The following is a 57,671-nucleotide window of genomic DNA, read 5'->3' on the forward strand; positions in this document are numbered from 1 at the left end:
TACTCACCCGTCCGCCGCTCGCCGGCAAGAAAGCAAGCTTTCTCCCGCTGCCGCTCGACTTGCATGTGTTAGGCCTGCCGCCAGCGTTCAATCTGAGCCATGATCAAACTCTTCAATTAAAAGTTTGATGCTCAAAGAATGTTTTACTGGCCGTAACGCTTTTTTTGCCACTTTGTCGGCCTTTTATCGCCTTCGCTGTTGGCCAAAATAACGTTACTGCTTATTAGTTCATATATGAATTAACTGTTTGTCACTCTTTAAGACTTAATCTTCAAATAGTTTTTGATGATGTCTTGCGAGTGCCCACACAGATTGTCTGATTAATTGTTAAAGAGCGTGCGACCGTAGTCGCGAGGTGGCGTATATTACGCTTTTCACCTTAAATTCGCGTTATACTTTACTTTTATTCACTTGTTGATGAATAAGTCGCGATAACAGGAAGGGCATTATAGATTTATTTTATCTTTGCACAAGTACTTTTTTAAAAAAAATAATTTTGCTTTATTTATGAACAATAAGTTCATTTTTTTGACAATTTTTTATCTTATTGGGTAAATCTGCCAGGCTATTTATAATCCAATCAGCGCATTTTTTATCATCTTCAGTGACAACCTTTGCTGAAGTAACCAATACATTAGTCCCAATATGCGCCTCTTTACCTGCTTGCATATCAGAAAGCTTATCACCAACCATATAAGAAGCTTTCATATCAATATTAAGTTGTTTTTGCGCGGACAATAACATACCGGCCTTCGGCTTACGGCAATTGCATATTTGTCTATATTTTTGTTCAATTGCTGCCGGATGATGAGGACAATAATAAATACCATCCAGCTCAACACCACGATCAATAAGAGACCAATCCATCCATTCCGTCAAGGCAAGAAATTGCGCTTCTGTGAACAACCCTCTTGCAATGCCTGATTGATTGGTAACAAGTATCAAAGCATAACCCATTTTTTTTAATTCAAGCATTGCCTCAATGGCACCTTCGATAAACTGAAAATTATCTATTTCATACACATAACCATGATCGTGGTTAATGGTACCATCACGATCAAGGAAAATCGCCGGAATACTTTGACTCACCGTATTACTCCATTAAATTTAACTTTGTTCATTATATGAAAAGCGGTTAAATAAGAACAGGATCAATATTTACATTTTTGTTGACTTAGACGTCTAGACACCTTAACATCCATGTTAAATAGGATCGAATGTTCTCACCACTATTTCCATTATTTAGTAGATCACAATGATAAGACTTTCTAACATTAATAAAATTTTTCACCAAGGAACACATGCAATTCACGCATTAACCAATATTAATTTGCATGTTCCTCAAGGCCAAATTTACGGGGTTATCGGTGCTTCCGGTGCCGGAAAAAGTACGCTAATTCGTTGTGTTAATATGCTTGAACGCCCAACATCAGGAGAAGTATTCATTGATGGGCAGACATTGACCGATCTTTCTGAAAAAGAGTTAATCTTCACACGCCGTACTATCGGAATGATCTTCCAGCATTTCAATCTACTTTCTTCACGAAATGTTTTCGATAATATTGCCTTGCCTCTGGAGCTAGATAACACACCAAAGGCCAAAATCCATCAACGCGTAACAGAGTTATTAACACTAGTCGGTTTAGCAAATAAAAAAGATGCCTATCCAGCCAGTCTATCTGGAGGACAGAAACAACGCGTTGCTATAGCACGTGCTTTAGCCAATTCACCTAAAGTATTATTATGTGATGAAGCGACAAGTGCATTAGATCCGGCAACAACCCGTTCTATTCTTGAGCTATTGAAAGATATTAATCGACGTTTAGGTTTAACCATTTTACTTATTACTCACGAGATGGACGTTGTAAAACGTATATGCGATCAAGTCGCGATTATTAGTGAAGGGCGCTTAATAGAACAAGATAGCGTTAGTGAAGTATTTTCTCATCCAAAGACCCCGATTGCGCAAAATTTTATTAAATCAACACTTGTATTAGATATTCCTGAAGATTATCAAAAGCGTTTACAGATGGCGCCGGCACCCGATTTATCGCCATTATTGAAATTGGAATTTACCGGTAAGTCAGTCGATGCACCATTGATTTCAATGGTGGCTAGGAAATTTAATATTGACATTAATATATTAAGTTCACAAATTGACTACGCCGGTGGTGTTAAATTTGGTTTTATGCTGGCTGAACTCCATGGTCTTGACGAAGATATTGAAAAATCAATTACCTTTTTAGAAGAGCACCATGTAAAAGTAGAGGTCTTAGGTTATGTCTGAAAAAATGATTATCCTGCTACTAAATGGTACGCTAGATACACTAATTATGACTTTTGTGTCAGGATTTTTGGGGTTTTTATTAGGACTTCCCATTGGGATATTACTTTATGTGACTCGCCCCGGACAAGTTATGGAAAATCTGACACTTTACCGAACAGTGTCTGCATTAGTTAATGTGTTTCGTTCCATCCCATTTATTATTTTACTGGTTTGGATTATTCCATTAACTAAATTCATCGTCGGCACATCTATCGGTATTCAGGCCGCGATCGTTCCACTGACTATTGGGGCTGCACCTTTCATTGCCCGTATGGTTGAAAATACGCTGTTAGAGATCCCCAATGGTTTAATTGAAGCCGCTCGTTCAATGGGCGCAACGCCACTACAAATCATTAGTAAAATCTTGTTACCTGAGTCTTTGCCCGGTTTAGTCAATGCAGCGACCATTACCTTAATTATGTTAGTCGGTTACTCTGCGATGGGCGGTGCGGTTGGTTCTGGCGGGTTAGGTCAAATTGCGATGCAATACGGCTATTATACCTATAACCCAACTGTTATGAATACGGTTCTTGCTTTACTAATTATTTTAGTTTTTGCTATTCAATTTGTTGGCAATCACCTAATGAAAAAAACACGTAAATAAAATCCTCACTTAAAAAGGGTTAAAACTGAGTCTGGTCTTAAAGAGGTAATTATGTCTATCAAAATAAAAACTAGTGCCGTTGTTGCGGCACTATTCAGTATATTAGTTTTTAGTGGCTGTGGTGAAAAAACAGAAAAACCTAATCACATCAGAGTGGGTGTCATCATGGGCAAAGAGTTAGCAGTGGCTGAAGTCGCACAAAAAGTCGCCAAAGAAAAATATCAGCTTGATGTTGAATTAGTTACCTTTAATGATTTTGTACTGCCAAATGAATCTCTGGACAAAGGCTATATTGATGTTAATGCATTTCAACACAAACCTTATTTAGAGCAACAAATTAAAGATCGCAATTATAAATTAGTCGCTGTTGGCAAAACATTTATTTATCCTATTGCGGCTTATTCTAAAAAGATTAAGTCTGTTGAACAACTAGCTGATGGTGCCCAAATCGCAATTCCCAATGATCCTACTAACTTAGGACGTTCACTATTGTTGTTACAAAAACAAGGGCTAATCAAAGTAAGTAATAGTGCCGGTTTACAACCTACCGTATTGGATATCACTGAAAATCCTAAAAAGCTGAACTTTATTGAACTGGAAGCACCGCAATTGCCTCGTAGTCTAGATGATCCCAAGATTGTTCTCGCGATTATTAATACAACTTGGGCTAGTAGCGCCGAACCTAAATTAACACCAGCAAAAGATGGATTGTTCGTTGAAGACAAAAATTCACCTTATGTAAATCTCATCGTGAGTCGTATAGATAATAAAGATAATGAAAATGTGAAAAAATTTGTTAAAGCCTATCAATCTAGCGAAGTCGCTGAAGCAGCGAATAAAATTTTTGACGGGGGGGCTATCCCTGGTTGGTAATTGCTTTATCAAAAAGAGTGACATTATAATAAAACAAGCGGATATAATCCGCTTGTTTTATTATAAATTTCATTCAATTAATTATTCCATTATGATGGCTAAAACTGATTTTTAGCGCTAATTTGATTTTTTTAATAAGGAATTTATATGCGCTTATTACTCTGTTGTCTTGTACTTTGTATTTCAGGCTGTAATTTACTTTCTCCAACTGAATATAATAAACAAGATAACTCGCTAAAAAAAACAAAAAAATGTTATCAACAAAATATCACCACAAAAAGGTTCTGTGGTAAAAGTTATTGATAAAACAGAAGCGCTGCTAGGTAAACCATTTAAGGATCTGGGTATTGTTTCCGGTATTTCATGTCAACCTAATCGACAAGATCCAAGCGTAAGTATTCCAAAGGCGAAAAAAACATGTTGAAAAAGGCCTCTTCTCAGGGAGCAAATATCGTGTTATTGCATCGTTGTGAAATAATTAGTACACCTGATTGTTATCAAACTGCTATTTGTGAAGGTTCTGCACTGAATATTATCAATGAATAATTTCCAATTTAACGTGATTGGGCTGATAGAATCACCCTATAAAGAAAAATTTGCCATCCCGAGACAACCAGGCTTAATTGATGACGGACAGGGTTTTTTGCGTCTATTACCACCTTATAATCATCCTGATGCGGTTCGCGGATTGGAACAATTTAGCCATATTTGGGTTATTTTCATTTTTCATCAAACCAAACAACAAAGTTGGCGCCCACTGGTAAGGCCTCCCCGTTTAGGCGGCAATACTAAAATGGGCGTTTTCGCCACTCGTTCTCCATTTCGTCCTAATCCTATAGGTATGTCATTAATTGAATTGAAAAATCTAATTATCCGTGATAGCGAGGTAGGCTTGACTCTAGGGAGTATTGATTTAGTTGATGGAACTCCTGTTATTGATATAAAACCCTATCTTCCTTTTGCCGAATCTTTACCAAAAGCAGTTGCTGGATTTGCGCAAGCTGCACCCGCTAATAAAATGACAGTTATTTTTTCTGCTACCGCCCAAAAACAGCTGATTGAGCAACAAACCCGCTACTCTTTCCTTGAGCGTTTTATTCGACAAGTCTTAGCCCAAGACCCACGTCCAGCATATAAAAAAAATGCTGCTGATGAAAAAATCTACGCTGTTCATCTGCTTGATTTTAACGTTAGATGGCGAATTTCAGCGAATATAGTGGTCGTTCTTTCCTTAGATACGCTAAAAAATTAAGTTATCTCTTTTGACATTAGCAAGTCACTGGTAGACTGGGGAATAATTTTGTTTTAATGGTTGGTTAATGCCAACTGGAAGTAATTCGTCGTTGATGGAAGCTAATAATGCGTACAAGCCAATATCTTCTCTCTACTTTAAAAGAGACTCCCGCCGACGCTGAAGTTATCAGTCATAAGCTGATGCTTCGCGCAGGTATGATCCGTAAACTTGCTTCAGGGCTATATGACTGGCTACCAACCGGTGTCCGTGTGTTGCGCAAAGTTGAGAACATTATTCGTGAAGAAATGAATCGCGCTGGTGCAATTGAGATCTCCATGCCGATAGTTCAGCCAGCCGATCTCTGGCAAGAGAGTGGGCGTTGGGAGCAATATGGGCCAGAATTACTTCGTTTTGTTGATCGTGGCGAGCGACCTTTTGTGTTGGGCCCAACTCATGAAGAGGTAATTACCGATCTTATTCGTAACGAAGTAACTTCTTATAAGCAGCTTCCGTTGAACCTTTATCAAATCCAAACAAAATTTCGTGACGAAGTAAGGCCACGTTTTGGTGTGATGCGCTCCCGTGAATTTATTATGAAAGACGCTTATTCTTTTCATACCGACCAAGACTCGCTGCAACAAACTTACGATGCTATGTATGCGGCCTATAGTGCAATCTTTACGCGTATTGGCTTCAATTTTAGGGCAGTCCAAGCAGATACTGGTTCTATTGGTGGTAATGCCTCGCATGAATTTCAAGTATTAGCGGATAGTGGTGAAGATAATATTGTTTTTTCTACTGCTTCAGATTATGCCGCTAATATTGAACTGGCCGAAGCCATTTGTCTTTCGAATGAACGCGCTGCACCAGTTGAAGATATGCGTCTTGTCGATACGCCTAACGCCAAAACCATTGCCGAACTTGTAGAGCAACATGATTTACCTATTGAGAAAACAATTAAAACTTTAATTGTTAGTGCCGCAAAAGAGAGTGGTCACCAGCTTATTGCTTTATTGGTCCGCGGTGATCATGAACTCAATGAGGTTAAAGCAGAAAAACACCCTTTGGTGGCAAGTCCACTGAGATTCGCAACAGAAGAAGAAATACGTGCCACCCTGAAAGCTGGCCCAGGTTCATTAGGCCCTGTTAACTTGCCAATACCGGCGATTATCGACCGCAGCGTTGCTATGATGAGTGATTTTAGTGCAGGCGCTAATATCGATCATAAACACTATTTTGGTATCAATTGGCAACGGGATCTCTCTTTACCCGAAGTTTACGATCTACGTAATGTCGTCGAAGGCGATCCGAGTCCAGACGGTAAAGGTACTCTACAAATTAAACGTGGGATAGAAGTTGGTCATATCTTTCAACTTGGAACTAAATATTCTGAAGCAATGAAGGCCAGTGTACAAAATGAAGATGGCCATAATCAAACGGTAACGATGGGATGTTATGGTATTGGTGTCACGCGGATTGTCGCAGCAGCAATTGAACAAAGCCACGATGATAAAGGAATTATTTGGCCTGATGCTATTGCGCCTTTTCAGGTTGCTATTTTACCGATGAATATGCATAAATCCTATCGTGTAAAAGAGGTTGCTGAAAGACTTTACCGTGATTTGCAAGCCAAAGGAATTGATGTTCTTTTAGATGATCGTAAAGAGCGGCCTGGTGTGATGTTCGCCGATATGGAGCTTATTGGCATACCTCATACAATAGTGATCGGTGATCGTAATTTAGATAACAACCAGGTTGAATATAAACAACGGCGAAATAATGAGAAAGAATATATTAATATTGCTGGGATAGTTGATTTTCTGCATACAAAACTTAACTAATCAGCCTCATTAAGGCAAAATGCCCAGCTCTTTTAGTTGGGCATTTCATATAACTGATAATTAGCGAGACTGACAAGTACGCAATTTATCAAATTTAATCGTTCCAGTCTGGATCAATGTGGCATCAAACAATCCATCCTCCATCGAAGGACGGATAGTATAATAGCCCTCAACTTCAACATAAACTGGTTTACCCGCTTCAATACCCGTTGCGCGATATTGGTTTTCTAAATCAATACCACTCACACTATAAGTACGCCCCGTTTTACACTCTTTAAATAAAGCCGCGTCGGCGATATAGCGATATTCTCCGCTCTTTATGTCAGGCTTAACTTGCTCTAATGTATAATTTAAATTGCTTTCTATTTTATTTCCTTCCTGATCGAGATATTCTATTGTTTTATCATCAGTACTAGGTTGAAAATAGGTTTTTTGTTCTTCAGAATCAATCAAAAATAATTTAGTGCCTTTTTTAGTCCAATTTCCGCTAGAAAAAAAAGTATTTTTTTGTTCTTCCTTACCCAAATAAGTCAATTGTTCAATATATGTACCATTCGGATTAAAAAGAACGGTTGTTTCAATACCTGAACAATCTGCGCAAGGAAGTACGCCAGTATAAACTTTATCTACTGGCTGGTTCTGAGATTGTGATAATTTATGCTGGCAGCCAGCTAGGCTCAGCGCACCTATTGTGAGCAATATTTTTAATACTTTTTGATTCATCATTCGCTCCAAAATCCATCAATAAAATAGATCTATTACAATAACAATCGTTTATTTTCAGCAAACCATTTTACCTGGTTAAACAATATTTAAAACCATTTGTTAAATTTCATTGCGTACCATTAATATTAGCCAAAATCATACTAATGTTTTCGTTCTTCGTTACAAAAAAAAGTCTGGTGCTATTATGCGCTTTAAGTAGTAAATGCTTATAATTACAAATATCCGAAGGCGGCAAATAACCGCCACTTAACAATAGTGGTGAGGGATTATGTCTAAAGATACTGAATACAAACCAATTAACTGTGATGACTATGATTATTTAGAACTCGCTTGCCAACATAGTCTTCAATTAGCTATAAAATTGAATAATGGGGAGATTATTGAAGGCAAAGCAATCGATCTACTGTTAAAAAAACAGGTTGAATATCTGGTTGTTGAGGCTGCTAATGAAAAAAAGCAACTGCGATTAGATCATATTGTTAGTTTTAGTCATCCTGAAATTGGAGACATCGTTATTGATCATTCTGGATCATAAAAGAAGCCATGATTAAACAAGCGCGAGAATAACCCTTACTAGTAGAGTAAGGGTTTTTTATCGGTTATCCATTTTACGTTCAATGCAGACTGCCCTTGAATACATCGCCCAGATTCGGTAATAAATACACCAACAGCGGCAATAAGTTCATCGTTATAATAAACCAAAGGTATTCTTTCTCTTAACCATGGAGCAACACCTAATTCTTGCCAAAGTTTTTTACTCCGCCTCGCGTGCTGGCGGCCAATAATTTTAATATTGCCTTTTAAACCAAATCGAATAGTCACCTTTTCATTTTGTAATGGAGCACGAACACTAATGCCTTTATCTACCACCCTAAGCGTCCCTAAATTATCGGGTAATTTAATGGCTGCAGGCAACTGCCACGCTAAACAAATTTTAGTCAGATCGTTAAATTGTGGTAGCAACCAAAGTTGTTGTTTAAAACGCCGAATAACATTGTTGTTAGCTAACTTAAATTGCGGTTCGGCATCTGGCCGCGCACAGATCACGTCTTGCCAAATCTGTTTTAATTGAACACGAGAAGGCATCAAAATTCGATGAAAACTCAACCAACGGCGTAATATTGCGTTACGTTTTATTGCAGAATAACTTGCTAAAGCATCAAGCTGCAAGGCTCCTTCTGCCGTTACTAGCTGAGATAAATAATCTTGTAGTAACTCATTTAGTAAGGCTTCTTGTTCGGCACATAAACTGGCACTTCTAGCCACTGCTTGCGAAAAATGCGGCCAACGTCGATTGAAATGTGGCATTATCGTCAAACGTAAAAAATTACGATCATAGCGCTGATCTTGGTTACTATCGTCCTCTATCCAAGAAAGTGCTTTTTTTTGCGCATAAACAACCAATTGCTGACGGCTAAAAGATAATAAAGGTCTGATTAAATAGCTATCAGCAAACGGCATAGAAATTGGCATGGCAGATAAGCCTGCTGGCCCACTGCCCCGTTTTAATGCTAATAAAAAAGTTTCTGCTTGATCATCTAAATGTTGGGCAGTAACAATAATTTCTTCAGGTAATAATATTTCGCGAAACGCTCGATATCGTGCATCACGCGCCGCTGCTTCTATCCCTTTTTTAGTCGGATCGATATAAACCGGCTGTGAATAAAACGCTACCTGCAAGTCGCAACAAACTTGTTGGCAATGGATAGCCCAATCATCAGCTTTATCATTAAGTCCGTGATGAATATAGACCGCACGGATGTTAAGATTTGGCACTGCGGTTTGACGTAATGTCACTAAGGCATGTAATAAAACCGTTGAATCCAGTCCACCACTGAAGCCTACCAACACTCGGCGTGTTGAGCCGATAGCTTTTATAATTTGGTTCAGTAATGCAGCCTCATCAACATTCATAATTATTCTTATTACCTCTTTTCGGCATTAATTATCTGCTCTATTTTCCACTCATCATACTAACAGTATTCATATAATATTTTGTATTAAATAAAATTTACTCAGAAAATAAAAGGAGAAATAAATTTTTTAAGGATCATTTCTGATAATAAATCAACGATAAAACATTTTACGCATTAAAAAATGGAAATAACCATTAATAGTTATTTCCATTTTATTCATTTGCTACCGCAATATTAGCAATAACCACATTCCATTAAACGTTGATAACGTCTGTTTATCAACTCTTCCGGACTAAAAGAATCGATATCACTCAAATCATTTAAAATCCGCTGTTTAAGATTATGCGCAATTTGCTCATAATTACGATGCGCGCCACCTAGCGGCTCTTCAACAATGTTATCAATCAGATTAAGTGATTTTAAACGCGAAGCGGTGATCCCCATCGCTTCAGCGGCTAATGGTGCTTTATCGGCGCTTTTCCAAAGAATAGAAGCACAGCCCTCGGGTGAGATAACAGAATAAGTACTGTATTGTAACATATTCACTTTATCACCCACACCTATAGCTAATGCGCCACCAGAGCCTCCCTCACCAATTACGGTACAGATAATAGGCACAGAGAGCCGTGACATTTCACGTAAATTACGCGCAATTGCTTCAGACTGACCGCGTTCCTCCGCCCCAACACCAGGATAGGCTCCCGGTGTATCGATAAAGGTAATAATCGGTAATTTAAAACGCTCTGCGATTTCCATCAATCGTAAAGCCTTACGGTATCCTTCCGGTGCTGGCATGCCAAAATTACGCCGAATCTTTTCTTTTGTTTCACGCCCTTTTTGATGGCCAATAACCATTACTGGACGCCCATCCAACCGAGCCAATCCGCCAACAATGGCTTTATCATCAGCATAAGCACGATCACCCGCTAGCTCCTGGAAATGAGTGAATATACGCTGAGCATAATCCAGGGTATAAGGTCGCATCGGATGACGAGCAAGTTGTGCTATTTGCCAAGCGCCTAAGTCAGAAAAAATTTTGCGTGTTAACTCTAAACTCTTTTCGCGAAGTCTAGCGACCTCTTCATCTAGGTCAATATCTAGCTTGGTATCCTGACGATTTACTGCCGTTAACGAGTCTATTTTTGCTTCCAACTCAGCAATCGGCTGTTCAAAATCCAGAAAATTAAGGCTCATAATATTCCTATTTAGTCAAATTCTAATTCTACCTGCTGATTACCTAGCAGAGTTCGCAGCTCAATCAGAAGATTATCTGTCGGTGTTACCCGCCAAGTGACGCCTAATTTTAATTTAGCGCGCGCGTCTTTTTTCTGATAATAAAGATTAACCGGTATTGTTCCTGAACGATAAGGTTCCAATGTGCTACGAAGACGGTTTAATAATTGGTCATCAATTTGTCTATCTGTCAATGAAATAGCAATACTCCGGGCATATTTTGCCCGAGCTTCGCTAAGATCCATCAATTCACGAACAGACATTTTATTACCACCATTGAATTCATCAAAGCTGACCTGACCTGTGGCAATTAATATTTTATCTTTCTCTAGTAAATGCTGATACTTTTCTAATGCATCAGAAAATAACATGATATCCAAGCGCCCAGAACGATCATCTAAAGTACATATGCCTATTCTGTTGCCACGCTTAGTTGTTACCACTTTAGCTGTTAGCGCTAAACCAACCACCGTAGACATTTGTCCCCGCGGCGTTGGATTCACATCCTTAAGTCTTAATCCACTAGTATAACGTTCAATCTCTGACAAATAGGCGGTAATAGGATGCCCAGTTAAATAAAGACCGAGCGTTTCACGTTCACCTTCTAATATTAAATGTTCAGGCCATTTCGCTACACTAGCATAAGATTGTTCAACCTGCTCAGGCGCTTCAGCTAATACGCCAAACATATCAGTTTGTCCAATAGCTTCTGCTTTAGCATGTTGATCCGCCGCTTTTAAGGCATCTTCTAATGAAGACATTAATGCGGCACGATGCGGACCTAAATGATCAAAAGCACCGGACATTATCAATTTTTCCATCACTCGACGATTAAGTTTTTTAGTATCGACCCGCGCACAAAGATCAAAAATTTCTTTAAAATAACCACCTTTTTGTCGAGATTCAATAATGGCTTCTATTGGACCTTCACCAACACCTTTAATTGCACCAATACCATAAACAATTTCACCTCTGTCATTGACATGAAAATGGTATAATCCACTGTTGATATCGGGTGGTAGTACTTTCAACCCCATACGCCAACATTCGTCAACTAAACTAACCACTTTCTCGGTATTATCCATATCCGCTGTCATCACGGCTGCCATAAATTCAGCCGGATAGTGGGTTTTTAACCAAAGGGTTTGGTAAGAAACTAAAGCATAAGCAGCAGAATGTGATTTATTAAATCCGTAACCGGCAAATTTTTCCACCAGGTCAAAGATTTTCATGCCTAACTCACCATCTATACCATTTTTAACTGCTCCCGCTTCAAAAATTGAGCGCTGTTGTGCCATTTCTTCCGGCTTTTTCTTACCCATTGCCCGCCGGAGCATATCTGCGCCACCTAGCGTATAGCCAGCAAGTACCTGAGCAATCTGCATGACTTGTTCTTGATAAAGAATGATACCGTAGGTAGGCTCTAAGACCGTTTGTAATGATGCATGCTGCCATTCAACATCAGGATAAGAGATGGCTTCTCGCCCATGCTTGCGATCAATAAAATTATCCACCATCCCTGACTGTAGTGGGCCGGGACGAAAAAGTGCAACCAAAGCGATCATATCTTCAAAGCAATCGGGACGTAATCGCTTAATCAGGTCTTTCATACCACGCGATTCAAGTTGAAATACCGCTGTCGTCTCTGCCCGTTGGAGCAGGTCAAAACATTTTTGGTCAGTAAGTGGGATCGTCGCGATATCAATGGGCGCTAAATTTTGTTTTGCTCGACGTTGATTAATCATATCTAACGCCCAACTAATGATTGTCAAAGTCCGAAGACCCAGAAAATCAAATTTTACTAGACCGGCGTATTCAACATCATTTTTATCAAATTGAGTAAGCGGGTTTTGCCCTTCAGGATCACAATAAAGTGGTGCAAAATCGGTTATTTTGGTCGGCGCAATCACTACTCCGCCAGCATGTTTACCTGCATTGCGCGTCACACCTTCCAGTTTACGCGCCATATCTATTAATGCCTTAACTTCCTCATCAGCATCATAAATTTCTTGCAGCTGTGGCTCAACAACAAATGCTTTTTCAAGGGTCATACCAGGATCAGATGGAACTAATTTGGCGATACGATCAACAAATCCATACGGATGCCCCAATACCCGGCCAACATCTCGAATAACCGCTTTTGCTGCCATGGTACCAAAGGTAATAATTTGTGAGACAGCTTCACGACCATACATTTGCGCAACATGTTCAATGACCTGATCGCGTTTTTCCATACAAAAATCGACATCAAAGTCAGGCATGGATACACGTTCAGGATTAAGAAAACGTTCAAATAGCAGATCAAATTCAAGTGGATCCAAATCTGTAATTTTTAATGCGTAGGCCACTAATGAGCCAGCACCTGAACCTCGTCCCGGGCCAACCGGGATAGCGTTATCTTTTGACCATTGAATAAACTCCATTACGATCAGAAAATAACCCGGGAAACCCATTTGGTTAATCACGCGTAATTCAGTATCTAAACGTTCATCATATTCAATCCGTCGCTCAGCTCTTTCTTTCTCATTGGGATAAAGGAATTGTAAACGTTCTTCCAGACCAGCTTTAGCACATTTGATAAGGAAATCTTCCGTTGCCATATCCCCAGTGGGAAATTGCGGCAGAAAATATTCACCTAAACGCATCATCACATTACAGCGCTTAGCAATTTCGACACTATTTTCAAGTGCTTCAGGAATGTCAGCAAATAACTCAACCATTTCCTGTTCACTGCGTAGATATTGCTGAGGACTATAATTTTTAGGTCTTTTCTGATCAGCGAGTGTAAAACCATCATGGATCGCCACCCGTATTTCATGTGCGGCAAAATCATCACTATTAATAAAGCGAACATTGTTGGTGGCTACGACTGGCACGCCTTTTTCAGCCGCCAATTGGACTGCTGCATGTAAATAACTTTCTTCATCAGGCCGTCCTGTCCTAACAAGTTCCAGATAATAGTTATTAGGGAAATGAGTTTGATAAAAATCCAAACATTGCTCAACCAGTTGCTGATTTCCGCGTAATAGAAATTTACCCACATCTCCCAGACAACCACCTGACAGTAATAATAGCCCTTCTTTATGGGTTACCAACCATTCTCGTTTGATTGTTGGTCCTATCGCGCCATAACCTTTTTGATAGGCTGCTGAAATAAGTAATGTCAGATTATGGTAACCTTTATTATCTCTAGCCAGGATGGTTAAGTGAGCAACTTCATCACCGAGTAACTCACTTTCTAGATAAAAATCTGCACCAATTATCGGCTTAATACCCTCTGCATGAGCAGCACCATAAAATTTTATTAAACCATAAAGATTGGTAAAATCAGTTATCGCCAGTGCCGGCATGCCTAATTCTGCCACTCGATTAACGAGTGGGTTAATTTTTGCTAATCCATCGATAATGGAATAGTCACTATGGACGCGCAAGTGTATAAAACGTGGTTCGGCCATTTTCTTAGCTATACTCTCTAGAATTTAGTACTCGGCGAACAGGAGCAAAACTTTTGCGATGAAACTGTGTTGCACCATGCTGAGCCAGTTTTTCTAAATGAAATGCTGTTGGGTAACCTTTATGTTGAGCAAAACCATACTCTGGAAAAAGGATATCTAACTCTCGCATTTCCCTATCACGGGTCACTTTCGCTAATATTGACGCGGCGCTAATTTCTTGCACTAAACTATCACCTTTAATAATTGCCTGAGAAGGTACAGGAAAACCTGGGCTCTTATTGCCGTCCACCAAAACAATATCAGGCCGAGTGGTAAGTCCTGCCACTGCTCTGCGCATGGCTAAAAAAGTTGCCTGTAATATATTGATTTTATCTATCTCTTCGGGCTCTGCACGCCCAATGCTCCAACATAATGCCTTGTCTAGAATCTCAATACAGAGTGCATTACGCCGCTTTTCGGTTAATTTTTTTGAATCCGCTAATCCTATTATCGGCTGTTTGGGATCTAAAATCACGGCCGCTGTCACCACTGCCCCAACTAAAGGTCCTCGGCCTACCTCATCAACACCAGCAATAAATTTAGCTTTAGGATAAATAAAATTATTCATTTTTTACTTACCTCCAAGACGGCTTCTGCCGCTTGTTGATCCGCATGGCAACGGATACTTTGATGTAGTTGCAAGAAGGTCTGTTTTAGCTGCTCAACCTTTTTTTCGTCGTTTAGCAAAGACTTTAGTGAGGCTGCTAAATGTTCAGGTTGACAATCTTGCTGAATAAATTCTTTAACCAATGCTTCGCCTGCTAATAAATTAGGCAACGAAATAAAAGGCGTTTTAACCAAGCGCTTAGCTAACCAATAGGTTATTGGCTTCATTCGATATGCAACTACTATTGGACATTTTGCTAACATACATTCTAATGAAGCTGTCCCCGAAGCTAATAAAGTAACATCAGCTGCGATCATCGCTATGCGCGCTTGGCCATCTAAAATTTTCAGTGGTAAGGTAGGTGAAACCTCACGATAAATCGCTTCAAATTGCTGCCGACGTTGTTGATTAACGATAGGAACTAAGATTTGCAATCGAGGAAAGTCTTTTAACAAAATTTGAGCAGCGTGCAAAAAATCTGCACTCAACATTTCAATTTCAGCACGGCGGCTACCTGGTAAAATAGCCAAACATTTAGCATCATTGGTGATATTGAGTTGTGCTCTGGCTGCCTGTTTATCAGGCAGTAACGGGATGATATCAGCCATGGTATGGCCGATAAAACGACAGGGAATGTCGTAGCGATCATAAAACCTTTTTTCAAAGGGTAACAAAGCAAGCACCAGATTTGTCGCCTCCCCTATCTTGAAAACTCGATCCTGTCTCCACGCCCAAACAGAAGGACTGACGTAATGAATGGTTTTTATCCCTGTTTGCTTTAATTTCCTCTCAAGCGTAATATTAAAGTCAGGCGCATCTATGCCAACAAATACATCAGGCTGCAAGTTAGCAAAACGTCTAGTTAGGTCAACACGAATTTTTAATAATCGCGGAAGTCGCCCCAAAACTTCAACTATCCCCATAACAGCAAGCTCTTCCATCTCATACCAGGCTTCACAGCCCTCTGCTTGCATTAATGGGCCGGCAACACCGACAAAACGCGCATTAGGAACTTGCTGTTTTAACGCACGAATAAGACCGGCACCAAGTATGTCGCCTGATGTTTCTCCCGCAACGAGACCAATAGTCAAAGGTCGTTGTTGAATTGCAACTTGATGACTATTCGCCAAAAATTTCTCCTATTCAGATTGCTTGTTAACGAATAATCCCGCGGTTAGATTGCGCTGAATTTTCTAAAAAATCACTCAATATTTTTACCTGTTGATTATTTTTGCCTAGTTCAACCAATTCTTGTCTGGCCTCGTCTAGCGTTTTACCACAGCGGTAAAGGATCTTATACGCGTTCCTAATCGCATGTAGTGATTCTTTATCAAAACCACGACGTTTTAAACCTTCAATATTCACACCATAAGGAGTCGCATGATTGCCTTGTGCAATGACATAAGGCGGAACATCTTGGGCAACACCGGAACAGCCTCCAACCATAACATGAGCGCCAATTTGGCAAAATTGATGCACCGCACTCATACCACCAATAATGGCATAATCATTCAGTTTAACATGTCCACCAAGCGTACCGTTATTAGCAATTATACAATAATTGCCTAGCAAACAATCATGGGCGATATGGGTATTTACCATCAATAGATTATCATTACCTATTTTGGTTAAACCTCCGCCTTGCAGGGTACCTCGGTGAATAGTGCAACTCTCTCTAATGCGATTGCGATCACCAATCTCAACGCGCGTTTGCTCTCCTTGGTATTTTAAATCCTGATTAATTTCACCTATAGTAACAAACTGAAATATCTGGTTATTACAACCAATTTTGGTATTGCCATTGACAACCACATGAGATTTCAGGGTGGTATCTGCCCCAATTTCAACCTGAGAACCAATATAGCAAAACGGGCCTATACGGACATTCGCACCGATAATCGCGCCCTCTTCAATAATAGAAGAGGGATGAATAATCGCTGTTTTATTAATCATTTCAGCCCTCATTTTTACGCTTCTTGACTGCGAGCACACATCATTGTCGCTTCGCAGACAACTTTATCACCCACTTTTGCTATACCTTCAAAACGTGTCAAACCACGCTTCGTTTTAACAAACGTTACCTCAAAAATCATCTGATCGCCAGGTTGTACCGGATGTTTAAATCTTGCTTCGTCAATGCCAGCGAAATAATAAAGTTCACCAGGCTCCAATTTTCCGACACTCTTGAAGGCTAAAATACCAGCAGCTTGAGCCATGGCTTCAAGAATTAATACACCCGGAAATATGGGTTTACCAGGAAAATGACCTTGAAAGAAAGGTTCATTAAAAGAGACATTTTTTACTGCACGTAAAAATTTACTTTCTTCAAAATCCAACACACGATCAACTAACAAAAAAGGATAGCGATGGGGTAACAACCCTAAAATTTCTTCTATATCCAGAGTATGTTTATCACTCATAGAAAAGACTCTTCTTGTTTAAATTTAAAAAATCATATATTAATAATGCGGCCTGCTTTAACCCTAAATAAGGTTACTCACAGGCCGCAATTAACAAATCTACACAATGGTATTTAGTTATTTTTACTAAATACCTTACGTTCTAGTACCTTCAGTCGCTTAGCCATTTCGTTAATATTCAAGACTAAAGCGGCTGTTTTTCGCCAAACCTTATTTGGCTGTAATGGAATGCCTGAAGAGTATATTCCCGGCTCACTAATTGGACGCATTACCATTCCCATTCCGGTTATAGTAACTTTATCACAAATTTCCATATGTCCATTAATCACGCTAGCTCCACCGATCATACAATATTGGCCTATTTTCAGGCTACCGGCCATAACGACTCCACCTGCAATAGCAGTATGATCACCGATAATCACATTATGAGCAATCTGACATTGGTTATCAATGATGACCCCATTACCAATAATTGTATTGTCTAGTGCGCCGCGATCAATGGTTGTACAAGCACCGATTTCGACATTATTACCAATGATAACTGTACCTAACTGCGGTATTTTTACCCATTGGCCTTTTTCATTTGCATAACCAAAACCATCTGAACCAATGACTGTTCCAGATTGAATTAAACACTGTTTACCTATCTCGACATTATGATAAATCGAAACATTTGCCCATAAACGCGTAGACTGACCGATCCTGACATTTTTACCGATAAAGCAACCGGCGCCGATTATAACCTGATTACCTAATGTCACCCCTGACTCGATAACAGCATTAGCGCCAACGGCAACATCTTCACCGAGCTGAACATCTTCGGCAATAACTGCAGAAGGATGGATATTTTGTGCAGGTTTAGGCGTTGTATCCAAAATTTGAGCTAATCGCGCATAGGCAAGATAAGGATCTTTAACCACTAATGCTGCTATTTTACTATCTGGTAGATCCTTCTGCTTTAATACCACAGCAGCAGCTTTACATTTTGCTAATTGCGTTAGGTAACGGCTATCCGATAAAAAAGTAATTTGCCCTTCCTTCGCTAAATGCATAGGTGCAATACTGGTGATGATAATATTACCATCACCATGTAGCTGCGCGTCCAATTTTTGGGCTAAATCCGCTAATCGAATAGAAACCATCTATTATTTAACCTTCTTAATAACCAGATCGGTAATATTTTTCAGGTTGGAACTGTTTTCTGGGTAGAGAACCGTACTCGCGTCTACCACAACGTCATAACGCTCTTTCTCAGCAACAGCTTTGGTGGCCGTCTTTATAGTTTGCAAAATTTTATTGCGCTCTTCTTGCTGACGACGCTGGTTATCTTGTTCAAATTGCTGTGCTTTTTTAAGAAAATCTGTCCGTTTAGCCTCAAATGCTTGCAGATCTTTCTCATTAGGCTTAGCCGCATTTTTTTGCAATTTTTCTGCTCGAGTCTGCAAATCTTTTTCCATATTTTGCAACTCGTTTGCTCGTCCTTTAAACTCTTTTTCAAGTTGCTTAGATACCGCTTTTTTGGTCGCTATGTCCTGAAAAACTTCACCGACGTTAATAACGGCAATTTTCTCGGCATAAGCACTGGTAGATACGGATAAAATTAAACCTAAACCTGCTGCACACAACAATTTTTTCACACTAAACTCCTTATCTCTTATGAACTGACCACAAGCGAATTGATGAATTGAATTGACGTTTTACCACGTCCTACCGATATTAAACTGAAACTCTTCAGATTTGTCACCTTCATAATCTTTTATTGGCTTGGCATAAGAAAAGACCAGTGGGCCAAGCGGTGACATCCATTGCAATGCAATCCCTGTCGAAACTCGAATATTGGATGCCTTACCATAGTCAGGCATTCCTGCTCTCCAGCTTGCCGGGGTGTTACTCCAATTCGAATCCCAAACAGTACCCGCATCAATAAAGAAAGAGGTTCTGATTGAATTAGCATACTTTTCATCAATAAACGGGGTTGGCGTAATTAACTCTAATGACGCTGTTGCCATTGCATTACCACCAACAGCATCCGTTGATGGGCTGCCCGATTTTGGACTTATGTCACCCTTTTTATCTTTTTCAAGATAAATTGCTTTAGGACCGATATTATTGGAACGGAAACCACGTACCGTTCCGGCACCACCAGCATAAAAGTTTTCATAAAACGGTAATTCTTTACCGCCAAAACCATTACCGTAACCCAGCTGTGCTCGACCTAACAATACCCATTTATTATCTTCATCAATGGGATAATATTGCGATGTATCAAACCGAATCTTATAGTACTGATTATTAGAACCTGGAATAGTGATCTTACTATTTAATGAGGTTTTATTGCCCGCTGTCGGGAAGAAACCACGATCCAGGTTATTATAAGTCCAGCCTAAATTAAGGGTAAAATCATTAGCATTATAGCGCGCTTTATCATCAAAATTGGGATTTTCGCCCATACTTTGTAAATAACGCCACATCCCAACTTGAGCTTTCATATCAGATAGGGAGTTATGAACAAAACCTGCTCCGATTCGAAACGCATTATTTTCATTAAAAGGAAAACTCAAGGTACTATCAACACCATAAGTTTTATTATTATAGCGTGAAAGATCGGCATCCTTGGCACTAAAATCATTATAGAATAATCGCCCACCTAAGCTAACCCCATTAACTGTAAAGTAAGGATCAGTTAATGATAATTCCGCATAAGTCGAATAATCATTCTTGCTGGCACTAATACCAACGGCATTACCTGTACCAAGCCAGTTTTCTTGTTGAACGCCGACTTGGAAACTGATACCACTCTCAGTACCAAAACCAATACCAAAGTTCATCGAACCGGTATTGCGTTCTTTAACTTTATAGATAACATCAACTTCATCCGGTGTACCGGGTACTCGTTGCGTTTCAACATCAACGGTCTCAAAAAAGCCCGTTCGATTTAATCGTTCTTTACCCAGGTTAACCAAATCATTGCCTAACCAAGCGCCTTCCATTTGACGCATCTCACGACGTAAAACAGAATCTTTACTAACATCATTGCCGACAAAACGGATTTGGCGAACATAGAAACGGCTACCCGCATCAACATTCACATGCAGTTTTACCGTTTTATCTTCATCGTTGATTTCTGGTTGGGTAATAACACGGGGATAGGCATAACCATAACGGCCAAGGAGATCCTTGATTTTATTCTCCATGTTAGTGACTTCAGTACCATTATAAAGCGAAGCAGGTTTTATGGTGATTAATTGATTAATTTCATCATAATGACCAGCGGTTTCGCCATTCAATTCAACGCCTGATATGGTATATCTATCGCCCTCTGTAACATTGATGGTGACATAAATACCTTTCTTATCAGGTGTTAGACTGACATTGGTTGAATCGATATTAAATTTGGCATAACCCCGGTCGAGATAAAAACTGCGTAGTGTTTCTAAATCGCCAGCCAGTTTTTGTTTTTGATATTTTTGATCAGCAATAAAATTCCACCAAGGCACATCATCACGTAATTGAAAACGATTTACCAATTCAGCAGTGGTAAATGCTTTATTACCGACGATATTAATCTGTTGAATCTTAGCTGAAACGCCTTCAGAAAAGATTAATTTTAAGTCAGCACGATTACGCGGTAACGGTGTGACGATAGCTTTAACCGTCGCGTTATACTTACCAACACTGTAATAAAAATCTTCAAGACCCTTTTCGATATTCGCCAGCTTAGTGCGATCAAGAGCTTCACCAACGCGAATATTTGAAGCTTCAAGATTTTGCTTTAATAAATCGTCTTTAACTGACTTATTACCAGAGAATGTGATGCTTGCAATGGTTGGCCGCTCTTTTACTTGAACAATTAGCGTATTTCCATCACGCAAAACTCTAACATCTTCGAAATTACCCGTTGAAAATAGCGCTCGAATAGTACGACCTATATCGTCATTATTAATCGTATCTCCTACCCGAACCGGCATATTCAATAGTGCTGCACCAACGGCGACGCGCTGAAGTCCTTCAAAATGAATATCTTGTACTACAAACCCGTCTGAACCGTATGCAGTGACGCTGCCAAATAGCAGCGATGCTATGAGCAACTTTTTCATCGCCATTGTTGTTATGAGTATTCCTAACTAGTCTCTCTCTTAAAGACGAGAGAAATCATTGAAAAGTGCAAGCCCCATTAATAATATCAATGCAATAGCACCAATACGATAGCTGAAGTCTTGTACACGCTCAGACACTGGCTCTCCTTTAATCTTTTCGATTAGCAAGAAAAGTAAGTGCCCACCATCTAATACAGGCAAAGGAAACAGGTTAATGATCCCTAGATTGACACTAATTAATGCAATAAACATCAGATAATACACTAACCCGGACTCAGCGGAAATGCCGGCCCCTTTTGCAATAGAAACAGGTCCGCTAAGATTATTAAGTTTAATATCACCGGTAACCAATTTACCTATCATGCTTACTGTCAATTTCATTAATTGCCACGTTTTGTCCGTTGCCTGATACAGCGCATAAAACGGACCATATTGCTGAGTGATTTTATACTCATCTGCCAGTGGTATTACTGATAACTCAAGCCCAGCAAAACCAACTTGCTGGCCTTTAGCTATCGTTTTTACTTCAGGTGTTAACGTTAATTGCTGTTGTTCACCTTGTCTTTCGATAGTCAATAACAATGGAACGTTAGGACTTTGTCGAACAAAATAGGTGAATGGATGCCAAATATCTATTATTTGTTCACCCACTTTTACAATCCTGTCTCCTATTTGTAAACCGGATAATGCCGCCGCTGAGCCAGGTTGAATATTACGTACAACCGGATCTTGCCTGGCACTAACAGGCATAATTCCCAAAGATAAAACGGGATCCTGGGTTTCTGGATCAAAGTGCCATTCCCTTAAATCAATCACTTTGCTTATCGGCGTTGGATTTCCTATAGGTAAAACTTTTACTTTTAATTCTTCATCGCCAATTTTACTAATTAAGGCGAGACGAACTGCGTTCCAGTCAGGGGGTTCGATTCCATCTATTGATTTTAGTTCCATACCTGGTGAAATATTAGCTTGCTCAGCAATCGACTTTGATTGAATATCTTCAATAACCGGACGCACGGAAGGTATACCAATAATGAAAACTAACCAATAAGCAAATATTGCCAATAAAAAATTGGCGATTGGCCCAGCACTAACCACTGCGGCACGCTGACCTACTGTTTTATTATTAAAAGCAAAGTGGCGACGCTCTGGCGCTACAGGAGCAACTCGCTCATCTAGCATTTTGACATAACCACCTAAGGGGATCAGAGCGATAACAAATTCTGTCCCATGGCGATCGACTTTACGCCATAAGGCTTTTCCAAAACCAATGGAGAAACGCTCAACATAAATACCACAGCGCCTAGCTACCCAGAAATGGCCAAATTCATGTACGATAATTAGCACACCTAATGCAATAATAAATGCAGCTAAACTCCAAAGAAATCCCATGATATACCTTAAGAACTAAAAAATAACAATGTCAATCCTGCAAAGACAGGTATAGCGGCTGTCAAACTATCGATTCGATCTAATACACCACCATGCCCTGGAATTAAATGACTACTATCTTTAATCCCAGACTGACGTTTAAACATACTTTCCGTTAAATCACCAAAAACCGAGATAATCACAACAATAACAGAACAAAATAGTAAATTCTTGGGTATTAGCAAAACAGGAACAGATAAACTAAATAACCCGGCAATAATACCCGCTGTCAACATCCCCCCGAGCATACCTTCCAAGGTTTTACCAGGAGAAACCTTCGCTGCCAGTTTGTGTTTGCCAAATAAATGACCGAAAAAATAAGCGCCAGTATCTGCACTCCAAACTAATAGCATGACATAAAGTATCCACCAAGCGCCGATAAAATTGTTAATATGATAATCGACACTTTTTAACACCAACATGCCACAGTAAAAAGGTAAAATGGTTAAAATACCAAACAAAATTTTTAATATTACTGACTGGGACCAGAATCGAGCAGAAGTAGGAAAAGTGACAACCAAGATTATCGCAACTAACCACCAAACTAATCCAGCCGATAAAATATAAATAATCAAAGGCTCTGTTGTTAATTGACTGAGATCTTGAAATGATAATTGTAAACCCAATAAACAAATACCAAATAAAACAGCACATATAATTCGTTTAATCTGCGCTGTCCAGCCAATGAATTGGCTCCATTCCCAAGCAGCTAACGAGCAAATAACAATGATAACATAACCAAACAAATTAGGCGGTAAGAAAAAAAGTGCAGCGATAACTAATGGAATAAGTATGCTAGCTGTAATGATACGAGAATTTAAGTTTAGCAAAACAGTCCCCTATTCTTCATTGATATCATCAGGCTCAGTGTTACCAAAACGTCGTTCACGCTTATTAAAAGCCACAATTGCACTTTTGAAAGCTTCCTCATCAAAATCCGGCCAGAGCACATCGGTAAAATAAAATTCAGCATAAGCAATCTGCCATAAAAGAAAATTACTGATACGATATTCTCTCCCAGTTCTAATTACTAAATCAACGGTTGGTTGCTCATGTAGACTAATAAATTCATTTACCGTATCTTCGTTAATATTTTCTGCTAATAATGAACCCGCTTTAATTTTTTCAGCGATTAGTCTTACTGCATTGGTAATATCCCACCGACCACCATAGTTAGCGGCAATATTGAGCTGTAGTCCAGTATTATTTGCAGTTAATTCAACCGCGTGTTTAATACGGTTTTGTAATTTAGGTTTAAATCGACCGATATCGCCAATAATAGTTAATTTAACATTATGAATATTTAAGTTTTTAACTTCATCATCTAGAAACCAAGTAAAAAGTTCCATTAGAGCACTAACCTCAGTTTCTGGTCGACTCCAATTTTCACTACTAAAGGCATAAAGTGTTAAAGACTGAATCTCATTTTCGATAGCAAATTTAACCGCTTTTTGCACCGCTTCTGTTCCTGCTCGATGCCCTTTAATTCTTAACTTTCCATGTAGTTTCGCCCAACGTCCATTACCATCCATAATAATAGCAACATGCCTCGGAATTCGTTGCTGTGAGCTATCATTATCATACATAAGTTTCATGCCAGAAGAGTTCCTTTACCATAAGCTAACATAACTATTGCACTTAATTATTTTGGATAATAAAAATATAATTACTTAAGATGAGGCAAAAAATTTTCATATTTACTAAAAAGTTAATAGTTAGCTCTTTATTCATTTTTAATACCCTTAACTCATTATAATTTTATAAAAATTTAACCTGAGATAAATATAGAAACATTTAAGCATCTAAAATTATTTATTAATAGGATATTGCTAATGTTTCAATATAATTAATTGCCATTTGACGTGCTTCATTATCAATCGCTAAAACTGCATCAATGCTATCAGGCTCGGCTAAACTTAACCTCTCTACTATATCCAAATTAACTTGAGCAATATCTGTAAATCGAAGCTTTCCTGCCAAAAACGCAGCTACGGAAACTTCATTCGCAGCATTTAAAATTGTGGTTGCTGCTTGCCCATGATGACAAGCATCAATCGCTAATTTCAAACAAGGATAACGTTGGTAATCTGGAGCAATAAAGGTTAATGAAGATAATTGGTTAAAATCAAGTGCAGCCGCACCTGAAGGAATGCGATCTGGATAAGCCATACTATAAGAAATCGGTGTTCTCATATCAGGCGTACCTAATTGAGCGATCACACTTCCATCCTGATAGCGTACCATCGAATGAATAACAGATTGAGGATGAATGATAACTTCAATTTGCTCGGCTGAGGCATTAAAAAAATACCGAGCTTCAATATATTCAAGCCCTTTATTCATCATGGTTGCCGAATCAACCGAAATTTTACGACCCATAGACCAATTAGGATGATTACAAGCCTCATTAGGTGTCATGTTCTTAAGAGAAGCAAGGGCAATTTCACGGAAAGGGCCGCCCGATCCAGTTAATACTATGCGCGTTATTCCGTGTTGTTCAAGATTTGCAAAACCTAAATTATGCTGAATTTCAGTCGGTAAACTTTGAAATATCGCATTATGTTCACTATCAATCGGCAGTACCTGAGCCCCATATTTCTTGATTGCGTCGAAAAACAGTTGGCCACTCGTAATCAATGATTCTTTATTGGCTAATAAAATACGTTTACCTTGACGGATCGCAGTTAATGTTGGTATTAAACCGGCAATGCCAGTAATCGCTGACATAACTTGATCCACATTATCAAGTGCCGCTAGTTCACAAACTCCCTTTTGGCCTGATAAAACCTCAGTTTTACATCCGTATGTAATGAGTTTGTTTCTTAGCGTATTGGCTGATTTTTCGTCTGACATCGCAGCATATAGTGGTTGGAATTCTAAGCATTGCTGAACCATAGTTGCCACATTTTTATGTGCAACTAATGCGATAATTTCAAATTTTGCTGGATTTTCTTTGACTACTGATAGTGTCGTTTTACCAATTGAACCCGTCGAGCCTAAAATTGTCAGACGTATCATTGTGATATGTATGCTCTACTATTTAATTAAAAAGGATTATACCTAACTCAGCGATATAGCATAACATAAAAATGGAGCAATAAATTTAGCGATATAATAAAGCCATACTTACTTTTTATATAAAGCGTATGGCTTTATTATAAAAATGTTTAAAATTCCATCAATTCTTTTTCTTTTTGTTCCAGCGCTTCATCAACTTTTTTAATAAAATTATCGGTCAACTTCTGGATTTCATCTTGTGCACGACGTTCATCATCTTCACTAATTTCTTTATCTTTTAGTAAGGCCTTGATTTTATCATTTGCATCTCGTCGTGCATTACGAACAGATACACGCCCTTGTTCAGCATCATTACGGACAACTTTAATCAAATCTTTACGTCGTTCTTCCGTCAACGGTGGTAAAGGCACCCGTATTATAGTTCCTGCTGAAGAAGGATTAAGCCCCAGATCTGATGCCATAATGGCTTTTTCCACTGCCGGTGTTAACGTACGATCAAACACAGTAATGGCGAGTGTACGTGAATCCTCAGCAGTAATATTCGCTAACTGGCGTAATGGCGTTGCGGCACCATAATATTCAACCACTATACCATCCAATAAACTTGGCGATGCACGGCCAGTACGAACTTTACTAATTTGACTTTTCAATGCTTCAACGCTTTTTTCCATACGTTCTTGAGCATCTTTTTTGATTTCATTAATCACATTTAAACCCTTAGCAACTGGTTATAAATATTTAGGCTATAACCGATAACCCAATTCAATTATTTTAACGATGCTGATAATATCATACCGCTAAAAGTTATCCGTGTCTCTCAAGAGATTAATCACGTGAGATTAACGTGCCTTCATTTTCACCCATCACAATCCGACGTAACGCACCGGGTTTATTCATGTTGAAAACGCGAATAGGTAAATTATGATCACGAGCCAGAGTAAATGCCGCCAAATCCATCACTTTTAATTCACGTTCTAATACGTCCTGATAAGTTAACTTATCGTAAAAAACCGCATCTGAACTTTTTGATGGGTCGGCAGAATAGACACCATCAACTTTGGTGGCTTTTAAAACAACATCTGCCTCAATTTCTATACCTCGTAAACAAGCCGCTGAGTCTGTTGTAAAAAAAGGATTTCCAGTGCCTGCCGAGAAAATAACAACTCTGCCATTACGAAGCAAACTAATCGCTTCAGCCCAACTATAATTGTCGCATACACCATTTAATGGTATTGCAGACATAAGCCTGGCGTTAACATATGCACGATGTAAAGCATCACGCATGGCTAATCCATTCATTACTGTCGCTAGCATTCCCATATGATCGCCAACGACACGATTCATACCAGCCTCGGCTAGTCCTGCACCACGGAATAGGTTGCCACCACCAATAACGACACCAACTTGTATCGCTAACTCTACCAGCTCTTTAATTTCTTGCGCCATACGATCTAAAATGCTCGCATCAATACCAAAACCTTCTGAACCTTGTAGAGCTTCGCCACTAAGCTTAAGCAAGATACGTTGATATACGGGTTTTGCATTAGTTGCCATGGTGTTTCGTCCTGAGCAGATAAATTATTGAAGGTTTAAAATTCTTAGTTCAAAGTCTGAATGTAAAATAGTTGATTAGTTACTTTTCTTCATATCTTTAGTAAAAAAATATAATTTAGTTTAAATACTAACCCTAATCCGTTGAATTAAGCATATGCCGACTCAAATAATTTAGTGGCATATTTACACATAAATTATCATTGATAATAATGTATTATCAGACAGATAAAAAATAAATTATCAATATTAGATAAAACAGAACCGCCCATTGGCGGCTCTATTTATCAATTGGTATCATTATTTACTCATTGCCGCTACTTCAGCAGCGAAATCAGTTTCCACTTTTTCGATACCTTCACCAACTTCAAAACGGATAAAGCTAGTCACTTTTGCATTTTTCTCTTTTAATAACGCACCAACTGTTTTGCTTGGATCCATAACAAATTGTTGACCAGTTAAAGAGATCTCACCAGTAAATTTATTCATGCGGCCAGTAACCATTTTTTCCGCAATTTCACGCGGCTTACCCGATTGCATTGCGATATCTAATTGAATTTGATGTTCATGAGCAACAACATCGGCTGGCACATCTGCTGGTGTAACATATTCAGGTTTACTCGCCGCGATATGCATAGCAATATGTTTGACAAGCTCATTATCCGCACCTTCAGCAGAAACAAGAACCCCAATGCGAACACCATGTAAATAACAGCCGATTTTTTCACCTTCTAGGATCTCAACTCGGCGGATATTAATATTTTCACCAATCTTGGCAACGATAGCTGTACGTTGCTCTTCAAATTTTGCCTTCAATTCATCAATATTTGACAATTTATTTGCAACAACGGATTTCAATACTTCATTACCGAATGCGATAAAACTCGCATCCTTAGCCACAAAATCTGTTTCACAATTCAACTCAAGCAACGCACCAAATTTGCCATCGGCAGAAACTTCCGCCATGATCACACCTTCAGCAGCCACACGACCGGCTTTCTTAGCCGCTTTTGCTTGACCTGATTTACGCATATTATCGATAGCTAATTCAATATCCCCATTAGCTTCAACCAATGCTTTTTTGCACTCCATCATACCTGCGCCAGTACGTTCGCGCAGTTCTTTTACCAAAGCAGCGGTAATTCCAGACATGTGATTTATTCCTCAATCTATCTGATGGGAAATCATCCCATGCAGACAATTCTCATTCTGATAAGTAAAAAGGAGCCAATTAGGCCCCTATAACCAATATATTGTAATACCTGGTTCATAAGAGCTCTTCTGTGCTTAACGAAGAGCTGGCCTTATTATTCAGTCTCTATCATGTTTTCTTCTGGTTTAATCGCCTGATCTTGAGAACGACCTTCATGAACAGCTTTAGCAACAGCATCCAGATACAGCTTAACTGCCCGGATCGCGTCATCATTACCAGGGATGATATAATCAACACCATCTGGATCAGAATTAGTATCAACAATCGCAAATACAGGGATACCTAAGTTGTTTGCTTCTTTAATTGCAATATGCTCATGTTCCGCATCAATAACAAATAAAGCGTCAGGCAAACCGCCCATCTCTTTAATACCACCCAAACTATTTTCTAATTTGCTAAGCTCGCGGGTACGCATCAACGCTTCTTTTTTGGTCAATTTATCAAAAGTACCATCCTGAGATTGTGCTTCTAAATCTTTTAGGCGCTTAATAGACTGACGTACCGTTTTCCAGTTAGTCAGCATACCACCTAACCAACGGTGATTAACGAAATACTGATCACAACCATTAGCCGCTTCTTTTATAGCTTCGCTTGCTGCGCGCTTAGTGCCAACAAACAGAATTTTGCCTTTTCGGGATGCAATTTTAGTCAATTCAGCTAATGCTTCATTGAACATTGGAACAGTTTTTTCCAAATTAATGATATGCACTTTGTTGCGCACACCAAAGATGTAAGTTTTCATCTTTGGATTCCAGTAACGAGTTTGGTGACCAAAGTGTACGCCTGCCTGAAGCATATCGCGCATGGAAACAGTTGCCATTTGAACCTCTATAATTTAGTAAATTGGGGTTATGCCTCCACAGATCCCATTCCCCGACTCATTAGCTGTAGGCTTTCCTACATAAGAGCACCCCGGAAAATGTGCCGATCTGTGTGTGTTATAACACAGTTAAGTTTATGTTAGAGCTATTCTGCGTTTTCTACAGTGAAAATACGCAGAATGCCGGCGCGCTTTATACCATAAAATAAGATAAAACACCACCCATAGTTATATTTTTCTGTATTTAAGTCATTTAGCTGAATAAAATTCATTATGATAATATTTTATTATGTGTTGTTGTTAATGCCATAATTTTTATAATTTTTTTCACCTCTCACTACAATAATTCAATTTAAAAATAACCGAACATGACTTTTAGGCTATTTTCATATTTTTAAAAAAATTGATATGTTAAGTCGTTAGTTGGCATAACCGCGCTTCGCTGCTAACATAAGCGTCAACATACATTATTTATATTTAATCAACATAATTGGCTGATAAGTGCATTATTACTCACTTGAATCGGCATAAATAGGCAGAATTCATGGCTATCTCAATTAAAACGGAAGAAGATATTCAGAAAATGCGTATCGCCGGACATTTGGCGGCAGAAGTGTTAGAAATTATTGAACCTTACATAAGACCAGGCGTTTCCACCGGTGAACTTGATCGTATCTGTCACTCCCATATTGTCGAAAAACAGCAAGCTATTCCAGCCTGTTTAAATTACCATGGCTTCCCTAAGTCTATTTGTACCTCTGTTAACGATGTTATTTGCCATGGTATACCGAGTGATAAAAAAACCTTAAAAGAAGGTGATATCATTAATATTGATGTCACCGTTATTAAAAATGGCTTCCATGGCGACACTTCCAAAATGTTTATTGTCGGTAAACCAACTATTCAAGGCGCTCGGTTATGTAAGGTAACACAGGAAAGCCTTTATCTTGCCTTAAAAATGGTCAAACCGGGTATTCGTTTACGGACGATAGGTCAGGCAATTCAAAATTTTGTTGAACAACATCATTTTTCGGTTGTGCGAGAATATTGTGGCCATGGTATTGGTCAAGTTTTTCATGAAGAACCTCAAATATTACATTACGATGCTGATGACGGCGGTGTAATACTGCAAAAAGGCATGACGTTTACTATCGAACCGATGGTAAATACGGGCGATCGTCGTATTAGAACAATGAAAGATGGTTGGACAGTAAAAACAAAAGATCGAAGTTGGTCAGCACAATATGAACATACGTTAGCTGTCACCGACGATGGGTGTGAAATTTTAACCTGGCGAAAAGAAGAAGAACCATTTATTTCGGCTATATTAGTGAACAAATAATTTTCTGCTTGGCCTCCATAATTTTGGAGGCTTTTATGTGAATGATATTGTTTTACTGTTTTTATTGTTTATTAATACCATTTATTTAGTGAGCTCATAATCAGATATCCTGCAGCAATTTCGGTTACGCAACCATGATGAAAAGTAATCAACCTGTCTCGCTCATCCTTACTCTTGATAAATTATCTCAAGAAGAGTTTACTTTACCTTTATTAAAACAACAGGTAGAGCGCTTGCAAAAATGGTTAGAACAATCTTTTAAACAGGGTGTTACTGCCGCTGAACTGATTGCTATCCGTAGCCATTATCTTGATAAATTGTTACAACGTCTTTGGCAAATTAATGGTTTTGAGGCAACTCCTCAATTATCCTTAATTGCAGTAGGCGGTTATGGCCGGCAAGAATTACACCCTCTTTCTGATATAGACTTATTAATTTTAAGTCAGCATTCTTTGGCTACCACTAACACGACTAAGATTGGTCAATTTATTACACTATTATGGGATTTAGGTTTTCAAATTGGTCATAGTGTGCGCACATTTGATGAGTGTTTACAGGCAGGACAAGCAGATTTATCAATTGCAACTAATTTATTTGAATCAAGGTTGATTTGCGGCGATCAAACTCTGTTTCGAGCATTACAGGAAGCCATATTTAGCGATAATTTTTGGCCATCCGATAAGTTTTTTGCAGCCAAACGTAATGAACAACACCTACGCCATCAACGTTATCACAGTACTAGTTACAATCTTGAGCCAGATATCAAAAGTAGCCCCGGTGGTTTACGTGACATTCATATATTGTTATGGGTCGCTCGCAGACATTTTGGCACCACTACCATTGAGCAGACAGTTCATTTCGGCTTTCTAAGCCCGGCAGAATATCGCGAGTTAAAAATATGTCTAAATTTTTTACTTCGTATCCGATTTGCGCTGCATTTAATAATAAAACGTTATGATAATCGGCTACTATTTGAACATCAATTAAATGTTGCTCACTTACTCGGTTATCAGGGTGAAGGCAATCAATCCGTTGAGCAAATGATGAAAGATTACTATCGTGCCACACGACGTGTACGAGAACTCAATAGCATGCTGCTACAACTGTTTGATGAAGCTATTCTTAGCGAAAAAAACCTAACTGCACCACATAAACTTGATCATGACTTTCAACTTAGAGGAGATCTGATCGATCTGATTGACAGTACACTTTTCCAGCGTGAGCCCGCTGCCATATTACGGCTATTTTATCAAATGGCCGAACATATAAATATTCAAGGAATATACTCGGCTACGTTACGTCAATTACGGCTTGCTTGTCAAAAACTGGCTAAACCTCTGTGTGAAATTCCGCTTGCTCGTGAAATTTTTATTACTATTTTGCGACATCCTAGAGCGGTAAAAGGTGCCATTGTTCCCATGCACTTACATGATGTACTTAGTGCTTACATGCCGGTTTGGCAAAATATAGTTGGGCAAATGCAATTTGATCTTTTTCATGCTTACACCGTCGATGAACATACTATTCGCGTATTACAAAAACTTGATCAATTTGCTGATCACAAAAACAATAGCCAGCACCCTTTATGCGTTGCCATTTATGCTAAACTTGCTCAGCCTGAAATTTTACGTCTGGCGGCTATGTTTCATGATATTGCTAAAGGTAGAAAAGGTGATCACTCTGAACTGGGCGCAAAAGATGCAAAGCAATTTGCCCTAGCCCACGGCCTCACTGAGCATGATTCATCCTTAATTGCCTGGCTTGTACGTCAACATCTTTTGATGTCAGTGACCGCCCAACGGCGTGATATTCAAGATCCTGTGGTTATTAAACAATTTGCCAGTGAAGTAAAATCAATAAACCGTCTAGATTTTCTTCTGTGCCTGACTGTTGCCGATATATGCGCAACCAATAATACCTTATGGAATAGCTGGAAACAGAGTCTTTTAAAAGAGCTGTATCTGTTAACTAAAAATCAATTAAATCAAGGTACACAAGCAATACCTACTTTACGTCAACGTATCCAACTCCATCGCCTGCAAGCGTTAACCCAACTACGTGAAAAAAATATTGATGAAGATGAACTGAAAAAATTATGGTCACGCTGCCATGCTGATTATTTTTTACGTCATAATCCACAGCAACTTGCATGGCACGCCAGCGCGCTATTAAAACATAATTTAAATGAACCGCTAATACTGATCAGTACAATATCTGTTCATGGGGGTACCGAAATTTTTATCTGGTGTCCAGATCAGCCTTCACTATTTGCCGCCGTTGCCGGAGAACTTGATAGACGAAATCTTAATATTCACAGTGCTCAAATCTTTACTAACAAAGATAATATGACGATGGATACCTTTGTGGTTTTAGATCCTAAAGGACAACCTCTGGCTAATGATCGCTATGAAAATATTCGCCAAGCTTTATTAAAAGTTATTAAGACTCCAGATAGTAATACATTGAAAACGCGTAACGTCCATCATAGATTTCGCCATTTTAATGTACCTACTAAAGTTTATTTTCTGCCCAATCAAAATGCTAGACGAACTTATATGGAACTTATTGCCCTCGATCAACCCGGATTATTGGCACAGATCGGTAATATATTTACGGAAATGTCCGTGCTTTTACACGGAGCCAGAATCACAACGATTGGCGAAAGAGTTGAGGATTTGTTTGTACTTACTGATCAAAACAACCAAGCACTTGATCAAAATAGACAACAAAAACTGGCAGAAAAATTAGCACAAACCCTGACTTCAATAGACAAAGAAGAAAGTAAAAATGTTAAATAATTACAACCCAGAGGATGAGTAATTTTATGGAGCAACTTAAAACTATTATTGAAAATGCTTTTGAACATCGAGCAGAAATTACACCGGCGACGACCGATATTCAATTAAGTGATGCAATCAATCAGGTTATAAACCAACTTGATAAAGGTCAGTTAAGAGTTGCTGATAAGATTGATGGACAATGGATAACTCATCAATGGTTAAAAAAAGCTGTGCTACTCTCTTTTCTTATCAATGATAATCGATTAATCGAAGGTGCAGAAAGCTGCTATTTTGACAAAGTAGCTATGAAATTTGCTGACTATGATCATGCCCGTTTTCAACAAGAAGGATTTAGAGTTGTTCCACCAGCAACGGCTCGAAAAGGCGCGTATATCGCCAGAAATACTGTTTTAATGCCCTCCTATGTTAACATTGGTGCCTATATTGACGAAGGATCCATGATAGATACCTGGGCCACCGTTGGCTCATGTGCGCAAATCGGTAAAAATGTTCACTTATCCGGTGGTGTTGGTATTGGTGGTGTGCTAGAACCCTTACAAGCTAATCCAACCATTATCGAAGATAACTGTTTTATTGGTGCTCGCTCTGAAATTGTTGAAGGTGTCATTGTTGAAGAAGGCTCGGTTATTTCAATGGGGGTCTATATTGGCCAAAGTACCAAAATTTATGATAGGCAAACTGGTGAAATTCTCTATGGCCGAATTCCGGCCGGCTCTGTCGTCGTCGCAGGTAACTTACCGGCCAAAAATGGCAACTATAGCCTATATTGCGCGATTATTGTCAAAAAAGTCGATGAGAAAACCAGAAAGAAAGTTGGCATTAATGAATTACTAAGAACATTAGACTAAAATTTATCATAGCGGATTATTAGTTATCTATCCGCTTACTCTTATTATTATGCTAACCTATAATAATTGTTAAACAACCTTATTCCAGCAATATTAATATGTATGATAATCTAAAAAGTTTAGGTATTACTCAACCTGAAGATATTGATCACTACACCCTTCGCCAAGAAGCTAACCATGACATTCTAAAGATCTATTTTCGCAAAGATAAAGATGAACATTATGCTAAAAGCGTAAAATTCAAATATCCACTGCAACGAAAGCTGATTAATCTTGATAATAATCTCAAAGAAATCAATGAAATTAATCTCCACCTACAGGATGTGATCGAAGAATTAAATCAAATTTGTCAACATGACCAAACCAAACATGATTTAAAAAGTAAGATATTAAATGATTTATGCCATTTAGAATCTGTAGTAATAAGCAAAATTGCTGAAATTAAATCAGCTTTAAAAAAGCTCTCCTAAAAAATTCACAGCTAGCTTATTTATGCTAATACTAACTGGCTGTTGAGCCAAATTTACATTTCACGCAAACAAACTAGCATAACTATTAGTATTAAAATTTATACCATCGATGAATGTCGACTCTCGAGTTCAGGCACAATACCTAACCATCCAAACTGTGATAACAAATGTATCCAAGCATCATCCCACTTTGCTATCAACTGCAATTTATCACCTGTCATTGGGTGTTTAAAAGATAAATAACTCGCATGTAACATTAAACGACTGGTAGCAAAATGGTGTGCAACCCCACGATTTTGGCGCAGATCGCCATGTGTAGTATCACCAATTATAGGGTGACGGACATGTGCCATATGGCGTCTTAATTGATGCTTGCGACCGGTCTTCGGCTTCAGCGCTAACAGAGAGAAACGTGAAGTAGGATAACGACCTATCTCTATCGGACATTCAACTTTAGCCAATGGCGAATAATGAGTAATACACGATTGAGGTTGGCTTATTTTGCTAGCATATTTGTCAGCAATTTTATCTTTTTCCTCCTTCAGTGGATAGTCGATAATACCGGCTTCATTAACATAGCCCCGTACGATCGCGTGATACTTTTTTTCTACTGCATGGTACTCAAATTGCTGCGCTAAAAGGCAGGCAACTTCACTAGAAAGTGCCATCAATAACACCCCTGAAGTTGGTTTATCTAAACGGTGAACAGGGAAAACATACTGGCCAATTTGATCACGCACTGTTTGCATGACAAAACGAGTTTCATGACGATCAAGCCAACTCCGATGTACAAGCCATCCAGCGGGTTTATGTATTGCAATTAAATGCTGATCCTGAAAAAGCACTTCAAGCATCCGTTATTTTACCTTGTGAAAAAATTTTATCTAACGCATGTAAATATTCCAATAATTGGCAATAGCGTCCATCTGGTTCTTTTTTATAGATTTCTTCAAAATAGCGAGTGATAGCAAATACGTTTGGTAAAGCAATATCTTGTTCAATAGTCTTATAGAGTTTAGGTAATAGTACCCATTGCAACCATTCATGTGCCTCCATAGTGTCAACGGCAAAAGGCAAATGACTAGCAAAAGCTTCCGCTGGCGGCGGTGTATTACGCCAAAGATTAAGATTTTTCATTTCAGCTTCAATGAGACGAAGTTTTTCTATAACTAACAAATTGATATTCATTTCCTACACTATTACCATAAGTAAAAATAAATGAATCATAACATTATTAGCTATCAAACAAAAAAACAGCCTGCGATTTTAATTTTATTACCCATTAGTAAATCTTAATAAAACAGCCAATCTATAAAAATTTAATCATTTAAAATACACTTATTAATTATGAATAACATTACTGACCTATAATGTTATATTTTATCAGCGACTGAGACATTAAAATAATCTTTTGTAAACCTATCTTAACCATAAAAAAACCAGCCTATAAAATCGACTGGTTATATAATATGTAACGCTATTAAATAGAATATTTATGCATCCTGCATCATCAGCATCCTGCTGAAAATATCTTCCTACTATTTACGAGGTAGTTATTTGTAAGCAATCATACTTATCATTCGTTATCCCTAACACTACCCTTCTTATTTCTCTATATTATTAAACATCTAATAATTTCAAAGTTAGAAAATAAACGTTCTTTCACCACTTATTATTAGTAACAATCACTGAATCTATTCCGTGCAATAAACTGCTATCAGATTATTTCTACTTCTCGTTACGATTTATGGTTCATTTGATAAATGCTAACTTATCGGCGGGCATAAGAATGTCGGATTTATCTGAGGAACACAAGAATAGAAAAAATAGTTTTTAATCATTTTTTCTCGATAATTACAGAATATTTTTTTATCCTACTGAAATAAAAAATATTTCATCTCGCCTCATGGTTTAAAAAGCAATAAACGCAGACATAACTTACATAATTTGTAAGCCATATCTCACAGAAAAAAAAGTAAATATCTTAATTACATTTCAATTACAGGAGTAAGTTGTTTTAAAAATTCAATCAGGTTACCCGCTAAGACACTACGCGTTATTTGACCCAATGTTTCTAATATAACTTGGCCAGTGATATTATCTACAGAAATAATTTCAAATTCAGAATCTAAACTGCCAATAAAGAGGGTTGGGGTTAGTCTATGTCTTTTTTGCGTAATTAAATGTGCAATTAAGTTCTTTTGTAAACGAGTAAAGTCTGTCATATTCCATACCTGAATTAAATCAAGTTGCCTACCTTGAAACCTTACTCGCATATCAGCTGCTAATTGCGTGGTATAAAATTGATGAATATTAGGGTAAAAATGGATTTCCAGCGCTTTTTCAACAGAATGTAACTTTTCATTTAGCATTGGAAAAGGTTTAGGTAACCAATAGATAACTTCATCTTTACTATATTCTATACAAGGCGAAGGGATGCTGTAAAAACTATCACTAGCCGGTAACCCCCCTGTTTGCTGTTGCCAATAAGCAATATAACGCTGTGTAAGTTCCTTTAATGCCTGAGAAATCGTTGCTTCCATGGTCAATTATTCTCATTAGTGATGAATTATAGAGATAAATCATTCTAATATATAAAAGTATCATTAGGTATTATTATCTATCTGCGCAATTAGTTGTTAAGCTATACATTAAACAACAAACTTACTCTAATATATCGATTAAACTAGCAACTATCTTACTGATTTTCTATTTTAGGAAGGAACTCTATGCCAATTTATCAAGATAATGGCGAGCTACAACACCTAACGCTCGGAAAAAAAACCGAATATCAAGATAACTATGCACCTCATCTACTGCAGGCTGTTCCACGTCGCTTAAATCGACAACCCTTAGGATTATCATCAGATAAATTGCCTTTTCATGGCGCAGATATTTGGACACTCTATGAGCTTTCGTGGCTAAACAGTCGTGGCGTACCGCAAGTTGCTATCGGCCATGTTACCATTAATGCTAATAGCGTAAATCTGATTGAATCTAAAAGTTTTAAGCTCTATCTAAATAGTTTCAATCAAACAAAATTTATCAGCTGGCAAGAAGTTGAAAAACAACTAACCCAAGATTTGACTGCATGCGCGGCAGGAGAAGTGATAGTAAAATTACAGCCACTCACCATTTTTACCGATCAAACTATTAATAATCTGCCTGGTGAATGTATTGATGAGCAAGAGATAGAAATTACTGATTATGAATTTAATCGTAATTATCTTAAAAATGCCACCGAGAGTATACTGGTAGAGGAAACATTAGTTAGCCATCTGCTAAAATCTAATTGCTTAATTACCAACCAACCTGACTGGGGCTCCATACAAATTCATTATTTTGGCCCTAAAATTGATAGAGAAAAACTACTCCGTTATCTAGTCTCTTTCAGACACCATAATGAATTTCATGAACAATGTGTCGAGCGCATTTTCAATGATATTCTTCAGTTATGTCAACCAAATAAATTAAGCGTTTATGCCCGTTATACACGCCGTGGCGGGCTGGACATTAACCCTTGGCGTAGCAATGAGAATTCCCAGCCAACAATAATGCGATTAGCACGGCAGTAAGGAGTTTTAATTGATAACACATGTCAGCCCGTTAGGCTCAATGGATCTACTATCTCAAATTGAAGTTAGCATCCTTAAACGTACTGCCAGTAGCGATCTTTATCAACTATTTAGAAACTGCTCTTTAGCTGTGCTTAATTCAGGCAGTAAGACAGATAATAGTAAAGAATTAATCGCTAAATATCCCAATTTTGATATCAATGTTCTCCAGCGTGAACGCGGTGTCAAACTGGAATTAATTAATCCGCCGGAAAAAGCTTTTGTGGATGGCAGAATTATCCGTTCACTGCAAGCAAATTTATTTTCTGTGTTAAGAGATATTCTTTTTGTTCATGCCCAGATTATTTCCGCTGAAAAACTGCTGGCATTAAGCCTGCATGATAGTATCAATATCACTAACATTATTTTTACCATTTTGCGTAATGCCCGAGTACTGCATCTCGATGAAGATCCAAATACCATTGTTTGCTGGGGAGGCCATTCAATAAATGATATTGAATATCTTTACGCCCGCAAAGTCGGAAATGAATTAGGATTACGTGAATTAAATATCTGCACTGGCTGTGGCCCAGGCGCAATGGAGGCACCAATGAAGGGTGCCGCGGTAGGCCATGCTCAACAACGTTACAAAAATGGTCGTTTTCTCGGTTTAACTGAACCTTCCATTATTGCTGCTGAACCACCGAACCCTCTGGTTAATGAACTTGTTATCATGCCAGATATTGAAAAACGCCTTGAAGCATTTGTTCGAATAGCGCATGGTATCATTATTTTTCCAGGCGGTGCAGGCACTACAGAGGAATTACTTTATTTATTAGGCATTTTAATGGATCCTGCCAATAATAATCAGGCATTACCATTAATACTCACTGGCCCAAAAGAAAGCCAAGCTTATTTTAACACCCTTAATGATTTTATTAAGCACACCCTTGGTGAACAGGCTTGTAATTATTTTCAAATTATCATCGATGATCCAGAAGCTGTAGCCCGTGAAATGAAAAAACTGATGCCACAAGTCAAAGAAAGTCGTCTCAATACCGGTGATGCCTATAGCTTTAATTGGTCAATAAAAGTTAATTCAGAACTGCAAAAACCCTTTACGCCAACCCATGACAATATGGCAAAACTTAATCTATTTTGTGATCCGCAGCAGCCGGAAAAATTGGCCGTTAACTTACGACGAGCCTTTTCTGGCATTGTTGCCGGTAATGTGAAAGAAATTGGTATGAAAGAAATTGAAAAGCATGGCCCCTATAAACTCCATGGTGATGCCAAAATTATGGCTCATATGGATAAATTATTACGTGGGTTTGTTAGTCAACATCGAATGAAACTACCTAGCAGTTCAGCCTACATACCCTGCTATGAAATAATCAAATAACTGACCAGACAAACTATGTACAAAAAATTATGATCCACTTACTTATTGTTGATGCTTTAAATTTAATCAGACGTATTCATGCCGTTCAGGGAAGCCCTTGCGAACAAGCTTGCGTTTTAACCCTTCGCCAGTTGATTAACCATACTTTGCCAACCCATGCAGTGGCAATATTCGATAGCAAAGAACAACTGACAAATAACTGGCGGCAACAACTTTTACCTCAATACAAAGCTGGCAGACAAGCAATGCCTGATGATCTTTATCAAGAGATAAACAATCTTGAAATTGCATTTAAGGCGCAAGGATTAGCTTGTTGGCATGCTATTGAAAATGAAGCAGACGATCTGGCGGCAACATTAGCAATTAAAGTGGCTACCGCTGGATATCGTGTCACCATCATTTCAACAGATAAAGGTTATTGTCAGCTACTTTCATCATCGATTTATATTCGTGATTATTTTCAAAAACGCTGGCTTGATTTATCCTTTGTTAACAAAGAATTTGGTGTTAAACCTGAACAGCTGCAAGATTATTGGGGACTAACTGGCATAAATAGCAGTAAAATACCCGGTATAACGGGTATTGGCCCTAAAACCGCAGCAACCTTACTTCAGCAATATCCTACCTTAGAGGCTATTTTTGCTAATATCAATTCGATACCTGAGAAATGGCGCAAACGGATTGAACCGGGGCAAAAAATAGCTTTTATTAGCCGACAGGTAGCTTCTCTCAAAACGGATCTACAGTTAAATGGAAATTTACAACAACTAAGATTTATGCCATAACTCAATAAAAAATATAAATTTTATTGTTAATTACTTCTCTTCTAATCCCGTTCTGGTATAGAGGCTGACCAAATTCGTCTTACATGTACCGTGATCTCTTCACGATCATGGTAGAGTTGCTTTGCTTGAATTTGAGCATTAATACCATTTTCGATTAGGGTTAGTGATATTTTGTGCAAAATATGTGAAACTTCTTGATAACGTTTTTTCATTGGTAGCTTTAAATTAAATATTGCTTCTCGGCACCATCCTTTTAACAACCAATCTGTTATCAAAGCAGCAACTTTTGCCGGTTTTTCAACCACATCACAAACCAACCAAGTAATATTCTTAGTGTGTGGGGTAAACTTAAAACCATCAATACGATAATGCCGTACCTGACCTGTTTGCATTAAACTCTCCGCCATTGGGCCATTATCAACTGCATCAACCATCATACTGCGCTTCACTAATTGATATGTCCATCCACCGGGACAAGCACCTAGATCAACCGCCTTCATTCCCGATGCTAAACGCTCTTCCCATTCATCATAAGGAATAAATAGATGAAATGCCTCTTCCAGTTTTAATGTTGAACGACTTGGTGCATCAGCTGGCAGTTTTAGCCGCGGGATCCCCATAAAGAAAGGTGAATTGTTTTTCGCATAAGAATAGCCAACATAACAACAGCCGGCCGCAATAAAAAATATATGTATAACCGGACGCTGATGGTTTTCTTTCAATAACAATATTTTTTGCTGGCGAAGCGCGTGACGTAAAGGTACAGTAAATTTACGGCAAAATTTCAGTAGTTCTTTACTCTCATTGGTATCAGGCACTTCAACTCGCAATTCACCTGCTCGTTCAATGACACCTTGCAATACCGTAACAATCGGCGATATGCGATCGTTGGACGGCAAATCTTTCAATAAATTGCTAACAACCACCAGTTGGCGAGCAAATATTAATGTAGCAAAAGGTATCTCTTTAGCCAAACGGTCTGCATCAGTAGCCTGATAGCATTCAAATAGCACATAACCGCTATTATCTTTTACTTTTGCATAACCATAAACACCGATCTGCGTCGCTTTATCGGTAATTTCTGCCGCACACTCTTTTTCAAATCCTGAACGACAATATAAGATAATATTATTATTCATGACGTATTATTGGATTCCTAAGCCGAGTTGCACCAATAACAATCAATATCCAGCCAATCAAAAAACAAAAACCGCCTACTGGTGTCAAATGAGCAAAATATTTTACTTGTAATAGTGCCATACAGTAAAAACTACCACTAAACAATAAAATGCCTATACTGAAGAAAATTCCTCCCCAGTAAAACCATAATATGACTTTACGTAATAAGATAGCACCTAATATCATAAGGACTAAAGTATGCATTGATTGATAGCGTAAACCAATACAAATCCATTCTCTTTGATCATGGTTTAGTATAGGTGATAATAAATGTGAACCTATTGCGCCAAATGCAACGCAAAAAAATCCACTAATTCCTGCAAATATCAACATTAAACGAGCATTCACGTTAATATCCTTTCCCTTTTAAATTAATTATTTTACTTGTCATATAGTTTACGACTCAACGGTAACAAATCCCCATTTTTCTTGCTCACTAGCTGCTTTTGCAAGGATCCATTGACGAAATGCAGCAATCTTACCTAACTCCGCTTGATTATCATGACAAACCAAGTAGAAAGCTTTTTTACTGACTAAAACATCATTAAACGGACATACCAAACGACCTGAGTCAAGTTCATTTTTTGTCATAACGTTATTAATCAATGCAATTCCTTGACCATGAATGGCGGCTTGAATAACCATAGCACTATGACTGAAAATGGGTCCTTGTTCTACATTAATAATATCTTGTAATGATAATTGACGTGCATAAGCTTGCCAATCACGCCGAGAAGAATCATGTAGCAATGTATGATGAACCAAATCTTGCGGTTTTTTCAATGGATAACGCCCCGCTAATAAGGCTGGCGCACAGACTGGTATTAAGTATTCCGCATACAAACGATCTGTTTTTAAGCCAGGCCAATTACCATAACCATAAAAGATAGCCACATCAACATCATCGGCCATTTTATCTCCCTCATGATCAACAGCCTGAATACGCACATCAATATCAGGATATGCATGATTAAAACTCGATAAACGCGGCACTAACCATTGAATAGCAAAACTCGGTAATAAACTGACGGTTAATGCTCCCTTTGCCCTGAATGCCTGTAGTTTCCGAGTAGCTTCACGTAATGAAGAAAAAATTTCTTTAATATCTAAATAATAATTTAGTCCTTCTTCAGTCAATAATAATGAACGATTACGCCGACGAAATAATTTCATACCTAAGAAATTTTCTAAACCTTTTATTTGATGACTTATTGCAGCCTGAGTAACATAAAGTTCCTCTGCTGCTTTAGTAAAACTTAAATGACGTGCTGCAGCATCAAATACCCTTAATGCATTAAGAGGAGGCATACATTTTGACATGATCGCGTCTTACTCATCCTTATATATCCATTAGTTTTTATAATCTGAAGCATTATAAATTGTCCATTGTAGATAAACCAGTATATGTCTATAGTAAGACTGCTTCCTAGGCCTGAATGAATCGCTAAGTAGTTAATTTATTTAAAATTCTTGGCTTTATGGATGTGATGTTGTGTTTGCAAATTATCTGGTTTTTCCAGGTTGGGTAGTTAATACTACTATTTTCACTCCTATACATTTACCTTGTCTGTCCATAGTAATTTTATCGCGCCGTACTTAACGCGGCGTTTTTTTATATCCGCTAAATAAATATCTTTCTCATCGCCGAATATAATCGAATGATATACTTATAATACAGATAGAATAGATATTATTAATCAATATTAGTACCATTTTTCTAATTTAAACAAATATAACAAACCTTGTGAGAAAGATCATTTATGGCATAGTTAAATTGCAATAATTAGACATAAAGATTCTAAATATTCTGTTAGCCGTGCTTTTCATGACAACAACATTTTCTATAGCACAATTTCGCCAATATTTTCCTGCAATCCAAGACATAACTATTTTTCTAGACAGTGCGGCCACTGCCCTTAAACCCAATAATTTGATCTCGGCGACTGTTAATTGCTATCAACCTATTAATATCTCTGTTCATCGCGATCAACATCCTACAGCATAAATAGCAACGTATATTTATGAACAAATTTGCCAGAAAGTAGCCAAACTGATTAATGATAATCAAACGGAGAAAATTAGTACTGAATCAATTAATTTTATTACTCAAAGCTATTTTCGCTCTCGATTCCAATCCTATAACAAATAATGGTCAGCGAAATTGGACATCATGCCAATTTGATCCCATGGTTGATCGTGGCTGAATAGACTAATGCGAAAATAGTTAAATAGTGCTTAGAAGAGATAAAATAACTTTCGACTAAACACCAAACAACGCTTATTAATAAAGAACACGGATCATTGCGATTAGCCACATGTCGGATTTCACGGGTGAATAACCCAATATTCAGGCTATCACTAAATTAGCGCATCAACATAATATTTTAGTCGTGGCTGATGGTACACAGGCATTGTGCATCGTGCTATTAATGTACAAGCGTTAGACATTGACCTCTATGTATTCTCAGCCCATAAACTGTATAGCCCAACAGGATTTGGTATCTGTTATGGAAAAATCGCACTGTTAGCAGAGATAGTTCCTTGCAAGGGGGTAAAATATTAACCAAAGCTAAATTTTCCCATTTTTTTTCAGAAGCCATTCTTTATCAATTTGATGCAGGCACACCAATATTGCCGGAGTGTTGGCGTTTAACGCGGTTATAGGCTGGATAAAGCCATTAATTGGCAACAGGCTGAAAATGACGCTATTGCCTTAACGGATTATATTGAATTAACAAATTATTTCATCCTCTTTCACTAGCTATCATTTTACGCTGTAATTTTTTTAAAACATGCGAAACAGCAACAAAACCAAAACTCGCTGTTACCATTGTTGCTGCGCCAAAACCAGCGGCGCAATCCATACGCATTGTCCCTTCCGCATTACTTTTATTCGTACAAACTGTTCCATCACTTTGTGGATAAACTAACTGTTCGGTCGAAAAGACACAATCAATACCTAATTTACCTTTGCTATTTTTGACTATTTTAAAATCCGTTTTTAATCTTTCACGTAATTTGGCAGCTAAGGGATCATGGATCGTTTTCGCTAAATCTTTAACCTGGATCTGTGTAGGATCAATTTGCCCACCAGCTCCTCCAGTGGTGACAATAGGTATTTTATAACGACGACAATAAGCCAATAAAGCAGCTTTAGGCCGTATGCTATCGATAGCATCAATCACATAATCAAATTGCATCGATATCAGCTCAGTAAGATTCGTGGCCGAGACAAAATCATCAACAATATTAACTTGACATTCAGGGTTAATTTGCAAGATACGTGATTTCATGACTTCAACTTTTGGTTGACCAATATTTTCGCTTAATGCATGCAATTGTCGGTTAGTATTTGTCACACAAACATCATCCATATCAATCAGAGTAATCGTACCGATTCCTGTTCTTGCTAATGCTTCCACAGCCCATGAACCTACGCCACCAATACCAACAACACAGATGTGAGAGCGAGCAAAAAGCATTAACGCTTTTTGACCATAGAGGCGGCCGATACCAGCGAAGCGCCGCAGCCAAGCTTCTGAAAGGAGTAATTGCATGTTTAACCTTAGTTAACAAAAATAGCGTGTTCACCACTAATAAAAAAGAAATTAATTTATTAATTCAAATCCTGATTATATCTATTATGATAGTAAAACCGACTGGTTATCTATTTATCGACATAGCATAATAACCGATTGGGTAATAACGATTAACTCATATTATCTGTCTCATACTTATCAGCTTAATTGAATCTCATTCTAGAGACTTAAATTAGCAATAAATTATGCCCTCACCCAATCGACAAGATAATTTTTGATAAAATATTTTACTGATTTAAGATAATAATTAAATAACTACTTTTGCATTAGCACTAAAAAAGTTATGTATTTATTTTATTGATTGTTTATTTAGCTATCGATTTTTGCTGACATAGGCTATCACTAAGCATGATGCCTAATATGCATAAAAGAACAAAAATCAATCATCACGTCTCTTTTATGTACAAGATATAATAAAATATCGCAATATTTAAGAAAAAAACTTGCATCGGATCTGATCCTGAGTATAGTGAGCCGCTATCGGACGCGGGATGGAGCAGCCTGGTAGCTCGTCGGGCTCATAACCCGAAGGTCGTCGGTTCAAATCCGGCTCCCGCAACCAATATTTAAAACATTAACCCTTTCAGGCGCGGGATGGAGCAGCTTGGTAGCTCGTCGGGCTCATAACCCGAAGGTCGTCGGTTCAAATCCGGCTCCCGCAACCAATATTTAAAAACATTAACCCTTTCAGACGCGGGATGGAGCAGCTTGGTAGCTCGTCGGGCTCATAACCCGAAGGTCGTCGGTTCAAATCCGGCTCCCGCAACCAATATTTAAAAACATTAACCCTTTCAGACGCGGGATGTAGCAGCTTGGTAGCTCGTCGGGCTCATAACCCGAAGGTCGTCGGTTCAAATCCGGCTCCCGCAACCACCTTCCATTCACTATCAGAATAGTTTCCCAACAAAGCTATTATTTATCTAATTAACCCGCTTAACGCAAAGCCAGCTTTCCACCATTGTCAAAATACGCTTTAATGCCCCGGAAAATAGATTCCGCCATCTGCTGTTGAAATTTTGCTGTCTTTAGTTTTCTTTCTTCTTCAATATTACTAATAAAAGCAGTTTCAACCAGAATAGACGGGATGTCTGGTGCTTTTAATACCGCAAAACCCGCTTGATCAACAATGTTCTTATGTAACTTATTAACGTTACCCATTCGTTTAAGTACTTCTGTACCAAATTTCAAACTATCATTAATAGTCGCCGTCTGAACTAAATCAAACATGGTGTGATCAAGATATTTATCACCACTTTTACTAACACCACCAATCAGATCTGCCTCATTCTGTGTTTGCGCTAAATAACGGGCGGTGTTACTGGTTGCTCCTCTGGTGGATAATGCAAATACTGAAGAACCGCTCGCTTTACGATTAGTAAAAGCATCAGCGTGAATGGAAACAAATAAATCAGCCTGCATTTTTCGTGCTTTTGCAACTCGTACTTTTAAAGGAATAAATACATCTTCATTACGAGTCATATAAACTTTCATTTTAGGTTCACGATTAATTAATATTTTTAATCGCCGCGCAATTTGCAATACGATATCTTTTTCCCGCGTTTTATATTTTCCGATTGCACCAGGATCTTCCCCACCGTGACCAGGATCGATCATAATGATAATTGGCCTATCTCTGCCTGCTTTGCCTGGCTTTCTCGCTTTAACCGGCAATGCATCATCCAACTTTCCTTTATTGTAATCTTCTAATAGTGCTAATAACGGATCGTCATCGGTGTAAACACCTGAAGCAGGATAAAAATCAACAACTAAGCGATGTTTGAAACCAGCAACAGGCGCAATAGAAAACATTTGTGGTTCAACATGAATTTTTACTTCAAAAACTATTCGAACCGTTTTTTGATCAAATTGTCCTACTCTCACTAATTTGAGATAAGGATCGCGTGAACTAATTTGCTTGCCAATCCCTTGCAAGACACTATTTAATTGTACATTTTCTAAATCCACGACAATACGATTAGGAGCAGACAAAGCAAATTGACGATATTTTAAGGCAATATTTGATTCTAATGTTACTCGGGTATAACTAGAAGCAGGCCAAATACGAATAGCCACTATACTTGAAGATGAGGCTAGCCCGAATGGACTAATACTTAACAGCATAGTAGCCGCTGCTCCTTGTAGAAGACGTCGTCGTGAAAAACCGTGTTTTGAATGATCCATCGAAAAACCCACTTAAAGCATCAAATAATTACAAACCGCTCAATATTATCAACAACAAAAAAATAACTATAGAAAAATTTAACCAATCATTAATGAGCGGTCATTAATAAATTAATCTCTAAAAATAATTAGTCACTCATATATTCTGAAACAATAATGATGTTTTTTCATGCATTTTTTCTTGCTATTTTGTGTCAAAAATCATAAAAAGACTTTAATTTGGAATAATTTATATAGGAAATATATGAAAGGACGTAGTACTGATTTAATTAATGGATTTCGCCACTCTGTTCCCTATATTAATATACATCGCGATAAAACTTTTGTTATTACATTAAACGGTAACGCTATCGCAGATAAAAATTTTACTCATCTCATTAGCGATATAGGGTTATTACACAGTTTAGGCATTCGACTGGTTATTGTTTATGGCATACGCCCACAAGTAAATAAAACACTCATAAACGATCAATATCCGGTAATCTATCATAAAAATATTCACGTCACTGATGCCAATACCCTCGAGTTAACTAAACAAATATCAGGTACATTACAGTGGGATATTACCGCTCTATTATCTATGAGTCTCAATAATACTCCATTACAAGGTGCCTATATTAATGTCGTTAGTGGTAATTTTATTATTGCTCAACCTTTAGGGATCGACAATGGTATTGATTATTGTCACAGCGGATGTATACGACGAATCGATGATAGCGCCATCAATCATCAATTAGAGCGGGGTTCTATTGTATTAATTGGTCCAATTGCTGTTTCAGTAACGGGAGAAAGTTTTAATTTAGCCACGGAAACCATCGCAAGCCAATTAGCGATTAAGCTAAAAGCAGATAAATTAATTGGATTTTGTTCTTCACAAGGCATCAGTGATAAAAATGGTAATATATTATCGCAACTCTCGCCAGATGATGCTGAAATACATATTAATGAACTGGAAAAACAACAAAATAATCATTCTGACATACTCCCATTTTTACGTAGCGCAAATAAAGCGTGCCGGCAGGGTGTTCGTTGTAGCCATTTGATAAGCTATCAAGAGAGTGGTGCTTTGTTACAAGAACTATTCTCTCACAAGGGTATTGGTACCCAAATTATGATGGAAAATTCTGAACAAATTCGTCGAGCCAATATCAATGATATAACTGGAATATTAGAATTAATTCAACCGTTGGAACAGCAAGGAGTACTAATTTGCCGTACACGTGAACAATTAGAAATGGAAATTGACAAATATACTATCATCGAGCGAGAAAATATGATCATCGCTTGTGCAGCACTTTATACCTATTTAGAAGAAAAGTCGGGAGAAATGGCTTGCCTGGCTGTACATCCAGACTATCGTAATTTATCAAGAGGAGAAAAACTGCTTGAACACATTACTTTGCAAGCCAAAAAATTAAAATTAGAAAAACTTTTTGTATTAACAACCCAAAGTACTCACTGGTTTCAGGAAAGAGGATTTTTGCCGGCAAAAGTTGATATGTTGCCAATAAGAAAACAAGCACTTTATAATTATCAACGAGGCTCAAAAATTTTAATACTTAATATTAATTAGATACCATAAAAATAATTAAAAATTTAATTAATAAACCATATTGTAATAAAAAATACATTATTTAAATGAACAAGGCCTTCTATTGTTATTGAGCAAAAAATAAAAAATAGCGGATCTTTTCTATTTAACAAAGAGAAGATCCGAAAATAAAATAACGGTTAACTAGTTGTTTTCATTGCAGGCATAGACGCTGCAAGAGTATCACGCAAATTCCACATCGTTGAAAAATGATTAACCATTAGATTGTCAATAGGCATATCGTTTATAACACCACTACCAATATTTAATGCCTGAGCATAGACCGTCGAATCCAAAGGAGTAGTACTAGCCGATAGAAAACTTGCTACAAAAGCTTTGCCTCTATTTTCAATTACCACTTCTGGCTCATCTAGCTGATTTTTTATAGGCAAATTGTTATAAATGTGTTCTGCCTTCTTTTTTGCAACCGCTATTTCTGAAATTCTATCAACCGGTTGAAAATCATGCAAAATTCCGATGGCTAATCCAGCTTGATGGAACCTTTTAGTTTGCTCAGTGGACTCAGGGGGTATTGGAGGTATCTAGAAGACGTGAATTTTTTTTAACTGCATCAAATAAATCATTTTCTTTTTTTTCTATCTCTTTCAGATCAATATTAGAATTTCCTACTGTCAGAAACTGAGAAACTAATTTATCTTCTGTATTTGCACTCGTTAACGCAGAAACTGCTTGTTGATTAACTACCTGAGATGAATAATCACTAATCTGAAATGTCTGATTGATTGAATTTAACATTTATTTGCATCCCTCCATCGAATAATAATAAGGCTCAAATATTTTATGCAGCATCTCAAATATCGACCATTTATACTTCTAAAAAACAATTAATACGAAAATAAGAATTACTACAAATAACTTATTAATTGATAAGAGCGGAAACTAAAGTTATTTAACGCACTATTTCAATTCTGTTCCCTATGTTTAAAAATTTATTATTTTTATTGCTATTGGCTATGAATAATATAAAACAAGCTAGCAAGTTAAATAGTTCTACTTTCATCAAACTAATCGCTCAGTCAAACCACTGCGTCGCTCTGTCGGCGTCACTAACGCTTTAGCAAAAACATGACGATCAGCATAAATCGTCAACTGATTTTTAGCTCGCGTAATTGCTGTATAAATAAGCTCTTTACTAATAATAGGCGTAAAAATTGGTGGTAAAACCAACGCCGCATGTTCAAATTCTGACCCTTGAGATTTATGTACTGTCATGACAAAAGCGGTTTCATGCTGAGGTAAACGACTAGGTTGTATTCTTTTAACTACCCCATTTGGCAACTGAAAATAAGCTTTTAAACCCTGTTGACCATCGCGTAGCATGATGCCAATATCCCCATTAAATAAACCTAGAGGACGATCATTTTTAGTAATCATAATTGGCCGACCTTCATAGTTTTTATTCCAGCTATAGGCTGGTCGTCGAATACTTCCCTGACGATGCAAAAGCTGTTCTAATTTATCGTTTAATCCTATAACCCCGAATGGCCCATCCCTTAGAGCAGCTAATAAGCGATAACGATTAAAAGTAGTCAGGATCTCTTCAGGATTTCGACCCGCTTTAATCATATCCAAATAACACAGGTAGCATGCAGCAGCATCAGAAAGTAATTTGCCATATTGTTCAGACGAATCAACAGAATAAAAAGCAATATCCGCACTTTGCTGTGTTAATAGTTGCTCAACATGTTTGATATTACCTTGGTTAATTGCCGTCGCGAGTCGACCAATTCCTGATTGTGCATCAAAACGATAGCTCTTTCGTAATAAGCAAATCCGATCTTTAACTTCGGGTCCTTCGTTCGATATAAAATCAGATAAGTCACAGTCGGTGATTTCAGTCAGCTGTGCTGCTCTTGCACGACTATATCCGCATGCGGAAAAACGACAAAGATCACCGAGGACAGCACCCGCTTCAACAGAAGCTAATTGATCTCTATCACCTAACAAAATAACCCGTGCGTGGCCAGGTAGGGCTTCAATCAATCTGGCCATCATAGGCAAATCAATCATTGATGCTTCATCAACAATTAATACGTCTAACAACAGTGGGTTATCTTTATGATAACGTAATAACTGGCTATCTGGTTGAGCACCTAATAATCGATGAATAGTCTGCGCTTGCTCGGGCATAACCGCTTGCTCGGTTGCAGTTAAATTCAGTTTTAATAATGCATTACTTAGCGATTCTGTTAATCTTGCAGCCGCTTTTCCTGTCGGTGCGGCTAACTGAATAATCAATTTTTCATGGCTTAATTTGACTAAGGTAGCTAATAAACGTGCTACTGTTGTCGTCTTACCAGTACCTGGCCCACCAGAAATAACAGCAATCCGACTGGTTACTGCAACTGCAACGGCTATTTTTTGCCAATCTGGTGTGTTCGAGGGCGTAAAAAGATGCGTTAAAATAGTCGCTAGCCGCTGTTCATCAACGGTTTCTAACAAATGACGAGAAAAAAAGTCAGCCACTAATCCTTCATCAGCCCACATCCGTTGAAAATAGAGTTTGTTACCTGATAATACTAATGGCTTGGCGGCTGATTGTTGAGCATCACAAACAGCATGACATTGTTTAAGCTCAGCATAAATCCTGCAACTATCAGGTGAGCCCGCCATTTCCCAAAGGGCAAAAGCCATTTCAACTTGCCTGCCTTCAAATAAATAAAATGGTTGAAGCTTATCAATAAACAAGCAAACATGCCCTGCACGAGTTTCAGCACTTAATAATGCAAATATTAATAATAATAACGGGTTTTCATCTTCCACTAACCGAATAGCAAGCTGTAGGTCTAAAGCATTAAACAAATTAAGCTCAGCAGCTCGCTTTAGTAAAGTTATCATTATTCCTTACCTCGATTAGTTGGCTTAAATAGCTTATCAAGGCTATGAATTAACTCATAAGCAGGAATAGTATGATAAATACCATAACCAGGGTTGTTAACATCAATCCCTCGCAAAAAAAGGTAGATGACGCCCCCAAAATGTTTTTGATAATCATAATCGGGTAAACGATTTCGTAAATAACGATGCAAAGCTAATGTATAAAGCTGATACTGTAAATCATATCTATGATCAATCATCGAGCTCTGTATTGCCTCCTGACTATATGCCAGACCATTTTCTCCTAACCAATTTGATTTATAATCAAGCAGATAAAATTTGTCTTGCCAGCAAAAAACTAAATCAATATAACCTTTTAAAACACCTGTCACTGGCTCAAAACTAAGTGGTGGGCACCGTTGAGATAAAGCATCATATTGATGGACTAATCTGTCTAATGCAGATGACAATAATAATTTTTCTATTGGTAAATAAAATTGCATTTCATTTAATTGATACTCAGGTGCGATTTTTGACAAGCGGAAATTATTTTTAAGTAAAGGGGTGTCAAAAATATTTATTAGCCACATTTTTAACGTAGGAGCCCAATCAGCTGAAAAACCGCTTTGTTCTAATTTCTCAGCTAACCAACACTCTTGCGGGTGTTGATTAAATGGCAATAATTCCAACAAGGAATGTAAAAAAGTGCCTGCAGTGGCACCTTTAGGAAAAGTATGAACACTCCTATCTGCTATTTCACCTTGCACCAACAAGCTGTCACCTTGCGCATCTGCGTCCATTTTAGGTGCTAACGCTTGGATAGCCATCTCAATATTTACATCACTAGCCGTAAACTTATCAGAGGAAGAATATATATCTTGATAAGTTAATCCTGAATAACTAGTAACCCGCCAACTATTTTGGATCTGACCTGTAAAATTTCGCGCCAATAAGGTCACAGGTTTATTTTCTTTAGGATACCAAGGCGATAAATTAATATCACTAATAGCTGTGATACTAATATTTTCACTAGCTAATCCATCTAACGCTTCGCGTAATAAAGCGGCATTAACTTGTTGGCCGTTTTGTAATAAGTAACCTAATGCGCTTTGATGCAAATCAGTGTCACCACTTTGCCCACTAGGGCGGCCTTTTATTATAGGGGCAATACCAACACTACAATGATATTTTGAGCGCGTTAGTGCAACATATAGCAACCGCAAATCTTCGGCTAAACGTTCTTCATCAGCCAGCCTAATGCTCTCTGCTTGCTCTGTCAGATCAAGGCATGTTTGAAAATTAGCACGATCATGAAAAGTGGCCAATTTTTGCTGAGAGAATTGACAGGCAAAGGGTAACCAAACAATCGGAAATTCTAAACCTTTAGATTTATGGATCGTGCTAATACTAACCAAATGCTTATCACTCTCTAGACGTATTTGCTGATTTTCTAATAAAGGATCAGGTTGGTCTATCTGCCGTGCTAACCAACGGGCTAAGGCATGCTCACTATCAAGTTGTAATTCCGCTTCTTGTAATAATTCACTCAAATGCATCACATCCATCAAACGCCTTTCACCTTCTATATTATCCATTAGTAGGTTTTCAGCAATTCGATGGTTAACTATAATAGCCCGTAATGTAGGCAAAATACCATGCCGCTGCCAAATCAATAAATAGTTGGCAAACTCTTCAACCCGTTTTTCCCACTGATTTTCATCCTGATTTAATTGTTCAATATCTTGTGCACTTAGCCCGATTAAACGGGTAGCCAATGCACAACGCAACGTACGCTCTTTTTCGGGTGAGAGCACAGCTTGTAATAACCATAATAGATCGCGCGCTTCATCAGTAGCAAAAACGCTTTCTTGATTAGAAAGAAACACTGACGAAATATTAAATTTACTTAACGCTTCTCGTATCATTACTGCTTCACGACGGCTTCTGACTAATACCATTATATCGGCAGCCGTTACCGGCTGTTTTACATTATCTCTATATAGCCAGGTTGTCCCTTTCTCACCCCCTTTCAGCCAATCACATATCTGATTAGCACATTGGTAGGCCATTGTTTGCTGATAATCCAAGATGGAAACAGTTTCTTTGTCTAAATAACAAAAATTTAATGCGGATAATCTTTCTGTGTTATGAATAAACGCTAAATGCTGATTCACAGGGGCTGGATTAACAGTATTAAACGGTATTTGCTCAAATACAAACGGCTTTGCTACCCGACTAAATAATTGATTAACTGCCTCAATCATATTTGGTGATGAACGCCAATTGGTATCAAGTGTGTAATGTGATTCAATCTGATCTTTAGCTTTAAGATAAGTAAAAATATCTGCGCCACGAAAAGCATAAATAGCTTGCTTAGGATCACCAATAAATAATAGGCCACAATGATTATGCCCCTGATAAATAAACTGAAAAATTCGATATTGTTGCGGGTCGGTATCTTGAAACTCATCGATCATAACAACGGGGTAACGATTACGGATAGCATTAGCTAATCGCTCTCCTCCTTCTGCCTGTAATGCTTGATCTAAATGGCTTAATAAATCATCAAATCCAATCTCTCCACGCCGTTTTTTCTCTTTAACAATCGTTTGACGAATGTTGATAATTGCATTTGAAATAATAAGATCACGTAATGTAAGTGATTGTTGTAACAGATTATCAATAACAAGAAAAACTTCATGTTCTGGTACATTACCTGTTGGTGTCTTATCTAGCAATTCAGAATGGGAAAAACGAGCAAGTTCTTTCGGTATTTTGTAATCTACGGTTGCTGACTGTGCCCAGCTAGTGACCGCGGCTAACCAAAGCGGTAAATTACGGCGACTATAACTACGTTTATTAATAGCAGAATCACTAATTAAGTCCAAGAAATTCGCCGAATTTAAAAGCCACAGCTCTTTTACTACTTTTATAGTATCAATGAGTGTTTTATGGCGCTGTTTTATTGATTGAGCTTCAATGGGTTGGTTGATAAAGGTTGGAATATCTCCTTGTAAATAAGGCTTTATTTCAGCTAGCAGTGCCTCTGGATCACTCCATTCGTCAACAATAACTTTTGATATAGAATAATCCTGTGGATAGCAATTACACCGCCAAAAATCAGCACAAGCCTGTTGCTGTAAGCTATGTTCGTCTTTTATTATCGATTGCTCAAATAGCATGCCTGACTCAAAAGCATTATGCACCAACATGCGTTGACAAAAACCATGGATGGTATAAATCGCCGCTTCATCCATTTGGCGTTCAGCAGCAAGTAACCATTGTGCGGCTTCGTTTTTATCTGCAATAGAAGATAGTAAGATTCGGTATATTGAATTTTCATCAAACCCAATACCATTTCTAATACAAGCTATTCTCATCTGATGAATATTGTGGCGAATACGTGATCGCAACTCATCAGTTGCTGCTTCTGTAAAAGTGACCACTAAAATCTCTTCAACACTTAATGGGCGAGAAAATGCATTTTTTTGCCCAACACCTAATAACAATCGCAAATAGAGTAAGGCAATTGTATAGGTTTTTCCTGTTCCTGCTGAAGCTTCTATTAGCCGTTGACCATAGAGAGGTAAACGATAAGGATTCAGTTGATAAGTTTGTATTCTCCTCTTCCTCACTTAGCATCTACCTCAATTGGCAAAATCTTTTGTAATTCAGACGCAGTGGGATAAGTTATCCAATCTTTCAACTGAGCATAACCTTCTTTACTGACACCTTTGGCAATAATTTGTGAAACAAAAGCTAAACCTTTTGGTTGCAAAACCGCATTATTATAAAAAGTTAATAAATCTTGCTGGCTAACCGTTTTTAATATTTTTATTATTTTTGCTCTACTATCAAAAGCAAAATTATTCCTCGCAAAATCTGGTAAAAAGCGATCTATCTCTTCATAAAAAGTTTGCGGAGGCTGTTCCATTTCCGTCAAAATTGCCTTTTTATATAGCTCAAAATCTCTTTTTTGCATCGCATTTAATTTTTTAAAGGCTAATTGATAAAAATTTTGATAACGTGCATTCAAATAGTCAGGAGTTTTACTATTGCTTTGTAATAAAAAACCTAATCCCCATTGCTCACCCAAATTAGTATTAAAAGCAAACACTGCATAGCCCAATTGTTCTTGCGTCCTTAGTTGCTCAAAAAACCAAGGGTGTAAAATATTGGCCAAAATATTTGATAATACAAATCCTCTATAACGGTCATATCCTGTCGGAATAAATATTTCTGCTAGCGCATTATCCGTACTATTTGCTTGATATTGAAAATTTACTTTATGCTGTTTATCAACAACAATAATATCTCCTCTCCACCAGTTTTTACCTTTGTTATTCAATAAATGATAAATGGATTTAATAATATCAATCCCTTGCTTTTGTGTGAGATTGCCAAAAACAATCGCTTGTAAGGCTGCATTTTCAATAGTATCTTGACGGTAATTTAGGATGTCATTTGCTGTGATCGTTTCTAGTGCTTTTAAGCGCTGTCCTTGCTCAAAATAAGGTACATTTTCTAAACGTTGTTTTGGCTGCATTGCCAACTCAAAGGCTTTAAGGTTATTAGTAACTTCAAGCTGTTCTCTATACCATGATTTTGCTTGCGCAACTTCATCGGCAGAAATTGTAAAGGTAAGAAATTCCTTGACCATTTTTGTTGTCAATTCAGCTAGATGTTGAGTATAACCACTCGTTTTCAATTGCAACCCTAAATTTGAAGAAACAACAAGCTCCATTCCGGCGATAGAAGCTTGATAACTTAATTGAGACAATTTCAAAGTGGTTAAGTATTCTAATAACGCTGCACTAACTTGAGATTTTGCCGTTTTATTGCTCTGCTCATTACGTAAATCTAAAGCAATCCCCCCTTTTGGCTCATCAGCAAAATATTGACTTGGCATATAAACTATGCGTACATTTCCTTTCTCATATACTAATTCAGGATGCTGATAAGTACGGGAATGTTTAATTAAAGAAAAATCATTAGCAATATAAGGGTTCAATTCAGGTAACGAAAAATGGATTGTTTTTTTTAACTCAGCCCATTGCTGATATTGCTGGCTGTTAATTTTATCAACTTGATAAGGCGCATTAAGAAAATAGGCTTCTTTATTATGTGGTTCATTTGGCGAAATAAACCAAATTCTAGCATTATTAGGAGTTAATTCTGCTAAACGGCTGCTTATTGCTTTAGGATCAAAACGATCAGCAATGTAATTAGCATCAAGCACATGGGCAATTGGCACATTCAACATTTGATTAGATAATTGTTGAATATAATTCATATCACTCACAATGGAATTATGTTGAAATGAAAGTTTTAGAACATTGGCGATCTCGTTAAAATAATCGTTCTTAATACCTTTCTCTTTTAATAAATCAATATAAGAAAATATTGCTGCAATAATCTTATCTCTATTCTCCAATCCTTTGTCTGTTAATAAAACATTGATCGAAAAAATGCCATTATTACTATCAACATCGGGTGCCACGTCGACATTTATCTCTTCAGCAAGTCCGTCTTTTAGCAACCAATCAGCAAGGGTATTATGACTTCGGTTTCCTATTAAATACCCAATATATCCATCCGTCTTACTACGAAATTCAGTTAAATTATTTGCAATACTAAATTCAAGTTGTAAAGCTTTCTTAGGTTGTGCTGGCACATA

Annotated in this window: 49 protein-coding genes, 4 tRNA genes, 1 rRNA gene and 1 pseudogene (1 of these 55 running past the window's edge); 21 read left to right on the forward strand and 34 right to left on the reverse strand. The window is 37.9% G+C overall.

Annotation, left to right across the window (positions count from 1 at the left end; all coding sequences use genetic code 11):
* Together G468_RS0104235 and gmhB are read right to left on the reverse strand one after the other, a co-directional pair.
* A 16S ribosomal RNA gene (locus tag G468_RS0104235) occupies positions 1 to 119 on the reverse strand; the annotation flags it as partial.
* 382 nt (positions 120 to 501) lie between these two features.
* Entirely contained in the window at positions 502 to 1,089 is a 588-nt protein-coding gene (gene gmhB, locus G468_RS0104240) for a D-glycero-beta-D-manno-heptose 1,7-bisphosphate 7-phosphatase (protein WP_026822061.1), read from the reverse strand.
* 166 nt (positions 1,090 to 1,255) lie between these two features.
* Here gmhB and metN point away from each other — a divergent pair, with 166 nt between their 5' ends.
* From metN to proS, 6 genes and pseudogenes are all read left to right on the forward strand, one after another.
* Positions 1,256 to 2,287 carry a methionine ABC transporter ATP-binding protein MetN gene (gene metN / locus G468_RS0104245; RefSeq protein WP_026822062.1) on the forward strand — a complete coding sequence of 344 codons (1,032 nt, stop codon included), beginning with the start codon at positions 1,256 to 1,258 and terminating at the stop codon, positions 2,285 to 2,287.
* A complete protein-coding gene (metI, locus tag G468_RS0104250; RefSeq protein WP_026822063.1) occupies positions 2,280 to 2,930 on the forward strand; it encodes a methionine ABC transporter permease MetI in 651 nt (216 codons plus the stop codon). The genes metN and metI overlap by 8 nt, the downstream gene beginning before the upstream one ends.
* Before the next feature lie 51 nt (positions 2,931 to 2,981).
* Entirely contained in the window at positions 2,982 to 3,803 is an 822-nt protein-coding gene (locus tag G468_RS0104255; protein WP_026822064.1) for a MetQ/NlpA family lipoprotein, read from the forward strand.
* A 286-nt stretch (positions 3,804 to 4,089) separates the two neighbouring features.
* Positions 4,090 to 4,349, forward strand: a pseudogene (rcsF, locus tag G468_RS19660) (Rcs stress response system protein RcsF).
* Positions 4,342 to 5,055 carry a tRNA (N6-threonylcarbamoyladenosine(37)-N6)-methyltransferase TrmO gene (tsaA, locus tag G468_RS0104270; protein ID WP_026822065.1) on the forward strand — a complete coding sequence of 238 codons (714 nt, stop codon included), beginning with the start codon at positions 4,342 to 4,344 and terminating at the stop codon, positions 5,053 to 5,055. The pseudogene rcsF and the gene tsaA overlap by 8 nt, the downstream one beginning before the upstream one ends.
* A 107-nt stretch (positions 5,056 to 5,162) precedes the next feature.
* Positions 5,163 to 6,878: a proline--tRNA ligase gene (gene proS, locus G468_RS0104275; protein WP_026822066.1), complete on the forward strand. Its 1,716-nt coding sequence runs from the start codon at positions 5,163 to 5,165 to the stop codon at positions 6,876 to 6,878.
* Between the two features lie 60 nt (positions 6,879 to 6,938).
* Here proS and nlpE read toward each other — a convergent pair whose 3' ends face one another.
* Positions 6,939 to 7,601, reverse strand: a complete 663-nt coding sequence (gene nlpE / locus G468_RS0104280; RefSeq protein WP_026822067.1) for an envelope stress response activation lipoprotein NlpE — start codon at positions 7,599 to 7,601, stop codon at positions 6,939 to 6,941.
* 271 nt (positions 7,602 to 7,872) lie between these two features.
* Here nlpE and rof point away from each other — a divergent pair, with 271 nt between their 5' ends.
* Positions 7,873 to 8,139, forward strand: a complete 267-nt coding sequence (gene rof / locus G468_RS0104285; RefSeq protein WP_026822068.1) for a Rho-binding antiterminator — start codon at positions 7,873 to 7,875, stop codon at positions 8,137 to 8,139.
* Positions 8,140 to 8,177: 38 nt separating this feature from the next.
* Here rof and tilS read toward each other — a convergent pair whose 3' ends face one another.
* The 18 genes from tilS to rpsB form a co-directional block, all read right to left on the reverse strand.
* The gene (gene tilS / locus G468_RS0104290; protein ID WP_026822069.1) at positions 8,178 to 9,518 is read right to left on the reverse strand and encodes a tRNA lysidine(34) synthetase TilS; all 1,341 of its coding nucleotides are present in this window, start codon (positions 9,516 to 9,518) and stop codon (positions 8,178 to 8,180) included.
* 236 nt (positions 9,519 to 9,754) lie between these two features.
* A complete protein-coding gene (accA, locus tag G468_RS0104295) occupies positions 9,755 to 10,714 on the reverse strand; it encodes an acetyl-CoA carboxylase carboxyl transferase subunit alpha (protein WP_026822070.1) in 960 nt (319 codons plus the stop codon).
* Positions 10,715 to 10,725: 11 nt separating this feature from the next.
* Positions 10,726 to 14,208 carry a DNA polymerase III subunit alpha gene (dnaE, locus tag G468_RS0104300; RefSeq protein WP_026822071.1) on the reverse strand — a complete coding sequence of 1,161 codons (3,483 nt, stop codon included), beginning with the start codon at positions 14,206 to 14,208 and terminating at the stop codon, positions 10,726 to 10,728.
* Between the two features lie 4 nt (positions 14,209 to 14,212).
* Entirely contained in the window at positions 14,213 to 14,815 is a 603-nt protein-coding gene (rnhB, locus tag G468_RS0104305) for a ribonuclease HII (protein WP_026822072.1), read from the reverse strand.
* Positions 14,812 to 15,960 carry a lipid-A-disaccharide synthase gene (gene lpxB / locus G468_RS0104310; RefSeq protein ID WP_026822073.1) on the reverse strand — a complete coding sequence of 383 codons (1,149 nt, stop codon included), beginning with the start codon at positions 15,958 to 15,960 and terminating at the stop codon, positions 14,812 to 14,814. The genes rnhB and lpxB overlap by 4 nt, the downstream gene beginning before the upstream one ends.
* 49 nt (positions 15,961 to 16,009) lie before the next feature.
* The gene (gene lpxA, locus G468_RS0104315) at positions 16,010 to 16,807 is read right to left on the reverse strand and encodes an acyl-ACP--UDP-N-acetylglucosamine O-acyltransferase (protein ID WP_026822074.1); all 798 of its coding nucleotides are present in this window, start codon (positions 16,805 to 16,807) and stop codon (positions 16,010 to 16,012) included.
* Positions 16,808 to 16,821: 14 nt separating this feature from the next.
* Entirely contained in the window at positions 16,822 to 17,274 is a 453-nt protein-coding gene (gene fabZ, locus G468_RS0104320; RefSeq protein WP_026822075.1) for a 3-hydroxyacyl-ACP dehydratase FabZ, read from the reverse strand.
* Positions 17,275 to 17,387: 113 nt separating this feature from the next.
* Positions 17,388 to 18,416, reverse strand: a complete 1,029-nt coding sequence (gene lpxD, locus G468_RS0104325) for a UDP-3-O-(3-hydroxymyristoyl)glucosamine N-acyltransferase (RefSeq protein WP_026822076.1) — start codon at positions 18,414 to 18,416, stop codon at positions 17,388 to 17,390.
* A 3-nt stretch (positions 18,417 to 18,419) separates the two neighbouring features.
* Positions 18,420 to 18,911, reverse strand: a complete 492-nt coding sequence (locus tag G468_RS0104330; protein WP_026822077.1) for an OmpH family outer membrane protein — start codon at positions 18,909 to 18,911, stop codon at positions 18,420 to 18,422.
* A 60-nt stretch (positions 18,912 to 18,971) separates the two neighbouring features.
* Positions 18,972 to 21,377 carry an outer membrane protein assembly factor BamA gene (gene bamA, locus G468_RS0104335; RefSeq protein WP_026822078.1) on the reverse strand — a complete coding sequence of 802 codons (2,406 nt, stop codon included), beginning with the start codon at positions 21,375 to 21,377 and terminating at the stop codon, positions 18,972 to 18,974.
* A gap of 33 nt (positions 21,378 to 21,410) precedes the next feature.
* Complete coding sequence (gene rseP / locus G468_RS0104340; protein ID WP_026822079.1) at positions 21,411 to 22,766, reverse strand: sigma E protease regulator RseP; 1,356 nt, start codon at positions 22,764 to 22,766, stop codon at positions 21,411 to 21,413.
* A gap of 5 nt (positions 22,767 to 22,771) precedes the next feature.
* Complete coding sequence (cdsA, locus tag G468_RS0104345) at positions 22,772 to 23,632, reverse strand: phosphatidate cytidylyltransferase (RefSeq protein WP_034249301.1); 861 nt, start codon at positions 23,630 to 23,632, stop codon at positions 22,772 to 22,774.
* Between the two features lie 9 nt (positions 23,633 to 23,641).
* On the reverse strand, positions 23,642 to 24,397 hold the full coding sequence (gene uppS / locus G468_RS0104350) for a polyprenyl diphosphate synthase (RefSeq protein ID WP_026822081.1): 756 nt from the start codon (positions 24,395 to 24,397) through the stop codon (positions 23,642 to 23,644).
* Positions 24,398 to 24,617: 220 nt separating this feature from the next.
* Complete coding sequence (ispC, locus tag G468_RS0104355; protein ID WP_026822082.1) at positions 24,618 to 25,820, reverse strand: 1-deoxy-D-xylulose-5-phosphate reductoisomerase; 1,203 nt, start codon at positions 25,818 to 25,820, stop codon at positions 24,618 to 24,620.
* 149 nt (positions 25,821 to 25,969) lie between these two features.
* Positions 25,970 to 26,527 (reverse strand): ribosome recycling factor, encoded by a 558-nt coding sequence (gene frr, locus G468_RS0104360; RefSeq protein ID WP_026822083.1) that lies wholly within the window; start codon positions 26,525 to 26,527, stop codon positions 25,970 to 25,972.
* A 118-nt stretch (positions 26,528 to 26,645) separates the two neighbouring features.
* On the reverse strand, positions 26,646 to 27,374 hold the full coding sequence (gene pyrH / locus G468_RS0104365; RefSeq protein WP_026822084.1) for a UMP kinase: 729 nt from the start codon (positions 27,372 to 27,374) through the stop codon (positions 26,646 to 26,648).
* 297 nt (positions 27,375 to 27,671) lie between these two features.
* Positions 27,672 to 28,523 carry a translation elongation factor Ts gene (gene tsf / locus G468_RS0104370; protein ID WP_026822085.1) on the reverse strand — a complete coding sequence of 284 codons (852 nt, stop codon included), beginning with the start codon at positions 28,521 to 28,523 and terminating at the stop codon, positions 27,672 to 27,674.
* 155 nt (positions 28,524 to 28,678) lie between these two features.
* The gene (gene rpsB, locus G468_RS0104375; RefSeq protein WP_026822086.1) at positions 28,679 to 29,404 is read right to left on the reverse strand and encodes a 30S ribosomal protein S2; all 726 of its coding nucleotides are present in this window, start codon (positions 29,402 to 29,404) and stop codon (positions 28,679 to 28,681) included.
* A gap of 544 nt (positions 29,405 to 29,948) precedes the next feature.
* On the opposite strand from rpsB, the gene map reads away from it, so the two are divergent.
* The 4 genes from map (at position 29,949) to G468_RS0104395 (ending at position 34,865) form a co-directional block, all read left to right on the forward strand.
* Positions 29,949 to 30,746 carry a type I methionyl aminopeptidase gene (map, locus tag G468_RS0104380; RefSeq protein WP_026822087.1) on the forward strand — a complete coding sequence of 266 codons (798 nt, stop codon included), beginning with the start codon at positions 29,949 to 29,951 and terminating at the stop codon, positions 30,744 to 30,746.
* 137 nt (positions 30,747 to 30,883) lie between these two features.
* Entirely contained in the window at positions 30,884 to 33,544 is a 2,661-nt protein-coding gene (glnD, locus tag G468_RS0104385) for a bifunctional uridylyltransferase/uridylyl-removing protein GlnD (RefSeq protein ID WP_135678153.1), read from the forward strand.
* Between the two features lie 26 nt (positions 33,545 to 33,570).
* Positions 33,571 to 34,395: a 2,3,4,5-tetrahydropyridine-2,6-dicarboxylate N-succinyltransferase gene (dapD, locus tag G468_RS0104390; protein ID WP_026822089.1), complete on the forward strand. Its 825-nt coding sequence runs from the start codon at positions 33,571 to 33,573 to the stop codon at positions 34,393 to 34,395.
* Positions 34,396 to 34,493: 98 nt separating this feature from the next.
* Positions 34,494 to 34,865, forward strand: a complete 372-nt coding sequence (locus G468_RS0104395; protein ID WP_026822090.1) for a DUF3461 family protein — start codon at positions 34,494 to 34,496, stop codon at positions 34,863 to 34,865.
* Between the two features lie 98 nt (positions 34,866 to 34,963).
* On the opposite strand, the gene truC is transcribed toward G468_RS0104395, so the two are convergent.
* From truC to syd, 3 genes are all read right to left on the reverse strand, one after another.
* Complete coding sequence (gene truC, locus G468_RS0104400) at positions 34,964 to 35,719, reverse strand: tRNA pseudouridine(65) synthase TruC (protein WP_026822091.1); 756 nt, start codon at positions 35,717 to 35,719, stop codon at positions 34,964 to 34,966.
* Positions 35,712 to 36,053 carry a YqcC family protein gene (locus G468_RS0104405; RefSeq protein ID WP_026822092.1) on the reverse strand — a complete coding sequence of 114 codons (342 nt, stop codon included), beginning with the start codon at positions 36,051 to 36,053 and terminating at the stop codon, positions 35,712 to 35,714. The genes truC and G468_RS0104405 overlap by 8 nt, the downstream gene beginning before the upstream one ends.
* Before the next feature lie 800 nt (positions 36,054 to 36,853).
* Positions 36,854 to 37,408 (reverse strand): SecY-interacting protein, encoded by a 555-nt coding sequence (syd, locus tag G468_RS0104410; protein ID WP_026822093.1) that lies wholly within the window; start codon positions 37,406 to 37,408, stop codon positions 36,854 to 36,856.
* Positions 37,409 to 37,594: 186 nt separating this feature from the next.
* Between syd and queF the strand changes: the two genes are divergently transcribed.
* From queF to xni, 3 genes are read left to right on the forward strand one after another with little or no spacing between them, the layout of a single operon-like run.
* Positions 37,595 to 38,440: an NADPH-dependent 7-cyano-7-deazaguanine reductase QueF gene (gene queF / locus G468_RS0104415; RefSeq protein WP_026822094.1), complete on the forward strand. Its 846-nt coding sequence runs from the start codon at positions 37,595 to 37,597 to the stop codon at positions 38,438 to 38,440.
* Positions 38,441 to 38,450: 10 nt separating this feature from the next.
* Entirely contained in the window at positions 38,451 to 39,821 is a 1,371-nt protein-coding gene (gene ppnN / locus G468_RS0104420; protein WP_026822095.1) for a nucleotide 5'-monophosphate nucleosidase PpnN, read from the forward strand.
* A 26-nt stretch (positions 39,822 to 39,847) separates the two neighbouring features.
* A complete protein-coding gene (gene xni, locus G468_RS0104425; protein WP_026822096.1) occupies positions 39,848 to 40,606 on the forward strand; it encodes a flap endonuclease Xni in 759 nt (252 codons plus the stop codon).
* A gap of 41 nt (positions 40,607 to 40,647) precedes the next feature.
* Here the strand turns inward: xni and rlmM are convergent, their stop codons facing one another.
* The 3 genes from rlmM to G468_RS0104440 all read right to left on the reverse strand — a co-directional run bounded on the left by rlmM (position 40,648) and on the right by G468_RS0104440 (position 43,105).
* On the reverse strand, positions 40,648 to 41,745 hold the full coding sequence (rlmM, locus tag G468_RS0104430) for a 23S rRNA (cytidine(2498)-2'-O)-methyltransferase RlmM (RefSeq protein WP_026822097.1): 1,098 nt from the start codon (positions 41,743 to 41,745) through the stop codon (positions 40,648 to 40,650).
* Positions 41,738 to 42,118, reverse strand: a complete 381-nt coding sequence (locus tag G468_RS0104435) for a DUF423 domain-containing protein (RefSeq protein ID WP_210409113.1) — start codon at positions 42,116 to 42,118, stop codon at positions 41,738 to 41,740. The genes rlmM and G468_RS0104435 overlap by 8 nt, the downstream gene beginning before the upstream one ends.
* Before the next feature lie 63 nt (positions 42,119 to 42,181).
* Positions 42,182 to 43,105, reverse strand: a complete 924-nt coding sequence (locus G468_RS0104440) for a transcriptional regulator GcvA (RefSeq protein ID WP_026822099.1) — start codon at positions 43,103 to 43,105, stop codon at positions 42,182 to 42,184.
* A gap of 505 nt (positions 43,106 to 43,610) precedes the next feature.
* On the opposite strand from G468_RS0104440, the gene G468_RS23670 reads away from it, so the two are divergent.
* Together G468_RS23670 and G468_RS25255 are read left to right on the forward strand one after the other, a co-directional pair.
* Positions 43,611 to 43,790: an aminotransferase class V-fold PLP-dependent enzyme gene (locus tag G468_RS23670; RefSeq protein ID WP_026822100.1), complete on the forward strand. Its 180-nt coding sequence runs from the start codon at positions 43,611 to 43,613 to the stop codon at positions 43,788 to 43,790.
* A 408-nt stretch (positions 43,791 to 44,198) separates the two neighbouring features.
* Positions 44,199 to 44,348: an aminotransferase class V-fold PLP-dependent enzyme gene (locus G468_RS25255; protein ID WP_162143405.1), complete on the forward strand. Its 150-nt coding sequence runs from the start codon at positions 44,199 to 44,201 to the stop codon at positions 44,346 to 44,348.
* A 181-nt stretch (positions 44,349 to 44,529) separates the two neighbouring features.
* On the opposite strand, the gene tcdA is transcribed toward G468_RS25255, so the two are convergent.
* Entirely contained in the window at positions 44,530 to 45,342 is an 813-nt protein-coding gene (gene tcdA / locus G468_RS0104455; protein ID WP_026822101.1) for a tRNA cyclic N6-threonylcarbamoyladenosine(37) synthase TcdA, read from the reverse strand.
* 527 nt (positions 45,343 to 45,869) lie between these two features.
* Here tcdA and G468_RS0104460 point away from each other — a divergent pair.
* From G468_RS0104460 to G468_RS0104475, 4 genes are all read left to right on the forward strand, one after another.
* Positions 45,870 to 45,946 (forward strand) — tRNA-Met (locus tag G468_RS0104460).
* Between the two features lie 26 nt (positions 45,947 to 45,972).
* Positions 45,973 to 46,049: transfer RNA gene (locus G468_RS0104465), tRNA-Met, on the forward strand.
* 27 nt (positions 46,050 to 46,076) lie between these two features.
* Positions 46,077 to 46,153, forward strand: a tRNA-Met gene (locus G468_RS0104470).
* 27 nt (positions 46,154 to 46,180) lie between these two features.
* Positions 46,181 to 46,257, forward strand: a tRNA-Met gene (locus G468_RS0104475).
* 60 nt (positions 46,258 to 46,317) lie between these two features.
* Here G468_RS0104475 and amiC read toward each other — a convergent pair.
* Positions 46,318 to 47,565: an N-acetylmuramoyl-L-alanine amidase AmiC gene (gene amiC / locus G468_RS0104480; protein WP_026822102.1), complete on the reverse strand. Its 1,248-nt coding sequence runs from the start codon at positions 47,563 to 47,565 to the stop codon at positions 46,318 to 46,320.
* A 244-nt stretch (positions 47,566 to 47,809) separates the two neighbouring features.
* On the opposite strand from amiC, the gene argA reads away from it, so the two are divergent.
* Complete coding sequence (gene argA / locus G468_RS0104485) at positions 47,810 to 49,138, forward strand: amino-acid N-acetyltransferase (protein ID WP_026822103.1); 1,329 nt, start codon at positions 47,810 to 47,812, stop codon at positions 49,136 to 49,138.
* 158 nt (positions 49,139 to 49,296) lie between these two features.
* Here argA and G468_RS19665 read toward each other — a convergent pair whose 3' ends face one another.
* The 5 genes from G468_RS19665 to ptrA form a co-directional block, all read right to left on the reverse strand.
* Positions 49,297 to 49,626, reverse strand: a complete 330-nt coding sequence (locus G468_RS19665) for a hypothetical protein (protein ID WP_051296939.1) — start codon at positions 49,624 to 49,626, stop codon at positions 49,297 to 49,299.
* Positions 49,627 to 49,678: 52 nt separating this feature from the next.
* Positions 49,679 to 49,912, reverse strand: coding sequence for a hypothetical protein (locus tag G468_RS0104495; RefSeq protein ID WP_026822104.1), 234 nt, complete (start codon positions 49,910 to 49,912; stop codon positions 49,679 to 49,681).
* 264 nt (positions 49,913 to 50,176) lie between these two features.
* Entirely contained in the window at positions 50,177 to 52,015 is a 1,839-nt protein-coding gene (recD, locus tag G468_RS0104500) for an exodeoxyribonuclease V subunit alpha (protein WP_026822105.1), read from the reverse strand.
* Positions 52,015 to 55,629: an exodeoxyribonuclease V subunit beta gene (recB, locus tag G468_RS0104505; protein WP_026822106.1), complete on the reverse strand. Its 3,615-nt coding sequence runs from the start codon at positions 55,627 to 55,629 to the stop codon at positions 52,015 to 52,017. The genes recD and recB overlap by 1 nt, the downstream gene beginning before the upstream one ends.
* Positions 55,626 to 57,671, reverse strand: the 3' portion of a protein-coding gene (gene ptrA / locus G468_RS0104510; RefSeq protein ID WP_051296940.1) for a pitrilysin. 849 nt of this gene lie beyond the right edge of the window; 2,046 of the gene's 2,895 nt are visible here — the last part of the coding sequence; its start codon lies off the right edge, out of view — the gene reads right to left on this strand; the stop codon is at positions 55,626 to 55,628. Before ptrA ends, recB begins: the two co-directional genes overlap by 4 nt.

The organism is Arsenophonus nasoniae DSM 15247 (genome assembly GCF_000429565.1).
Taxonomy (GTDB): domain Bacteria; phylum Pseudomonadota; class Gammaproteobacteria; order Enterobacterales; family Enterobacteriaceae; genus Arsenophonus; species Arsenophonus nasoniae.

What these genes read in the sequence shown, in the direction of transcription:
- glnD (WP_135678153.1), top strand. Translation starts at nt 30,884, where the DNA reads ATGAAAAGTAATCAACCTGTCTCGCTCATCCTTACTCTTGATAAATTA.
- bamA (WP_026822078.1), bottom strand. Translation starts at nt 21,377, where the DNA reads ATGGCGATGAAAAAGTTGCTCATAGCATCGCTGCTATTTGGCAGCGTC.
- queF (WP_026822094.1), top strand. Translation starts at nt 37,595, where the DNA reads ATGCCAATTTATCAAGATAATGGCGAGCTACAACACCTAACGCTCGGA.
- proS (WP_026822066.1), top strand. Translation starts at nt 5,163, where the DNA reads ATGCGTACAAGCCAATATCTTCTCTCTACTTTAAAAGAGACTCCCGCC.
- syd (WP_026822093.1), bottom strand. Translation starts at nt 37,408, where the DNA reads ATGGAAGCAACGATTTCTCAGGCATTAAAGGAACTTACACAGCGTTAT.
- rof (WP_026822068.1), top strand. Translation starts at nt 7,873, where the DNA reads ATGTCTAAAGATACTGAATACAAACCAATTAACTGTGATGACTATGAT.
- G468_RS0104395 (WP_026822090.1), top strand. Translation starts at nt 34,494, where the DNA reads ATGTATGATAATCTAAAAAGTTTAGGTATTACTCAACCTGAAGATATT.
- recD (WP_026822105.1), bottom strand. Translation starts at nt 52,015, where the DNA reads ATGATAACTTTACTAAAGCGAGCTGCTGAGCTTAATTTGTTTAATGCT.
- tsf (WP_026822085.1), bottom strand. Translation starts at nt 28,523, where the DNA reads ATGTCTGGAATTACCGCTGCTTTGGTAAAAGAACTGCGCGAACGTACT.
- dapD (WP_026822089.1), top strand. Translation starts at nt 33,571, where the DNA reads ATGGAGCAACTTAAAACTATTATTGAAAATGCTTTTGAACATCGAGCA.
- G468_RS0104495 (WP_026822104.1), bottom strand. Translation starts at nt 49,912, where the DNA reads ATGTTAAATTCAATCAATCAGACATTTCAGATTAGTGATTATTCATCT.
- fabZ (WP_026822075.1), bottom strand. Translation starts at nt 17,274, where the DNA reads ATGAGTGATAAACATACTCTGGATATAGAAGAAATTTTAGGGTTGTTA.
- amiC (WP_026822102.1), bottom strand. Translation starts at nt 47,565, where the DNA reads ATGGATCATTCAAAACACGGTTTTTCACGACGACGTCTTCTACAAGGA.
- argA (WP_026822103.1), top strand. Translation starts at nt 47,810, where the DNA reads ATGAAAGGACGTAGTACTGATTTAATTAATGGATTTCGCCACTCTGTT.
- map (WP_026822087.1), top strand. Translation starts at nt 29,949, where the DNA reads ATGGCTATCTCAATTAAAACGGAAGAAGATATTCAGAAAATGCGTATC.
- lpxD (WP_026822076.1), bottom strand. Translation starts at nt 18,416, where the DNA reads ATGGTTTCTATTCGATTAGCGGATTTAGCCCAAAAATTGGACGCGCAG.
- G468_RS0104435 (WP_210409113.1), bottom strand. Translation starts at nt 42,118, where the DNA reads ATGTTGATATTTGCAGGAATTAGTGGATTTTTTTGCGTTGCATTTGGC.
- metN (WP_026822062.1), top strand. Translation starts at nt 1,256, where the DNA reads ATGATAAGACTTTCTAACATTAATAAAATTTTTCACCAAGGAACACAT.
- truC (WP_026822091.1), bottom strand. Translation starts at nt 35,719, where the DNA reads ATGCTTGAAGTGCTTTTTCAGGATCAGCATTTAATTGCAATACATAAA.
- G468_RS0104440 (WP_026822099.1), bottom strand. Translation starts at nt 43,105, where the DNA reads ATGTCAAAATGTATGCCTCCTCTTAATGCATTAAGGGTATTTGATGCT.
- dnaE (WP_026822071.1), bottom strand. Translation starts at nt 14,208, where the DNA reads ATGGCCGAACCACGTTTTATACACTTGCGCGTCCATAGTGACTATTCC.
- rnhB (WP_026822072.1), bottom strand. Translation starts at nt 14,815, where the DNA reads ATGAATAATTTTATTTATCCTAAAGCTAAATTTATTGCTGGTGTTGAT.
- G468_RS0104255 (WP_026822064.1), top strand. Translation starts at nt 2,982, where the DNA reads ATGTCTATCAAAATAAAAACTAGTGCCGTTGTTGCGGCACTATTCAGT.
- G468_RS23670 (WP_026822100.1), top strand. Translation starts at nt 43,611, where the DNA reads ATGACAACAACATTTTCTATAGCACAATTTCGCCAATATTTTCCTGCA.
- metI (WP_026822063.1), top strand. Translation starts at nt 2,280, where the DNA reads ATGTCTGAAAAAATGATTATCCTGCTACTAAATGGTACGCTAGATACA.
- rlmM (WP_026822097.1), bottom strand. Translation starts at nt 41,745, where the DNA reads ATGAATAATAATATTATCTTATATTGTCGTTCAGGATTTGAAAAAGAG.
- tilS (WP_026822069.1), bottom strand. Translation starts at nt 9,518, where the DNA reads ATGAATGTTGATGAGGCTGCATTACTGAACCAAATTATAAAAGCTATC.
- accA (WP_026822070.1), bottom strand. Translation starts at nt 10,714, where the DNA reads ATGAGCCTTAATTTTCTGGATTTTGAACAGCCGATTGCTGAGTTGGAA.
- uppS (WP_026822081.1), bottom strand. Translation starts at nt 24,397, where the DNA reads ATGAAACTTATGTATGATAATGATAGCTCACAGCAACGAATTCCGAGG.
- tsaA (WP_026822065.1), top strand. Translation starts at nt 4,342, where the DNA reads ATGAATAATTTCCAATTTAACGTGATTGGGCTGATAGAATCACCCTAT.
- tcdA (WP_026822101.1), bottom strand. Translation starts at nt 45,342, where the DNA reads ATGCAATTACTCCTTTCAGAAGCTTGGCTGCGGCGCTTCGCTGGTATC.
- ispC (WP_026822082.1), bottom strand. Translation starts at nt 25,820, where the DNA reads ATGATACGTCTGACAATTTTAGGCTCGACGGGTTCAATTGGTAAAACG.
- nlpE (WP_026822067.1), bottom strand. Translation starts at nt 7,601, where the DNA reads ATGAATCAAAAAGTATTAAAAATATTGCTCACAATAGGTGCGCTGAGC.
- G468_RS0104405 (WP_026822092.1), bottom strand. Translation starts at nt 36,053, where the DNA reads ATGAATATCAATTTGTTAGTTATAGAAAAACTTCGTCTCATTGAAGCT.
- pyrH (WP_026822084.1), bottom strand. Translation starts at nt 27,374, where the DNA reads ATGGCAACTAATGCAAAACCCGTATATCAACGTATCTTGCTTAAGCTT.
- lpxA (WP_026822074.1), bottom strand. Translation starts at nt 16,807, where the DNA reads ATGATTAATAAAACAGCGATTATTCATCCCTCTTCTATTATTGAAGAG.
- rpsB (WP_026822086.1), bottom strand. Translation starts at nt 29,404, where the DNA reads ATGGCAACTGTTTCCATGCGCGATATGCTTCAGGCAGGCGTACACTTT.